The sequence below is a fragment of the Burkholderia sp. GW821-FHT14F03 genome (assembly GCF_058803765.1).
On the sequence record NZ_JBXAPG010000015.1, the window covers coordinates 1 to 56,549 of the forward strand.

The window sequence follows — 56,549 nt, forward strand, 5'->3', positions numbered from 1 at the left end:
GTAAGCGCAGTAATGCGTTCAGCTAACTGATACTAATTGCCCGTAAGGCTTGATCCTATAACAAGTCTGTCTCGATGCTCGTCAGCGCTTCAGCGCAGACGGACATCGAGCGTCGAGTGCAAGGCACTCGACGTACGACGGTTGAAGTACCGCGTACGTGTGAGATACAACCTCACAACCCCAAAATTACTGCTTCTTCCCGGATTGGTCGCGTTGCGAAGCAGCGCGACAACCCTCTTTGCCTGATGACCATAGCGAGTCGGTCCCACCCCTTCCCATCCCGAACAGGACCGTGAAACGACTCTACGCCGATGATAGTGCGGATTGCCCGTGTGAAAGTAGGTAATCGTCAGGCTCCCTCTGCCAAAACCCCCGCCCATCCGGCGGGGGTTTTGCTTTTTGCGCGACAGAATTCTCCCTTCTCCCTATAGCCGCCGACCGAGCGAGTGTCGGACAGGTTTGCCCGTCGAGCGTAAAATCCGTCGAACCCACACCTACGCCGACAACACGACACAATGAATGCTTCGATCCGGACTGCGCGCGCGGTCTGTCCGCATGATTGTCCCGATACCTGCGCGATGCGCGTTTCTGTCGAAGATGGCAGGGCGATCAAGGTAACCGGGGACCCGGATCATCCGCCGACACAAGGCGTGCTTTGCACCAAGGTGATGCGATACGCGGAGCGTGTCCATCATCCCGAACGTCTGACCACGCCGCTCAAGCGCGTCGGGCGCAAAGGCGAGGGACGTTTCGAACCGATCAGCTGGGACGAAGCGAATCGGCTCGTGGCGGAACGGCTCGGTGAAATCGCGGCGCGCGCGCCGGAGGCAATCGTTCCCTACAGCTACGCCGGAACGATGGGCCTGATCCAGGGCGAAAGCATCGCCCAACGTTTCTTCAACGTGCTCGGCGCTTCGCGACTCGAACGAACCATTTGCTCTGCGGCCGGCGCGGCCGGGTTGCGTTATACCTACGGCGCCAGCATCGGGATGCATGTCGAGTTCTTCGAGGAAAGCGAGCTGATCCTGATCTGGGGTGGCAACCCCATCGCCTCGAATCTGCATTTCTGGACCCGTGCGCAGGAAGCGAAGCGACGTGGCGCCAAACTGATCGCAATTGATCCCTATCGGTCGCTAACTGCCGAGAAGTGTCATCAACATATCGCGCTGAAACCTGGCACGGACGGCGCCTTGGCGTTGGGGATGATGCACGTATTGATCGAGGAAGACCTGCTCGATTACGGCTATATCGATACATATACGCTCGGCTTCGAGGGCATGAAGGCGCGCGCCCTGAGCTATCCGCCGTCGCGCGCCGCCCAGATCTGCGGCATTCCGGCCGAGCAGATCATCGAGTTGGCGCGGTTGTACGGCCGCACCCGCAAGTCCGCGATCCGCCTCAACTACGGCATGCAGCGTGTGCGCGGCGGCGGCAACGCCGTGCGGGCGATCGCGAGCCTGCCCTCGCTGACGGGCGCGTGGCGGGATCGCGCCGGCGGCCTGCTGATGTCGTCGTCCGAGTGGGCGCCGACCAACCCGGCGGGACTCGGCCGTCCCGACTTGCTTCCCGGCTGGCCGGATCGCCTGCCGCGGCTCATCAATATGAACGCGATCGGCGACGCGCTCGTCCATGCGGGCGATGCCTCGTTCGGCCCGAAGATCGAGGCGATCATCGTCTACAACTCGAACCCCGTCGCCGTCGCACCGGACTCGGCGAAGGTCGCGGCGGGATTCGCGAGAGAGGATCTGTTCACGGTCGTACTCGAGCATTTCATGACCGACACCGCCGACTACGCCGACATCCTGCTGCCGGCCACCTCGCAGCTTGAGCACCTGGACGTGCACAAGTCGTACGGGCATACGCACGTGATGGCGAACCTGCCCGCGATCGCGCCGCTCGCCGACGCGCGTCCCAATACCGAAATCTTTCGCGGTTTCGCGAAAAGCATGGGACTCGATCATCCCGCGCTCTATGACGACGACGAGGCGCTCGCGCGCATCGCGCTGCGCTGGGACGATCCGATGCTGCAAAGCGACTGGGAAACGCTCAAGCAGGCGGGCTGGCTCAAGCTGAAGATCGCCGATGCGCCTTTTGCCGCAGGCGGTTTCCGTACCCCGTCCGGCAAGTGCGAGTTCCATAGCCCGCGCCTCGAGGAAATGGGCCTGGACCCGCTGCCCGATTACCTGCCGCCGTATGAGTCCGCGGACGGCGCACCCGAACTGGCGGCCCGCTACCCGCTGGCAATGATCTCGCCGCCGGCGCGCAACTTCCTGAACAGTACTTTCGTCAACGTGGCCAGCCTGCGCGCGACGGAAGGCGAGCCGCACCTCGACATGCATCCCGACGATGCCGCCGAGCGCGGGATTGCCGACGGCGATACCGTGCGGATCTTCAACGATCGCGGCGCGTTGAATGCCAAAGCGCGCGTGACGGACCGCGCGCGCGAAGGCCTCGTGGTAGGGCTGTCGATCTGGTGGAAGAAATTCGCGGCCGACGGGCGCAACGCGAACGAGGTCACGAGCCAGGCGCTGACCGATCTCGGCCGGGCTGCGACGTTCTACGACTGTCTGGTCGAAGTGGAGCGCGGATGACCGCTGGATGGTGGTTTCCGGGGTGGATGCAAGTTGGAAAGGAGCGTCTAACCCGGTTGTCTCGGAAGGGGTGACCGGCTAGGATGCGTTTTAGCACGACCATTCGAAAATCGCTGAGGAGACGCGTTGCATGGACAAGATTTGGCTGAAGTCGTACCCGCCCGGCGTTCCAGCCGAAATTGACGCGTCCCGCTACCCCTCCTTCACGGACCTGCTCGAGGAAAGCTTCCGCGATTATCGCGATCGTGCTGCTTTCATCTGTATGGGCAAGTCGATCACCTACGGCGAGCTTGACGCGATGTCGCGCAAGCTCGGCGCGTGGTTCCAGTCGCGCGGCCTCGCGCCCGGCGCGCGCGTCGCGATCATGATGCCGAACGTGCTGCAGTATCCGGTGGCGATCGCCGCCGTGCTGCGCGCCGGCTACGTGGTGGTCAACGTCAATCCGCTCTACACGCCGCGCGAACTCGAGCACCAGCTGAAAGACAGCGGCGCCGAGGCGATCGTGATCCTCGAGAATTTCGCTTCCACGCTGCAGGCGGTCATCGCGAAGTCTTCGATCAAGCATGTGATCGTCGCGTCGATGGGCGACCTGATGGGCCTGAAAGGGCTGCTCGTCAATTTCGTCGTGCGCCGCGTGAAGAAGATGGTGCCGGCCTGGAGCCTGCCGTCCTACACCCGTTTCAACACGGCGGTCGCGGAAGGCGGCCGGCAGGCGCTGAAGCCCGTCAAGCAGGGCCCCGGCGACGTCGCCTTCCTGCAATACACGGGCGGCACGACCGGCGTGGCGAAGGGCGCGACGCTGACTCATCGGAACATCGTCGCGAACGTGCTGCAGTCGGCCGCCTGGAATGAGCCGGCGCGTACCTTGCATCCGGAGGTCAAGGTGTTCATCACCGTGGTGGCGCTGCCGCTTTACCACGTGTTCGCGCTGACGGTCTGCGGGTTCCTGACGATGCGCACCGGCGGGACCGGGATTCTGATTCCGAACCCGCGCGACATCGGCGGCATGATCAAGGAATTGCAGGGCTACCAGATCTCGACGATTCCCGCGGTTAACACGCTGTACAACGCGATGTTGAATCATCCCGATTTCGACAAGCTGGACTTGTCGAAGCTGGCGATCGCCAACGCGGGCGGGATGGCGATCCAGGAAAGCATTGCGAAGCGCTGGGCCGAACGAACCAAGGTGCCGATCGTCGAGGGCTACGGCTTGTCGGAGACGTCGCCGTGCGCGACCTGCAATCCGGTGCTCTCGTCCGAATACAACGGCACGATCGGCCTGCCGCTGCCGTCGACCGAGGTGTCGATCCGCGACGACGCGGGCAACGAGGTGCCGCTCGGCGAACCGGGCGAAATCTGCATTCGCGGTCCGCAGGTGATGGCCGGCTATTGGAACCGGCCGGACGAGACCGCCAAGGTCATGTTCCCGGACGGGTTCTTCAAGTCCGGCGACGTCGGCGTGATGGACGAGCGGGGCTATGTGAAGATCGTCGACCGCAAGAAGGACATGATCCTGGTGTCCGGCTTCAACGTGTATCCGAACGAGATCGAGGACGTCGTCGCGTCGCACCCGGGGGTCTACGAGGTGGCGGCTGTGGGCGTGCCCGACGAACATTCGGGCGAGGCGGTGAAGCTGTTCGTCGTGAGGAAGGATCCAGCCTTGACGGACAAGGACCTGATTGCGTTCTGCAAGGAACGCCTCACCGGCTACAAGCGGCCGAAGCTCATCGAATTCCGTACCGAGCTGCCGAAGACCAATGTCGGCAAGATCCTGCGCCGCGAGTTGCGCGACGGCAAGGCCTGAGGCGCGGGCCCGCCGCGCCGCACGCGCGCAGCGCGGGAGAGGGTGGCAAAAACAAGAAAGGCGCCCGAGGGCGCCTTTTGAGTATCCTACGGTCTTGTTGTTTGAGCTGGATCAGAACTTGTGGCGGATGCCGACCGTCGCGGCCACCTGGTTCGGCGACTTCGATGCCGTCAGGTTGTTGATGGCCGCCACCGCCGCCTGGCCGGTCGAGTCGTAGCCCAGCGCGTGCTGGTAGACGCCGATCACGTAGATGTCGGTGCGCTTCGACAGGAAATAGTCGAGGCCGAGGTTGACCTGGTGGTATTGCGCCGCGGCCAGCCCATTGACCTTCGAGCCGCGCGTGTAGTCGTACGCCACGCCTGCGAGCAGCGCCGGGGTCAGCTGATACTTGAAGTTCGCCTCGACGTTGTGGAAGGCCGCGGAGCCCTGCAGGTTCAGCGGGTTCAAGCCTACGCCGGCCGTCGAGCCGACATCGCCGAAGCGCGTGTAGCTGTAGGTCAGGCCGAGCGTGGCCGCGCCGATCGTGTAGGCGCCGCCCGCCGCCGCGATCTGCAGCGTGTTCGCGGACGCATAGCCCTTGTACACCGGGCTCGTCATGTTGAGCCCCGAGGTCGTGGAGGTCGACGGGTTCGAGTTCGGGTTGTTGCCGAAGAACGAGTAGTTCGGGTTGCGCGCGTTCACGTAACCGACGCCGAGCACCAGCGGGCCGTTTGCGTAACCGGCGCCGAGCGACCAGATCTGGTTGCGGCTGAAGTTGCCGGCGACGCCGCCCAGGCTGTACAGGCCGCCGAACGTGAAGCCGCCGTAGGTCGGGCTCGTGTACTTGACCGCGTTGTTGACGCGATTGGCGTTGTTCATGTTGTCGAGGTCGCCCGGGTGCGCACCGATGTAGCCCGCCCACTGGCTGCCGCTTTCCAGCGCGCCCGTGTAGTCGACGACGGAGTCATACTGGCGACCCAGCGTGACCGTGCCGTACTGGCCGCTCGACAGGCCGACGAACGCTTGCCGGCCGAACATGTCGCCACCTTGGCCGAGCGAACCGTTCGACACGCTGAAGCCGTTCTCGAGCACGAAGATCGCCTTCAGACCGCCACCGAGGTCTTCCGAGCCCTTCAAGCCGAAGCGGCTGCCCTGCAGCACGCCGCTTGACTGCTGGTACTGCTGGTGACCGCCGGCGTTGTTGTTGAACAGGATGCCCGCATCGATGATGCCGTACAGCGTCACGCTGCTTTGCGCGTGAGCCGCGCCAGCAAACGCGCTCAGCGCGACCAGCGCGAGAAGCGACTTTTTCATTAATGGATCTCCAAGGATTACGAAATTATTTTGGCAGGGCAAATAGTTATGTTTTGGTGAGGCGCCCTGCTTGAACTTCGAAAGAAGTCGCTCGTAATGTAGCAAAAGGAATTTTCGGGACAAAGAGAAAGGAGCCCGGTCAACTCCGGCATGTTTCCTTTATGCAACAATGCTTGGAATCACGGGTTAACCGCAATTTCCGCGTTGTGAACGGGTAGGTAACGCAATGATTTTCTTACCAAATCCTTTCGTTCGGCGCGGTGCATGGAGAAATGGAATGGTGTTTGACGAACTGATCAGCGAATTTGACCGCGGCCTGCGCTCGATGACGGGCATCAGCCGGATGAGCCGCCCGGTGCCGGCGCCGACGGCGTCGCCGCCCGCCGAACTGAGCGCGGAGGAGCGCAAGCACGCGGCTGGCCTGATGCGCGTGAACCATGTCGGCGAAGTCTGCGCGCAGGCGCTTTATCAGGCGCAGAAGCTGACCACGCGCTCGCCCGCGCTGAAGGCGATGTTCGAGGACGCCGCGCGCGAGGAAGAGGACCATCTCGCCTGGACCGCGCACCGGCTCAAGCAGCTGGACTCGCGCCCGAGCCTCCTGAACCCGCTGTGGTACGCGGGGGCGCTGGCGATCGGCGTGGTCGCGGGCCGGCTCGGCGACAAGGTCAGCCTCGGCTTCATGGCCGAGACCGAGCGTCAGGTCGAGAGCCACCTGGAGGGGCATCTGTCGACCTTGCCGGCGGTGGACGTCGAGTCGCGCGCGATCGTCGAGCAGATGCGCGTGGACGAGGTCAAGCACGGCAAGTCGGCCAGCGACGCGGGCGGCATCGAGCTGCCGATGCCGGCGCGCATGCTGATGCGTGCGGCCTCGAAGGTGATGACCAGCACTGCGTACTATCTCTGAGCGACACCCCCGGGCGGCGCGCGAGCGCCCGCCCGGTTCCCCGCGCCGAAATCCCGCCTTTCCTCTGCCTTTTTCCCCGCCAAAATGCCTGCCGCCACGCCCGTCTGGGCCGGACTTTTCACGTACCACCTTCACAACCTGCGGTAGCTCATTCATTTATAACGCTTTTTGGTATGAGGGTCAGCTTGAGGAGGTGAGCGTAAGTCCTTGTTCTAACTAACAAAATTCGTTAAAAAAACGCGCGACTCCCTTGACCGTCCCTGACCCTTCCTCTAAAGTGGGAGACAGTGTGAGAAAGTGTATTTTTGTGTGATCCGCGGGGCTTTTCCGGCTAGATTCGCAGCATCGGCCGGGTGCTTCGATGCCGAGAACGGGAGAGCGGAAAAGTGTTTCAAGGGGCGTCGGCGCTGACGCTCGATGCGAAAGGGCGCATGTCGGTGCCGGCTCGCTATCGCGAAGCGCTTCAAGGACAGGCAGAAGGACGGGTGACTGTGACCAAGCACCCGGACGGCTGCCTGTTGCTGTTTCCGCGCCCCGAATGGGAAGTGTTCCGCGCGAAGATCGCCGCGCTGCCCATGGATGCGCACTGGTGGCGTCGGATTTTTCTCGGTAACGCGATGGATGTCGATCTGGACAGCGCGGGCCGAATTCTCGTGTCGCCCGAGTTGCGGATGGCAGCCGGGCTGGAAAAGGAAGTCATGTTGCTGGGAATGGGAAGTCACTTCGAGCTGTGGGACGCACAGACCTACACCGCGAAGGAGCAGGCGGCGATGGCGCAGGGCATGCCCGATGCGCTGAAGAATTTCACGTTCTGATTGCGGTGACGGAGACGCCCGCGATGGGAAACGAATTGCAGCATCGGACGGTGCTGTTGGATGAAGCGGTCGACGCGCTCGTGACGCGCCCCGACGGGATCTACGTCGACGGCACGTTCGGGCGCGGCGGACACAGCCGCGCCGTACTCGCACGGCTCGGCGAGGCTGGCCGGCTGATTGCGTTCGACAAGGATCCGCTCGCGATCGCGACCGCGGAGCAGATCGGGGATGCGCGCTTCGCGATCGTCCACGACAGCTTCGCCGCGCTGCGCGGCGAGCTGGATGCGCGCGGGGCAGGACGGGTGTCGGGCGTGTTGCTGGATCTCGGCGTGTCGTCGCCGCAGGTGGACGATCCGGCGCGGGGCTTCAGCTTCCGCGCGGACGGCCCGCTCGACATGCGGATGGACCCGACCCGCGGCGAATCGGCCGCGGCGTGGCTGGCCCGGGCTTCGGTGCAGGAACTGACGGAGGTGATACGAGATTATGGGGAAGAACGGTTTGCTTTTCAGATTGCAAAGGCGCTTGTTGCTCGCCGGGCAGAGTCCGACCGTCTTGGGCCTCTCGACACCACGGGCGAGCTTGCCCAAATCGTGGGTCACGTCGTCAAAACCCGTGAGAAGGGCAAGGATCCGGCAACCCGCACCTTTCAGGCTATACGGATTCACGTCAATCAAGAGCTTGCGGAGCTGCAAGTCGTTCTAGAGGCAGCACTGTCGGTGTTGGAGCAAGGGGGGCGGCTGGTGGTCATCAGCTTTCATTCGCTCGAGGATCGGATCGTCAAGCGATTCATGCAGGCGCACGCGAGTGCGCCTGCGGTCGATCGTCGCCTGCCGATCCGCGCGGCCGACCTGCCGAGCCCGCCGCTCAAGGTGCTGGGTCGCGTGTTTCCGAGCGAGGCCGAAGTGGCGGCCAATCCGCGCGCGCGCTCGGCGGTGATGCGGATCGCGGAGCGCATCGCGCCATGAGCCGCCTCAATATCTTCCTGCTGATCCTGGTGATGGGATGCGCGCTGTCGGTCGTCAATTCGACCAACCAGCAGCGTCAGATCTTCATCCAGCTGCAGCGCGCGCAATCGCAGGAGCATCAGCTTCAGCAGGACTACGCGCAACTGCAATATCAGCAGAGCGCGCTGTCGAAGACCTCGCGCATCGAGCAGCTCGCCGACAGCGCGCTCAAGATGCAGTCGATCACGACGGGACGCACCCAGTACCTGACGCTGCCCGCCGGGGCCGCGAAGGCGGTCGACGCGCCGGAGCCGACCTCCGGCGCGGCGCAGGGGGGCGCGCGATGAAGCAGTCGTCGAAACGCCAGAGCGTGAAATTCTCGTCGAGTCCGGTGCTGTCGGTGCATTTGCCGATGTGGCGCTCGAAGCTCGTCGTGTTCATGCTGTTCATGGCGTTCGTCGCACTGGCCGCCCGCGCGTTCTGGATCCAGGGCCCGGGCAACGCGTTCTATCAGAAGCAAGGCGAAAGCCGCTACCAGCGCACCCTCGAACTGCCCGCGACGCGCGGCAAGATCCTCGATCGCAATGGCCTCGTGCTCGCGACGAGCCTGCCCGTGCGCGCGATCTGGGCGATCCCGGAGGCGGTGCCGGACGATCTCGGCGCCGACAAGCTCACCCAACTCGGCGCGCTGCTCGGCATGTCGCCGAAGGAGCTGCGCGCCAAGCTTTCCGAGGACAAGAGCTTCGTCTACGTGAAGCGGCAGGTGCCGACCGAGATCGCGGACAAGGTCGCCGCGCTCGGCATTCCCGGCGTTTACCAGCGCGGCGAGTACAAGCGCTTCTACCCGGAAGGGGAGATCACCGCGCACCTGATCGGCTTCACCAATGTCGAGGACGAAGGGCAGGAGGGCGTCGAGCTGGCCGACCAGAAGCTGCTCGAGGGCCTGTCGGGCAGCCGGCACGTGATCAAGGACCGGATGGGGCACATCGTCGAGGACGTCGACGAGCAGATGCCGCCGCACAACGGCACCGACGTCGATCTGTCGATCGACAGCAAGATCCAGTACATCACCTACGCGAACCTGAAGGCGGCGGTCGAGAAGTTCCACGCCAAGGCCGGCGCGGCCATGGTGATCGACGTGCGCTCGGGCGAAGTGCTGTCGCTCGTCAATTACCCGACCTACAACCCGAACGACCGTTCGCACCTGACCGGCGAGCAGTTGCGCAACCGCGTGCTGACCGACGTGTTCGAGCCGGGCTCGATCATGAAGCCGTTCACGGTGTCGCTCGCGCTCGACCTGCACCGGGTCACGCCGTCGACGCTCGTCGATACGGGCAACGGCCATTTCGTGCTGGACGGCGCGCCGATCACCGACGATTCCGGGTTCGGTACCTTGACGGTGGGCGGCGTGATCCAGAAATCGAGCAACATCGGCGCGACCAAGATCGCGATGACGATGAAGCCCGAGGAAATGTGGAATATGTATACCAGCATCGGCCTCGGGCAGGCGCCGAAGGTCGGTTTCCCCGGCGCGGTCGCCGGCCGCCTGCGGCCGTGGAAGAGCTGGCGCCGGATCGAGCAGGCGACGATGTCGTACGGCTACGGTTTGTCGGTGTCGCTGTTCCAGCTCGCGCGCGCCTATACGGCGATCGCGCACGACGGCGAGCTGATGCCCGTCACGATCTTCAAGACCGACAACGCGCAGCCGGCGTCCGGCCCGCAGATCTTCGCGCCGAACACGGCCCGCGAGGTGCGCGCGATGCTCGAGACCGTGGTCGCGCCGGGCGGCACCTCGCCCGATGCGGCCGTGCCCGGCTACCGCGTCGGCGGCAAGAGCGGCACCGCCTACAAGCAGGCCGGCCATGGCTACGATCACAAAAAGTACCGGGCGTCGTTCGTCGGGATGGCGCCGATGCCGAATCCGCGCATCGTCGTCGCGGTCTCGGTCGACGAGCCGACCACGGGCAGCCACTTCGGCGGCCAGGTGTCGGGCCCGGTGTTCTCCGCGATCGCGGGCGATACGCTGCGCGCGCTGAACGTGCCGCCGAACATGCCGGTCAAGCAGCTCGTCGTGTCGGACGACACGGCATCCGCCAAGCCGGTCGCCGCAACCGCGGCCGCCGTCAAGCACATGACCGTGTCGAGTTCGACACACCATCCACCAGGAGTAGTTCGATGAGCGCCGTGCGCAGTTCTCATCCGGCGCACCACCAAATCGCAGCCGCGCTCGCGTGGCTGCGCGCGCATGTTGCCCCCGGCGCGCAGCTGCACGCGGACACGCGCAGCCTGAAGGCGGGCGATGTGTTCGTGGCCTATGCGGTCGACGGGGCGGACAACCGTCCGTTCATCACCAACGCGCTCGAACGCGGCGCGGCGGCGGTGCTGTATCAGCCGGAAGGCTATGCGGCCGACGCGCTCGATCCGGCCGTCGCGTTCGCGGTGCCCGCGCTCGACGCGCTCGCGGGCGAGATCGCGAGCGGCTGGTACGGCGACCCGAGCGATCGCATGCTCGCGATCGGCGTGACCGGCACGAACGGCAAGACCTCGTGCACGCAATGGATCGCGACCGCGTTGAGCGCGCTGCACCAGCCGTGCGCGGTGATCGGCACGCTCGGCAGCGGCATGCCGGGGCAGCTCGTGCACAGCGGCTTCACCACGCCCGACGCGCCGCAGTTGCAGCGCTCGCTCGCGCAACTGCACACGGCGGGCGCCCAGGCGGTGGCGATGGAAGTGTCGTCGCACGCGCTGCACCAGGGGCGGGCCAATGGCACCGGCTTCGATATCGCGGTATTCACGAACCTTACTCAGGATCACCTCGACTATCACCAGACCTTCGACGCCTACGAGACGGCCAAGGCGAAGCTGTTCTCGTGGCGCGGCCTGCGGTTCGCGATCGTCAATCGCGACGACCCGGCCGGCCGGCGTTTGCTGGCGCGGCTCGCCGGGCGGGTGCGGACCATCGCGTATGGAATCGGGGCGAGCGCCTGGGACGTCGACGCCGATCGCGAACTGGTCGCGACGAACGTGCGCGCGACCGCGACCGGCACGGCCTTTCACCTGGCGTCGTCGTGGGGCGAGGCGGAAGTCGAGGTCGGCACGCTCGGCCTGTTCAACGTGAGCAACCTGCTCGCGGTACTCGGCACGCTGCTCGCGGCCGACATGCCGTTCGACGCGGCGCTTGGCGAACTGACCGGGCTCGAATCGGTGAACGGCCGCATGCAGCGGCTCGGCGGCCGCCTGCAGAACGACGAACCGCTCGTCGTGGTCGACTATGCGCACACCCCGGACGCGCTCGAGAAGACGCTCGATGCGCTGCGGCCGATCGCGCAGGCGCGCGGCGGCGAGCTGGTGTGCATGTTCGGCTGCGGCGGCGATCGCGATCCGACCAAGCGGCCGCTGATGGGCGAGATCGCGGAGCGGCTGGCCGACAAGGTCGTGGTCACGAGCGACAACCCGCGCAGCGAGGATCCGCACGCGATCATCGGCCAGATCGCGGCCGGCATGCGCGAACCCGCGCACGCGCGCCAGATCGAGGATCGCGCCAGCGCGATCCTGCAGGCGGTGCGCGGCGCCGCGCGCGAGGATGTGGTGCTGCTCGCCGGCAAGGGCCATGAGGCCACGCAGGAAATCATGGGCAAGAAACGGACGTTCTCCGACCAGGACCACGCGCGTCTCGCGCTGGCCGCGCGGGCGACGCATGCGCGCGGAGGCGGCGAATGACGATGCTGACCCTGCGTGAAGCCGCCCAGCTGATTCCCGGCGCGACCGTGCTCGGCGAGCCCGAGGCCGGCTTCGCGCGCGTCTCGACCGACAGCCGCACGGCAGGCCCGGGCGACCTGTTCGTCGCGCTCAAGGGCGAGCGCTTCGACGCCCACGATTTTCTCGGCGAGGTCGCCGCGCGCGGCGTGAGCGCCGTGCTCGCCGCGCGCACGCCGGCGGACTGGCCGGTGCCCACGCTGCGGGTCGCCGATCCGCGCGTCGCGCTCGGCGCGCTCGCGCACGGCTGGCGCCGCCGCTTCGCGCTGCCGGTCGCCGCGGTCACCGGCAGCAACGGCAAGACGACGGTGAAGGAAATGATCGCCGCGATCTTCGCGGCGGCGGTCGGCGAGCCGGCGCGGCTCGCGACCGCCGGCAACTTCAACAACGACGTCGGCCTGCCGCTGACGCTGCTGCGCCTGACGGCCGCGCACCGGCTCGCGGTGATCGAGGTCGGGATGAACCATCCCGGCGAGACCGCGATGCTTGCGCGTCTGACCGCGCCGACGGTCGCCCTCGTCAACAACGCGCAGCGCGAACACCAGGAATTCATGGCGACCGTCGAGGCGGTCGCGCTCGAGCACGCGTCGGTGATCCACGCGCTCGGGCCGGACGGCGTCGCGGTGTTCCCGGCCGACGATGCGTACGCGGGCATCTGGCGCGTCGCCGCGACCGGCAACCGGATCGTCGATTTCGCGCTGACGGGCAACGGCCAGGATCCCGCCGCGGCGGTAACGGGCGCGCTCGAGGGCAATCGTTTGGCGATCCGCACGCCGGCGGGCGCGCTCGATGTGCAGCTGCGCGCGCTGGGCGAGCACAACGCGCGCAACGCGCTCGCCGCGACGGCCGCGGCGCTGGCCGCCGACGTGCCGCTCGACGCGATCCGGTGCGGTCTGGAGGCGTTCGAGCCGGTCAAGGGCCGACTGCAGGTGAAGCGCGCGACGGTCGGCGCGCTTGCGGGTGCGACGGTGATCGACGACACCTATAACGCGAATCCCGACTCGATGCGCGCCGCGATCGACGTGCTGGCCGCGCAGTCCGCGCCGCGCGTGCTCGTGATCGGCGAGATGGGCGAGGTCGGCGACGACGGCCCGGCGTTTCACCGCGAAATCGGCGCGTATGCGCGCGAGCGCGGCATCGACGCGCTGTTCGCGCTCGGCGCCGCGACGCTCGACGCCTGCGCGGGATACGGCGCGGCCGCGCGCCATTTCGACGGGCTGGAGCCGCTCGTCGACGCGCTGCAGGCCGCCCGGTTCGGCCCGCGTGCGACGCTGCTCGTGAAGGGCTCGCGCTTCATGCGGATGGAGCGCGTGGTCGACGCATTGACGAATCAACCCGCATCGGGCGCGACGCCCGGCGCACACTGAGAGAAGGAAAGAAGCATGTTGCTGGCGCTGGCGCAATGGCTGCAAAATGACGCAAGCTTTTTGCGCTTGTTCACGTACCTCACGTTCCGGGCGGTGATGGCCACCATCACCGCGCTGGTGATCGGTCTCGTCTGCGGCCCGTGGGTGATCCGCAAGCTGACCCAGATGAAGGTCGGCCAGGCCGTCCGCAAGGATGGTCCGCAGACGCACCTCGTGAAATCAGGCACGCCGACGATGGGCGGCGTGCTGATCCTGATCGGCATCGCGGTCGCCACCCTGCTGTGGGGCGACCTCACGAACCGCTTCATCTGGATCGTGATGCTCGTGACCTTCGGCTTCGGCGTGATCGGCTGGGTCGACGACTATCGCAAGGTCGTCCACAAGGATCCGCGCGGGATGTCGTCCCGCGAAAAGTATTTCTGGCAGTCGGTGATCGGCCTGTTCGCGGCCGTCTATCTCGCGTTCAGCGTGTCGGAAGCGAGCACCGGCCGGGTCTTCGACCTGTTCATGGCGTGGGTGCGCAGCGGCATGTCGATGGGCCTGCCCGCGCGCGCCGACCTGCTGCTGCCGTTCCTGAAATCGATCAGCTATCCGCTCGGCGTGTGGGGCTTCATCGCGCTCACCTATTTCGTGATCGTCGGCGCGAGCAACGCGGTCAACCTCACCGACGGCCTCGACGGCCTCGTGATCATGCCGGTCGTGCTGGTTGGCGCGTCGCTCGGCGTGTTCGCCTATGTGATGGGCAGCGCCGTCTACTCGAAATACCTGCTGTTTCCGCACATCCCCGGCGCGGGCGAGCTGCTGATCTTCTGCTCGGCCATGGGCGGCGCGGGGCTCGCGTTCCTCTGGTACAACACGCATCCGGCGCAGGTGTTCATGGGCGACGTCGGCGCGCTCGCGCTCGGCGGCGCGCTCGGCACGGTCGCGGTGATCGTGCGCCAGGAAATCGTGTTGTTCATCATGGGCGGCATCTTCGTCGCGGAAACGCTGTCCGTGATGCTGCAGGTCACCTGGTTCAAGTACACGAAGCGCCGTTACGGCGAAGGGCGCCGCATCTTCAAGATGGCGCCGCTGCATCACCATTTCGAATTGTCGGGCTGGAAGGAAACGCAGGTGGTGGTGCGTTTCTGGATCATCACTTTGATGCTGTGCCTGTTCGGTTTGTCCACCCTCAAGCTGCGGTAAAGGGAAGGTAAGGATGTTTGGCGAGAAGTTTGCAGATCGGCAGCGGCCGATGGTGCTCGTGCTGGGGCTCGGCGAATCGGGTCTCGCGATCGCGCGGTGGTGCGCGAGGCACGCGTGCCGGTTGCGCATTGCCGATACGCGCGAGACGCCGCCCAACCTCGCCGCGCTCGAGGCCGCCGGGATCGAGGCCGAATTCGTCGGCGGGCCGCTCTCGCCCGTGCTGCTCGACGGCGGCGTCGAGCTGGTCGCGCTGAGCCCGGGGCTGTCGCCGCTCGCGGACGATCTCGCGCCGCTGCTCGCCGCCGCGCGCGAGCGCGGCGTGCCCGTGTGGGGCGAACTCGAATTCTTCGCGCAGGCGCTCGCGACCCTGCGCGACAACGGCTATGCGCCCAAGGTGCTGGCGATCACCGGCACCAACGGCAAGACCACGACGACGAGCCTTGCCGGCCTGTTGTGCGAACGCGCGGGCCGCAAGGTCGCGGTCGCCGGCAACATCAGCCCGGCCATGCTCGACAAGCTGGCCGAGGCGATCGACGCGACCGCGCTGCCGGACGTCTGGGTGCTCGAACTGTCGAGCTTCCAGCTGGAAACCGCGCAGAGCTTCGCGCCGGACGCCGCGACCATCCTCAACCTGACCCAGGACCATCTCGACTGGCATGGCGGCTTCGAGGCCTATGCGGCGGCGAAGGGCCGGGTCTTCGGCGCGCGCACCGTGCGCGTGCTGAACCGCGACGACGCCGAGGTGATGAAGTTCACGCCGCCCGCGGCGGCGGCCGATGCGCCGCGCTTCGTCACGTTCGGTCTGAACGAGCCGACCCGCGACGGCGATTACGGCCTGCTGCGCGATGGTGGCATCAACTGGCTCGTGCAGGCGCACGACCGCGACGCGAGCGACGAGCCGGTGTCGCCGCGCCGTCGCAAGCAGGAAGCCGCGACGCCGCCCGATCTCGCGCTCAAGCGCCTGATGCCGTCGGACGCGCTGCGGATCCGCGGGCTGCACAACGCGGCGAACGCACTGGCCGCGTTCGCGCTCGCCCGTGCGATCGACCTGCCGGCCGCGCCGCTGCTGCACGGCCTGCGCGAGTATCGCGGCGAGGCGCATCGCGTCGAGCTGATCGCGTCGCTGGACGGCGTCGATTACGTCGACGACAGCAAGGGCACCAATGTCGGCGCGACGGTTGCCGCGCTCGACGGCCTCGCGCAGCGCGCGGTGCTGATCGCCGGCGGCGACGGCAAGGGCCAGGATTTCGCGCCGCTCGCGGCGCCCGTCGCACGCTGGTGCCGTGCGGTGCTGCTGATCGGCCGCGATGCGCCCGCGCTGCGCGCGGCGCTGGCCGAGGCCGGCGTGCCGCTCGTCGACCACGCGACGCTCGAAGAGGCGGTGCGCGCGGCGAGCGCGCTCGCGGAGCCGGGCGATGCGGTGCTGCTGTCGCCCGCCTGCGCGAGCTTCGACATGTTCACCGGTTATGCGCAGCGCGCCGCGGTGTTCCGCAGCGCGGTCGAGGACATCGCACTGGAAAGGGGCACGACGATATGAGCTGGTCCGATCGTCTCGTTTCGCGTTTCAACGGCGCGCGCGATGCCGGCGGCTCGGCCGCGACGGGCGCCGGCGCGCGCATGAGCTCGGGCGCGCGCGCCGCGGCGGGCGGCCTCGCGAGCGTCGTGAACGGCGCGCGTCCGACCCGTTCGCGCATGCTCGATTTCGATTACTCGCTGCTGTGGGTGTCGATCGCGCTGCTCGGGCTGGGCGTGGTGATGGTGTACTCGGCGTCGATCGCAATGCCGGACTCGCCGAAGTACGCGTCGTACCACGACTACGCCTTCCTGCTGCGCCACGTCATCTCGCTCTGCGTCGCGTTCGTCGCGGCGGTGATCGCGTTCCGGGTGCCGGTGTCGACCTGGGACAAATACGCGCCGCACCTGTTCCTGATCGCGCTCGTCGGCCTCGTGATCGTGCTGATCCCGCACGTCGGCAAGGGCGTGAACGGCGCGCGGCGCTGGATCCCGCTCGGCATCACCAACATGCAGCCGTCCGAGATCATGAAGCTTGCCGTGACGATCTACGCGGCGAACTACACGGTGCGCAAGCAGGAGTACATGCAGAGCTTCGCGAAAGGCTTCCTGCCGATGGCGTTCGCGGTCGGCATGGTCGGCGCGCTGCTGCTGCTCGAACCGGACATGGGCGCATTCATGGTGGTCGCCGCGATCGCGATGGGCGTGCTGTTCCTCGGCGGCGTCAACGGCAAGCTGTTCGGCGGGCTGGTCGCGACGGCGGTCGGCACCTTCACGATGCTGGTGTGGCTGTCGCCGTGGCGGCGCGAGCGGATCTTCGCCTACCTCGATCCGTGGGACGAGCGCTATGCGCAGGGCAAGGCCTACCAGCTGACCCACTCGCTGATCGCGTTCGGACGCGGCGAATGGTTCGGCGTCGGGCTCGGCGGCAGCGTCGAGAAGCTCAACTACCTGCCGGAAGCGCATACCGACTTCATCCTCGCCGTGATCGGCGAGGAACTCGGCTTCGTCGGCGTGCTGGTCGTGATCCTGCTGTTCTACTGGATCGTGCGCCGCGCGTTCGAGATCGGCCGCCAGGCGCTCGCGCTCGACCGCACCTTCGCCGGCCTGACCGCGAAGGGCGTCGGCATCTGGTTCGGCGCGCAGGCGTTCATCAACATGGGCGTGAATCTGGGCCTGCTGCCCACCAAGGGCCTGACGCTGCCGCTCGTCAGCTACGGCGGCTCGGGGATTCTGCTGAACTGCGTGGCGATCGCGGTGCTGCTGCGGGTCGATTACGAAAACCGGGTGCTGATGCGCGGAGGCAAGGTATGAGCGCATCGCAACCGACGCTGCTGGTGATGGCGGGCGGCACCGGGGGCCACGTGTTCCCGGGCCTCGCCGTCGCGCACCGCATGGCGGAGCAGGGCTGGCGGGTCGTATGGCTCGGCAACCCGGCCGGCATGGAGGCGACGCTCGTGCCGAAGCACGGGATTCCGATGGAGTACGTGCGCTTCGGCGGGTTGCGCGGCAAGGGCCTGAAGACCAAGCTGATGCTGCCGTTCAACCTGCTGCGCGCCTGCGCGCAGAGCCTCGCGGTGCTGCGCCGCGTGAAGCCCGACGTGGTGCTCGGCATGGGCGGCTACATCACGTTCCCGGCGGGGGTGATGACGGCGCTGACCGGCCGGCCGCTCGTGCTGCACGAACAGAACTCGATCGGCGGGCTCGCGAACAAGGTGCTCGCGAAGCTCGCGAAGCGCGTGCTCGTCGCGTTCCCGGATGCGCTGCCGCATGCCGAGTGGACCGGCAACCCGATCCGCGCGGAGCTGGCGCGCACCGCGCCGCCGCCGCAGCGCTACGCGGCGCGCGACGGCCGGCTGAACCTGCTGGTGGTGGGCGGCAGCCTCGGCGCCGCCGCGCTCAACGAAGTGGTGCCGCGCGCGCTCGCGCTGATGGCGCCCGGCGAGCGGCCGCACGTCGTGCATCAGGCGGGCGCGAAGCACATCGACACGCTGAAGGCGAACTATGAAGCCGCGGGCCTCGCGCTCGGCAGCGACGTGCAGCTCGCGCCGTTCATCGACGACATGGCGGCGGCCTACGCGGCCGCGGACCTGGTGATCTGCCGCTCCGGCGCGATGACCGTCGCCGAGATCGCGGCGGTGGGCGTCGCGGCGCTGTTCGTGCCGTTCCCGCATGCGGTCGACGACCATCAGACGACCAATGCCGCCTTCCTCGCCGATGTCGGCGCGGCGGTGCTGGTGCAACAACGCGACCTGTCGGCCGAATTGCTGGCCGACTGGTTGCGCAGCCAGTCGCGGGCAACGCTCGCGATCATGGCGGAGCGTTCGCGCTCGCTGGCCAAGCCCGATGCCACCGATGAAGTCGCGCGCGCATGCGCGGCGGTGGCGGGCGCGAACCTGAAAGGAATGCAATGAAACACATCGTCAAACATATTCACTTCGTCGGGATCGGCGGCGCGGGCATGAGCGGGATCGCGGAAGTGCTCGTCAATCTCGGCTACGAGGTCAGCGGCTCGGATCTGTCGCGCAATGCGGTGACCGAGCGGCTTCAGGCGCTCGGCGCGCGGGTCGCGATCGGCCACGACGCGGCCAACATCGAGGGTGCGAACGCGGTGGTGGTGTCCACCGCGGTGCGCTCGGACAACCCGGAAGTGCTCGCGGCGCGCCGTCAGCGCGTGCCGATCGTGCCGCGCGCGGTGATGCTCGCCGAGCTGATGCGGCTCAAGCAGGGGATCGCGATCGCCGGCACGCACGGCAAGACCACGACGACGAGCCTCGTCGCGAGCGTGCTCGCGGCGGGCGGACTCGATCCGACCTTCGTGATCGGCGGCCGGTTGATCAGCGCCGGCGCGAACGCGCGGCTCGGCACCGGCGATTTCTTCGTGGCCGAGGCCGACGAATCGGATGCGTCGTTCTTGAACCTGTATCCGGTGATCGAGGTGATCACGAACATCGATGCGGATCACATGGACACCTATGGGCACGACTTCGCGCGGCTCAAGCAGGCGTTCATCGAGTTTACGCAGCGCCTGCCGTTCTACGGCAGCGCGGTGGTATGTGTCGACGATCCGAACGTGCGCCAGATCATCCCGTTCATCTCGAAGCCGGTGGTGCGCTACGGCCTCGCGGCCGACGCGCAGGTGCGCGCCGAGAACATCGACGCGCGCGACGGCCGCATGCATTTCACGGTGCAGCGCGAAGGGCGCGCGCCGCTCGCGGTGGTGCTGAATTTGCCGGGCCTGCACAACGTGCAGAACGCGCTCGCCGCGATTGCCATCGCGACCGACCTGGGCGTCGCGGACGAGGCGATCCAGCAGGCGCTCGCGGAATTCAACGGCGTCGGCCGGCGCTTCCAGCGGCATGGCGAGATCCCGGTGGCGGGCGGCGCGTACACGTTGATCGACGACTACGGCCATCACCCGGTCGAGATGGCCGCGACGATCGCCGCCGCGCGCGGCGCGTTCCCCGGCCGCCGGCTCGTGCTGGCGTTCCAGCCGCACCGCTATACGCGCACCCGCGACTGCTTCGAGGATTTCGTCCACGTGCTGTCGACGGTCGATGCGCTGGTGTTGACGGAGGTCTACGCAGCCGGCGAGGCGCCGATCCCGACCGCCAACGGCGACGCGCTGTCGCGCGCGGTGCGCGCGGCGGGCAAGGTCGTGCCGGTGCTCGTCGAGCACGTCGACGCGCTGCCGGAGGCGCTCACGCAGGTCGCGCAGCCGGGCGACGTGGTGATCACGATGGGTGCGGGCTCGATCGGCGGCGTGCCGGGCAAGCTCGTGCAGGACACGCAACGGAAGGCATGAGATGAACGCGATCGATCCGCAACGATTCGGCAAGGTGGCGGTGCTGCTCGGCGGCGAGTCGGCCGAGCGCGAGGTGTCGCTCAACTCGGGCCGGCTGGTCGTGCAGGGGCTGCGCGATGCCGGCATCGACGCCCATCCGTTCGATCCGTCCGAGCGGCCGTTGGCGGCGCTCAAGGACGAGGGTTTCGCGCGCGCGTTCAATGCGCTGCACGGGGGCTACGGCGAGAACGGCCAGATCCAGGGCGCGCTCGATTTCTACGGGATCCGCTACACCGGCAGCGGCGTGCTCGGCTCGGCGCTCGGGCTCGACAAGTTCCGCACCAAGCTGGTGTGGCAGCAGACCGGCGTGCCGACGCCGCCGTTCGAGACGGTGCTGCGCGGCGATGCCTACGATGCGCGCGCGCAGGAGATCGTCGCGAAGCTGGGCCTGCCCTTGTTCGTGAAGCCGGCGAGCGAAGGCTCGAGCGTCGCGGTGCTGAAGGTGAAGGACGCCGCTGCGTTGCCTGTCGCACTGGCCGAAGCGGCGCAACACGACAAAATCGTGATCGTCGAGAAGAGCATCGAGGGCGGCGGCGAGTACACCGCGTGCATCGCGGCGGATCTCGACCTGCCGCTGATCCGCATCGTGCCGGCGGGCGAGTTCTATGACTATCACGCGAAGTACGTCGCCGACGACACGCAGTATCTGATCCCGTGTGGCCTCGGCGAGGCGCGCGAGGCGGAACTGAAGCGGCTCGCGCGGCGCGCGTTCGACGTGCTCGGCTGCACCGATTGGGGCCGCGCGGATTTCATGCTCGACGCGGCGGGCGACGCGTATTTCCTCGAAGTGAACACGGCGCCGGGGATGACCGATCATTCGCTGCCGCCGAAGGCGGCGCGCGCGGTCGGCATCAGCTACTCGGCGCTGGTGGTGAAGATCCTGTCGTTGACCCTGGAAGACTGAAGCGGAACCGGATGTGAGTCATGTGGAATAACGTTCGCCAACTGAACCTTGCCGCCAGCGCGTTGTACGCGCTGTTGCTGCTCGCGTTGGCGGCCGCGGGGTGCTACTGGCTGATTCAGCGTCCGACTTTCGCGCTGCGCGCGATCCAGATCGACGGCGATACCGAGCACATCAACGCGCCGACGGTGCGCGCGGGCGTGGTGGGCCGGCTCAAGGGCAATTTCTTCACGGTCGACCTGGACACCGCGCGGGTGGCGTTCGAGCAGATGCCGTGGGTACGGCACGCGAGCGTGCGGCGAGTGTGGCCGAACGCGCTCGCTGTCACGCTCGAGGAGTACAAACCGTTGGGCACCTGGGGCAGCGATCAGCTGGTCAGCACCGACGGCGAGCTGTTTACCGCGAACCAGGGCGAGCTGGAGGAAGGCCTGCCCGCGTTCGACGGTCCGGAAGGCAGCGCGAAGGAGGTGGTCGCGCGCTATCGCGATTTCAAGAAGTGGTTCGCGCCGCTCAAGGCGACGCCGGAGGAGGTGACGCTGTCGCCGCGCTACGCGTGGACGGTCAAGTTGTCGAACGGCATGCAGGTGGAGCTGGGCAAGGAGCGCAACGGCGGGACGCTGTTCGACCGCACGCAGCGCCTCGTCGCCGCGTGGCCGGCCGTCACGCAGCGCTGGGGCGGCGACATCGAGTATGCGGACCTGCGTTACCCGAACGGGTTCGCGGTTCGTGCGGCGGGCATGCGCTTCCTGAGCGAACCCGACAAGGGCAAGAAGTAACAGGACATCACACGCAAGAGCACTTTATGAGCAAAGACTACAAGGATCTGCTGGTTGCCCTCGACATCGGCACGTCGAAGGTGGTGGCCGTCGTCGCGGAACTGAAGGGCGAGGGGCACTACGAGGTCATCGGCCTCGGCCAGAGCGAGTCGAAGGGCTTGAAGAAAGGCGTGGTGGTGAACATCGAGGCCACCGTGCAGTCGATCCAGCGCGCGCTCGAGGAAGCCGAGCTGATGGCCGACTGCAAGATCACCAACGTCTTCACCGGGATCGCCGGCAGCCACATCCGCAGCTTCAATTCGAGCGGGATGGTCGCGATCAAGGAAAAGGAAGTCACCCAGACCGACGTCGCGCGCGTGATCGAGACCGCCAAGGCGATCAACATCCCGACCGACCAGCAGGTGCTGCACATCCTCACGCAGGAATTCATCATCGACGGCCAGGAGGACGTGCGCGAGCCGATCGGCATGAGCGGCATCCGCCTCGAGGTGAAGGTGCATATCGTGACGGGCGCGGTCAGCGCCGCGCAGAACATCGTGAAGTGCGTGCGCCGCTGCGGGCTCGAGGTGAACGACCTGATCCTGCAGCCGCTCGCGTCGTCGCTCGCGGTGCTGACCGAGGACGAGAAGGACCTCGGCGTGGTGCTGGTCGACATCGGCGGCGGCACGACCGACATCGCGATCTTCGCGGAAGGCGCGATCCGCCACACGGCCGTGATCCCGATCGCGGGCGACCAGATCACGAGCGACATCGCGATGGCGCTGCGCACGCCGACGCCGGATGCGGAAGACATCAAGGTGGGCTACGGCATCGCGAAGCAGGCGCTGGCCGATCCGGACGAGATGGTCGAGGTGCCGGGGCTGGGCGAGCGCGGTCCGCGCACGCTGTCGCGGCAGGCGCTTGCCGCGGTGATCGAGCCGCGCGTCGAGGAGCTGTTCTCGCTCGTTCAACAGGTCGTGCGCGAATCCGGTTACGAAGAGTTACTCAGTTCCGGTGTTGTGCTGACTGGCGGCGCGGCGATGATGCCGGGAATGGTCGAACTCGGCGAAGACATTTTCCTCAAACCGGTGCGCATCGGCGCGCCGGAATACGCGGGCGGTCTCGCGGACGTGGTGCGCAATCCGCGCTACTCGACCGCGATGGGGCTGCTCGTCGAAGGCAGCGCACAGCGCACGCGCGGCCGCAAGGTCGCGGTGCAGTCCGGCTCGGCCGGCCAGATCTTCACGCGGATGAAGGACTGGTTCCTGAGCAACTTCTAATCGATTTGAAACTCGCGCCGGTACTGGTGGCCGGCGCGCGACAGAGGGTTGCCCGATCTTCTGCCGAATAACGCCAGAGTTTTTTTCTTGACGGAGGCAACAATGGAATTCGAAATGCTGGAAACCGAAACCAACGGCACGGTCATCAAGGTGATCGGCGTTGGCGGCGCTGGCGGCAATGCCGTGCAGCACATGATCAACCGCGGAGTACAGGGCGTCGACTTCGTCGTGATGAACACGGATGCGCAGGCGCTGTCGCGTTCGCGCGCGCCGAACGTGATCCAGCTCGGCGGCACCGGCCTCGGCGCCGGCGCGAAGCCGGAGATGGGCCGTGCGTCGGCGGAAGAGGCGCGCGAGCGCATCGCCGATTCGCTGCGCGGCGCGCACATGGTGTTCATCACCGCAGGCATGGGCGGCGGCACGGGCACGGGCGCGGCGCCCGTGGTCGCGCAGATCGCGAAGGAAATGGGCATCCTGACGGTGGGTGTCGTGAGCAAGCCGTTCGAATTCGAAGGCGGCAAGCGGATGCGCGTGGCGGAAGCCGGCGCGCAGCAACTGGAGGATCACGTCGACTCGCTGATCGTCGTGCTGAACGACAAGCTGTTCGAGGTGATGGGCGACGACGCCGAGATGGACAAGTGCTTCCAGTGCGCTGACGACGTGCTCAACAACGCCGTGGCCGGCATCGCCGAGATCATCAATGTCGATGGTCTGGTGAACGTCGACTTCGAGGACGTGAAGACGGTGATGGGCGAGCAGGGCAAGGCGATGATGGGCACGGCGACGGTCGCCGGCGTCGATCGCGCGCGCCTCGCCGCCGAGCAGGCGGTCGCGAGCCCGCTGCTCGAGGGCGTCGACCTGTCGGGCGCGCGCGGCGTGCTGGTGAACATCACGTCGAGCCGTTCGCTGCGCCTGTCGGAAACCCGCGAAGTGATGAACACCATCAAGAGCTACGCGGCCGACGACGCCACGGTGATCTTCGGTGCGGTGTACGACGACGCGATGGGCGATGCGCTGCGCGTGACGGTGGTCGCGACGGGCCTCGGCCGCGCGGCGAAGAAGCAGCAGTCGGCGCCGATGACGCTGCTGCGCACCGGCACGGACAACCAGCCGATCAGCGCGGTGGCGCACAGCTACGCGCCGGCGCACGTGAGCGCGGCCGACTACGGCGCGCTCGACACGCCGGCCGTGTGGCGCAATTCGCGCGAGACGGCGGCGTCGCACGTGCAGGCGCTGCAGGAAAAGGGCGTCGACACGTACGACATCCCGGCCTTCCTGCGCAAGCAGGCGGACTGACGCACGGGCAGGCCGGGCCGCCTCGCGGCCGGGCCGACGTGACGGATGGAAACGGCGCATGACAGGCCGCGTCGCATGCGACGCCGGGCCGGGCATCGTGCCCTCTTCGCGGCTGCGAAGCGGGCAGGCGTCGTGCCGTCTGTCGCGGTTGATCAAGGTATCGCCATGAAGGACCAGGCATGATTCAAGTGGGCGACACGCTGCCCGACGCGCAGCTCTTCGAGTTCATCGACGAAGCGCGCGCAGGGTGCACGCTGGGGCCGAACGCCTGCAGCGTGCGCGAGCAGACGGCGGGCAGGCGCGTGGTGATCTTCGGATTGCCGGGCGCGTTCACGCCGACCTGTTCGGCGCAGCATGTACCGGGCTATCTCGAGCACGCCGACGCGCTGCGCGCGGCGGGCATCGACGAGGTCTGGTGCGTGGCCGTCAACGACGCATTCGTGATGGGCGCTTGGGGACGCGATCTGCACACCGCGGGCAAGGTGCGCATGATGGCGGACGGCAGCGCGGCTTTCACTCATGCGCTGGGACTTACGCAGGATTTGTCCGCGCGTGGCATGGGGGTTCGATCCCTGCGCTATGCGATGGTGATCGACGACGGCGTGGTCAAGACGCTGGCGATCGAAGCGCCGGGCAAGTTCGAAGTCAGCGATGCAGCCAGCGTGCTGGCAGGCATGATGCGGTGAAATCGGGGCCGGCGTTGCTCGACGGCAACGCCCGGGCTCCCCGACAACGTGGCTTTATTACGGGCCGATGACCGGAAACGCCTCCGTTCCGGGCATCGGCCCGTCCCGCATCCGCGCGGGTAACGTGTCGAAACAGTTTGATACGGCGATGCAGCCGACGTGAAATAGGGAATTACGCTATACTCTCGTCTATTGAATAAAACTCCCGATTGAAATCTTCAATCGCGAAGAAGATCACCATGTTGAAGCAGCGCACCATCAAGTCGATCGTCAAGACCGTAGGCATCGGTCTTCACTCCGGTCGCAAAATCGAACTCACGCTCCGCCCCGCTGCCGCCGGCACGGGCATCGTGTTTTCGCGCATCGATCTGCCGACGCCCGTGGACATCCCGGCCTCGGCGATGTCGATCGGCGATACGCGGCTCGCGTCGGTGTTGCAGAAGGATGGCGCGCGCGTGTCGACGGTCGAGCACCTGATGTCCGCGTGCGCGGGCCTCGGGATCGACAACCTGTACGTCGACGTGACGGCCGAGGAAATCCCGATCATGGACGGCAGCGCCGCCTCGTTCGTGTTCCTGATCCAGTCCGCCGGCATCGAGGAACAGAACGCGCCGAAGCGCTTCATCCAGGTGAAGAAGCCGGTCGAGATCCGCGACGGCGACAAGTTCGCGCGCCTCGACCCGTACTTCGGCTTCAAGCTCAAGTTCACGATCGATTTCCGCCATCCGGCCGTCGACAAGACGGGGCAGGAGCTGGAAGTCGATTTCGCGAACACGTCGTACGTGCGCGAGATCGCGCGTGCGCGCACCTTCGGCTTCGCGCACGAGGGCGAGATGCTGCGCGAGCTGGGCCTCGCGCGCGGCGCCACGATGGACAACACGATCGTGCTCGACGAGTACCGGATCCTGAACAACGACAACCTGCGCTACGACGACGAGTTCGTGAAGCACAAGATGCTCGATGCGATCGGCGACCTGTACGTGGTCGGTCATCCGCTCCTCGCGTCGTACACCGCGTACAAGTCGGGCCACGGCCTGAACAACCAGCTGCTGCGCGCACTGCTCGCGGACGAAAGCGCCTACGAGATCGTGTCGTTCGACGATCCGAAGGCCGCGCCGCGCGGCTTCGGCTTCGACGCGCAGGCTGCGTTCGCGTGACGCGCGCCGCGCCATGGCGCCGCGCCATGAAAAAAAGCGACCCGAGGGTCGCTTTTTTTTGTCCCGGCGGCGCTCAGCGCGGCGGTTTCGCGTGCCGGGCGGCCATGCGCGCGAGCGCGATCTGCAGCGGCGACGGTTCGAGCGCGTCGGCGAGCGTGCGCAGCGCATCGGCGCCCGCCGCCGACAGGCGCGCCTCCTTGATGCGTGGCGGTTCGGGCGCGTGCTGCGGGCGCACCCGCAGTTTCAGCGCCGTGACCGGCCAGCCGCGCGCCTGCAGGTCGCCGAGCAGGCGCGGCTCGACTTGCCGCAGGCGCGCGGCGAGCGCGTTGTGCGCGGCGAACAGCGTGAGCACGCCTTCCTTGATGAAGCCGGGTTCGATATTGTTCGCGAGGTAGTCCGGCAGCAGGCTGGCCAGATCGCGACGCAGCGCGGCCACCTGCTCGACGCCCGCGCGCAGCGCCGCATAGGCGTCGCTGCGGTTCAGCACGTCGGCTGCGGCCTGCGGGCGCGAGAAGCTCGACGGGAAGCGCGACGAGGAACGGTTCATGGACTCGGTGACGGCGTGGAGCGGCAAAGATGACGCGATTGTACCGCGCGAGGCAGGCGTCGGCGGAGGACCGCGGCGCGGGCGGGCGCGCGTGCTAAAATTCCTCGTTTGAATTCACTCATACGTTAAGCCGCCGAGGCTCGGCGCGCCGGGGGAGGTCAGCCGTACTCCGGGGCCGTTGCAGCGACGCACACCCGATCCGATGACAACCGGTTTTCTCCAGAAGATTTTTGGCAGCCGCAACCAGCGGCTCGTCAAGCAATACCAAAAGACCGTCGCTACGATCAATGCGTTGGAAACGCAGATCGAGCAGCTGACGGACGACCAGTTGCGCGGCAAGACGGATGAGTTCCGCCAGCGTGTCGCGGGCGGCGAGTCGCTCGACAAGCTGCTGCCCGAGGCGTTCGCCGTGTGCCGCGAGGCGAGCCGGCGGGTGCTGAAGATGCGGCACTTCGACGTGCAGCTGATCGGCGGCATGGTGCTGCACTACGGCAAGATCGCGGAAATGCGCACCGGCGAGGGCAAGACGCTCGTCGCGACGCTCGCGGCCTACCTGAACGCGCTGTCCGGGCGCGGCGTGCACGTCGTCACCGTGAACGACTACCTCGCGCAGCGTGACGCCGAGTGGATGGGGCGGCTCTACAACTTCCTCGGGCTCTCGGTCGGCATCAACCTGTCGCAGATGGAGCACGACCAGAAGCAGCAGGCCTACGCGGCCGACATCACCTACGGCACCAACAACGAATTCGGCTTCGACTACCTGCGCGACAACATGGTCTACGAGACCGAGGCGCGGGTGCAGCGGCCGCTCAATTTCGCGATCGTCGACGAGGTCGACTCGATCCTGATCGACGAGGCGCGCACGCCGCTCATCATCTCGGGCCAGGCGGAAGACCACACCGAGCTGTACGTGCGCATGAACGCGCTGCCGCCGCTGCTCGAGCGCCAGATCGGCGAGGAGAAGGCCGACGGCACGGGCGTCGAGAAGCCCGGCGACTACACGCTCGATGAAAAGGCCCGCCAGGTGTTCCTGACGGAATCGGGCCACGAGAAGGCCGAGCGCCTGCTTTCCGAATGGGGCCTGATCGGCGAGGGCGAGAGCCTGTACGCACCGCAGAACATCACGCTGATGCACCACGTGTACGCGGCGCTGCGCGCGCACACGCTGTTCCACCGCGACCAGCATTACGTGGTGCAGAACGGCGAGGTGATCATCGTCGACGAATTCACGGGCCGCCTGATGGCGGGCCGCCGCTGGTCCGACGGTTTGCACCAGGCGGTCGAGGCGAAGGAACACGCGAAGATCCAGAGCGAGAACCAGACGCTCGCGTCGATCACGTTCCAGAACTACTTCCGGATGTACGTCAAGCTGTCCGGGATGACCGGGACGGCGGACACCGAGGCGTTCGAGTTCAACGAGATCTACGGCCTCGAGACGGTCGTGATCCCGACCAACCGCGTGCCGAAGCGGATCGATCGCCAGGACCAGATCTACAAGACCGCGAAGGAGCGCTACGACGCGGTGATCCGCGACATCCACGAGTGCTACGAGCGCGGCCAGCCGGTGCTGGTCGGCACGACCTCGATCGAGAACTCCGAGCTGCTGTCGCACCTGCTCAAGCAGGCCGGGCTGCCGCACGAGGTGCTGAACGCGAAGCAGCACGCGCGCGAGGCGGCGATCGTCGCCGAGGCCGGCCGGCCGAAGCGCATCACGATCGCAACCAACATGGCGGGCCGCGGCACCGACATCGTGCTGGGCGGCAATGCCGAGAAGCAGGCGAGCCTGATCGATGCCGACGACGCGATCCCGGCCGACGAGAAGGCGCGCCGGATCCAGCAGCTGCACGACGAATGGGAAGCGCTGCACGAGCAGGTGAAGACCGCAGGCGGCCTGCACATCATCGGCACCGAGCGCCACGAATCGCGCCGGATCGACAACCAGCTGCGCGGCCGCGCCGGCCGCCAGGGCGACCCGGGTTCGTCGCGCTTCTACCTGTCGCTCGAGGATCCGCTCCTGCGCATCTTCGCGGGCGACCGCGTGCGCGCGATCATGGATCGCCTCAAGATGCCGGAAGGCGAGGCGATCGAAGCCGGCATCGTGACCCGTTCGATCGAATCCGCGCAGCGCAAGGTCGAGGCGCGCAACTTCGATATCCGCAAGCAGCTGCTCGAATACGACGACGTGTCGAACGACCAGCGCAAGGTGATCTACCAGCAGCGCAACGAACTGCTCGAGGCGCACGACATCGCCGAGACCATCGGCGCGATGCGTCATGGCGTGGTCACCGAGGTGGTGCGCCAGTTCGTGCCGGCGGGCAGCATCGAGGAACAGTGGGACCTGCCCGAGCTGGAAGAGGCGCTGCGCAACGACTGGCAGCTCGATCTCGCGATTCAGGAAATGGTGAACGAATCGTCGTCGATCAGCGCGGACGAGATCCTCGACGCGGTCACGACGGCCGCCGACGAGCACTACGAGGCGAAGGTCGCGCTGGTCGGCCGTGAATCGTTCAGCGCGTTCGAGCGCTCGATCATGCTGCAGACGCTCGATCGCCTGTGGCGCGAGCACCTGGCGGCGCTCGACCACCTGCGCCAGGGCATCCACCTGCGCGGCTACGCGCAGAAGAACCCCAAGCAGGAATATAAGCGCGAGGCGTTCGAACTGTTCGCCGCGATGCTCGATGCGGTCAAGCAGGAAGTCACGCGGGTCGTGATGAACGTGCAGATCCAGTCGCCGGAGCAACTCGAGGAGGCGGCCGAGCAGCTCGAGGAGCAGGGCGGCCATCTCGAGAACGTCGAGTTCCGGCACGCCGACTATGCGGATACCGGCGCGGCTGCTGCTGCGGTCGGCGGCATCGCGGTGGCCGAGATCGCGGCGGCGGTGGGCGGCGCGGCGGCGGTGGACGGCGACGTGCCGAAGGTCGGGCGCAACGATCCGTGCCCGTGCGGCAGCGGCAAGAAGTACAAGCACTGTCACGGCAAGCTGTCATGATCGTGGGCGGCGCGCCGTGCGTGCGTCCGCCATCCGAAGTATGAGCGGCGGCCCGCCCAGGCGGGCCGCCGGTCCGTTCAATCCTGCGATGCCGGCCCGGGCCGGCATCGCGCTTTCCGGCAGGTGTTTCACATGGCTGTGAACTTCCCCCCGATCGATCCCGCGCAACTGCATCCCGTCGCCGGCGTCACGCTGGGCTGGGCCGAGGCCCGGATCCGCAAGCCGAATCGCAAGGATGTCCTCGTCGTGTCCGTCGAAGACGGCGCGACCGTCGCGGGCGTGTTCACCGAGAATCGCTTCTGCGCCGCGCCGGTGACGGTCTGCCGCGAGCACCTGGCCAAGGTGCGCGCCGGCGGCGCCGGCATCCGCGCGCTCGTCGTCAATACCGGCAACGCGAATGCGGGCACGGGCGAGCCGGGTCTCGCGCATGCCCGCGAGACCTGCAAGGAACTCGCGCGGCTCGCCGGCCTCGAGCCGGCGCAGGTGCTGCCGTTCTCGACCGGTGTGATTCTCGAGCCGCTGCCGATCGAGCGCCTGAAGGCGGGCCTGCCCGCCGCGCTGGGCAGCCGGGCGGGCGCGCACTGGTATGAAGCCGCGCAGGCGATCATGACCACCGACACGCTGCCGAAAGCCGCGTCGCGGCAGGTGACGATCGACGGCCACACGGTCACGCTGACGGGCATCAGCAAGGGCGCCGGGATGATCAAGCCGAACATGGCGACGATGCTCGGCTTCCTCGCCTTCGATGCGGCGGTCGCGCAGCCGGTGCTCGATACGCTCGTGAAGGAAGTGGCGGACCGTTCGTTCAACTGCATCACGATCGACGGCGATACCTCGACCAACGACTCGTTCATCCTGCTGGCGTCGGGCAAGTCGAGCCTGCCCGCGATCACCTCGACCGCGTCGCCCGCCTATGCGGCGCTGCGCGACGCCGTCACCGAGGTCGCGCAGACGCTGTCGCAGCTGATCGTGCGCGACGGCGAGGGCGCGACCAAGTTCATGACCGTGCAGGTCGAGGGCGGCCGCGACGTCGCCGAATGCCGGCAGATCGCCTACGCGATCGGCCACTCGCCGCTCGTGAAGACCGCGTTCTACGCGTCGGACCCGAATCTGGGCCGGATCCTCGCGGCGATCGGCTACGCGGGCGTGACGGATCTCGACGTCGGCACGATCGACCTGTATCTCGACGACGTGCTCGTCGCCAAGGCGGGCGGGCGCAACCCGGCCTACCAGGAAGAAGACGGCCAGCGCGTGATGAAGCAGAGCGAGATCACGATCCGGGTGCTGCTCAGTCGCGGCGACGCGCAGGCGACCGTGTGGACCTGCGATCTGTCGCACGACTACGTGAGCATCAACGCCGACTATCGCTCGTAAGCGTCGCGAGGACCCCCGGATGGACAAGCTCGATCAATTCCTGGCGCGCGCGGACGCGCTCCTCGCCCGCGTGGAGGTGCTGTTGCCGCCGTCGCCCGCCACGATCGACTGGAGCGCGGCCCACGCGTTCCGCTGGCGCAAGCGCCAGGGGCGCGGCTATCTCCAGCCGGTGCCGGCGGTGTCGGCGATCGCGCTCGACGACCTGCAGAACATCGATCGCCAGAAGGGCCTGATCGAACGGAACACGCGCCAGTTCGTGCAGCGCAAGCCCGCGAACAACGTATTGCTGACGGGCGCGCGCGGCACCGGCAAGTCGTCGCTGATCAAGGCCTGCCTGAACGCCTATGCGGGCGACGGCCTGCGCCTCATCGAAGTCGACAAGGACGACCTGCACGACCTCGGCGACATCGTCGACCTGATCTCGGCGCGTCCGGAACGCTTCATCGTGTTCTGCGACGACCTGTCGTTCGAGGAGGGCGAGTCGGGCTACAAGGCGCTCAAGGTCGCGCTCGACGGCTCGGTGGCCGCGCAGTCGGACAACGTGCTGATCTACGCGACCTCGAATCGCCGGCACCTGCTGCCCGAGTACATGAGCGACAACGAGACCTACAAGCACCTGCCCGACGGCGAGATCCATCCGGGCGAGGTGGTCGAGGAGAAGATCTCGCTGTCGGAGCGTTTCGGGCTGTGGGTGAGCTTCTACCCGTTCAAGCAGGACGATTACCTGGCGATCGTCGGCCATTGGCTGCGCCATTTTGGCTGCGGCGGCGACGAAGTCGAGGCGGCGCGCGGCGATGCGCTCGTGTGGGCGCTGGAGCGCGGGTCGCGTTCGGGGCGCGTGGCATGGCAATTCGCCCGCGACTGGTCGGGCCGCAAGGAGAATGCATGACCGAAGGATCGAAGCCGGCCGCGCCGGACGGCCGCAAGGTGACCGAGGTGGCGGTGGGCGTGCTGGTGCAGCCGGACGGCCGCTACCTGCTCGCGCAGCGGCTCAAGGGCAAGCCGTATGAAGGCTACTGGGAATTCCCGGGCGGCAAGCTCGAAGCGGGAGAAAGCGTCGAGGAGGCGCTCGCGCGCGAGCTGCACGAGGAACTGGGCATCGTCGTGACCGAGAGCGCGCGCTGGCACACGCTCGAACACGATTATCCGCACGCGTACGTGCGGCTCTACTTCTGCAAGGTGACGGGCTGGACGGGCGAACCGCACAGCCGCGAAGGGCAGGCGTTCGTCTGGCAGCGGCTGCCGGTCGAGGTCGCGCCGCTGCTGCCGGCGGCCCTGCCGGTGCTCGAACGGCTCGCGCAGGACGAGGCGCGCCGGTAAGCGGCGCCGCGCCGCCGCGCGATGCGGCGGCGTCAGTTGTGCCGGTCGTCCGGTTCGGACGACGGCGTTTCCTCGGACGACGGCTCGTCGTCCGTCGTCCCGATCCGGTACTTTTCCGCGGCCCAGGCGCCGAGGTCGAGCTGCTTGCAGCGGGCCGAACAGAAGGGACGGAAGCGATTCTCGGGCGTCCAGCGCACTTCGGCGCCGCAGGACGGACATTTCACGACGGTAGTCATACGAAAGAAAAACGGTCGGTGCGGCGCGAGGCCGCTACAGGTTGCAAAGCGTGAGCTGGAACGGCACGTCGATATCGACCGCGCGCGGCCGGACGTCGCCATCCTGCACGGTGAAGCGCACCCACAGCATGTATTTGTTCGCGCTGGCCTCGGGAATCACGCGCAGCTCGGATGGCACCCTGACCTGCATGAGCTGGTAGGAGCGGCCGGACAGCATCTGCTGATAGCTGCCCTGCATCGCCATCACCTTCGACGCCTGGCCGGATTCGCGCGCGAGGCGCAGCACGATCGTCGCGGCGTCGCGCAGCGGCAGGAGCGGCATCGCCCATTTCGCGATGTCGTGGCGGCGCTGCTCGGCCGGCCATTGCTGCCATGCGTAATAGGACGGGAGGTCGAACTTGCAGGTGCCGCCGGGAATCACCGCGCGGCTGCGAATGCTGGCGAGCCATTCGTTGTCGGTCAGATGCTGGCCGGTCTTGCCCTGCATCTGCGCGAGATGCGCGAGCGTCTGCTCGATCTCGCCCAGCACGGCTTCGAGTGCGTTCTGCTCGATGCCGGGATTGCCGCGAAACGGCGTGAGTGTCTGGCGCTGGCGTTCGAGTTCCTTCATCAGATCCGATTTCAGATCCGCGCGGCCGGCGACCTCGGCGATTTCGAACAGCGTCGTCAGCGCGACATGGTGCTCTCTCGCGTCTTCTTGTGCCATGAAGAACGCGAAGCGCTCGAACAAATCTTCGAGACGCAGCAGCGTGCGGATTCGTTCGTTGAACGGATACTCGTAAAGGATCAAGCGCGCATGCCTCTCGCGATGGGGGTGACGGAACTGCAGGACATTCTAATGCCCGCGACCTACCCTAGCAATCGCGCCTTTTCGGGCCGCATGCGCCGCATGGCGCGCAACAAGCTGACGGCCGCGTCAGTTTGTGGCGGCGGCGTACGCGAGATAGCGCTGGTGCAATGCCGCGACGCGCGCCGCGAGTTGCGCGCGCGGCGCGTCCTCGTTGACGATCACGTCATCGGCCGCGGCGAGCCGCGCGGCGCGCGTCGCCTGGCGTGCGACGATCGCTTCCACCTGCGCGCGCGCGAAGCCGTTGCGCTGCATCACGCGGCGGATCTGGGTCTCGACTTCGCAATCGACGACGAGCACGCGCGCGACGCGCGCCCGCCATGCACCGGATTCGATCAGCAGCGGCACCACATAAACGAGATAGGGCCCCTGCGCTGCGCGCGCCGCGTCGTCGGTGGCGGCGCGGATCAGCGGGTGCGTGATCGCTTCGAGCCGGCGGCGCGCGGGTTCGTCGCTGAACACGAGTGCGCGCATCTTCGCGCGATCGAGCGCGCCGTCGGGCGTCACGAAGCCGGGCCCGAACTCGCGCGCGATGTGCGGCATCGCAGCGCCGTGCGGCGCGGTGATCCGGTGCGCGATCTCGTCGGTATCGACGAGCGAGGCGCCCTGTTCGCCGAACAGGGCGGCGACGGTCGTCTTGCCGCTGCCGATGCCGCCTGTCAGTCCGATCGAATACATGCGGTCAGCCTCCGAGCACGAGATAGAACGGGGTGCCGGCGAACAGCGTGGCCACGCCGCCGAGCGCGAGGAACGGGCCGAACGGCAGTGGTTCCTCGAAACGCATCCGGCCGCGCCAGGTGGCGATGAGCCCGATGGCCGCGCCCGCGACCGCGGAGATCAGCACCACCTGCGGCAGCGCTTCCCAGCCGAGCCAGGCGCCCAGCGCGGCGAGGAGCTTCAGGTCGCCGTAGCCGATGCCCTCGATGCCGCGCAGCCATTTGAACAGCCAGAAGATGCCCCACAGGAACAGATAGCCCGCGATCGCGCCGATCACGGCTGCGTGCAGGTTCGCGAAGGTGCCCCACAGATTGACGGTGAGCCCGGCCCACAGCAGCGGCAGCGTCAGCGAGTCGGGCAGGAAGCCGGTCTGGATGTCGATCGCGCTCATCGCGAGCAGCGTCGCGCACAGACCGAACGCGGCGAGCGCCGCGCCGCCCGGGCCGAACACCGCGAGCGACCCGGCCGCGAGCGCGCCGCTCGCCAGCTCGACGAGCGGGTAGCGCGCCCCGATCGGCGCGCGGCATTGCGCGCAGCGGCCGCGCAGCGCCAGGTAGCCGAGCACCGGCACGTTCTCCCATGCGCGCAGCACATGGCCGCAATGCGGGCACGCGCTGCGCGGCACCCACAGGTTGTAGCGCGCGGGCAGGCCGTCGTCGGGCTCGACGGGCTCGCCGGTCGCCTCGCCGATTTCGGCCTGCCAGGCGCGCTTCATCATGATCGGCAGGCGGTGCGCGACGACATTGATGAAGCTGCCGATCACGAGCCCGAGCATGATCGCGAAGCCGTAGCGGAATCCGGCCGGCAGCGCGGCGAAGGCGGCCAACGGCCCGCTGGCGGGCGCGAACGGGTCGGCGTAGAGCGGCGTGAAGATCATCGATGAAAGGGCCATGGCAAATAGGAGACAGATTCGGCTGCGATGCTACACCACGTTGCCGAGCTGGACGATCGGCAGGTACATCGCGATCACGAGCGCGCCGACCAGCGCGCCCAGCACCACGATCACGAGCGGCTCGCACACGCTCGCGAGCAGGTCGATGCGCTCGTCGACCTGACGATCGCACAGGGTCGAGATATCGACCAGCATTGCATCGAGCGTGCCGGTTTCCTCGGCCACGCCGATCGGCTGGACCACCGGATCGGGAAAGCAGGCCGCGGCGCGCATCGCATTCGCGAGTCGTTCGCCGCGCTGCAGCCGCCGCGCGATATCGGCCGTGGCCTGATCGAAGACCGGATTGCCGCTCGCCTGCGCGAGCGACGCGAAGGCGTCGACGAGCGGCGTGCCGGCGCCGAGCAGGGTGCCGAGCGCGCGGCTCCAGCGGGCGGCGGCGAGGGTGCGCAGCAGAGGCCCCGCGAGCGGAATCCGCAGGGCGAGCCGGGCCGCGGCGAGCCGCGCGGCTGCCGAGCGCCGCCGTGCGTGACCGGCGGCGACGACGGTGAGCGCCGCCCCGAGCGCGGCGGGCGGGCCCCAGCGCGCGAGCCCGCCCGACAGCGCGAGGACGACGCGTGTCGGCGCGGGCAAGGTGGCGCCGAAACCTTCGAAGATCTGTGCGAAGGTCGGCACGACCCACAGCAGCAGCGCGGCGGTGAGCGCGCACGCGAACGACAGGACCGCGCCGGGGTAGGCGAGCGCCGCGCGCACCCGGCTGCGTTGGGCCGCTGCGCGTTCGCGGTCGTCGGCGAGGCGCGCGAGCACGGTGGCGAGCGTGCCCGATTGCTCGCCGATCAGGATCAGTTGCCGGAACAGGGGGCCGAATTGCCGCGGATAGCGGCGCAGCGCGTCCGACAGCGGGCGGCCCGCGACGATGTCGCGCCCGAGCCCGTCCGCGATGCGCGCGATGCCGTCGCGCGCGGTGGCCTGCGCGAACAGGTCGAGCGCCGGCGCGAGCGGCAGGCCCGCCTGCAGCAGGCTCGCGAGCTGGCGCGCGAAGCGGGTGACGTCGTGTGCGCGCACGCGCGGGGGCGGCGCGGCCCCGCGCGCTTCCAGCGCGACCACGGTGATGCCGTCGCGCCGCAGCGCGGCGCGCGCGCTGCCCGGCGTCGCGGCGATCAGGGTGCCGCGTCGCCGCGCGCCATCGACGCCGAAGCCCGACCAGCGAAAGCGCGATTCGAGCGGGGGCGGCTCGGGCGCGCTCATGGCGCCGCCGTGGCCGCAAGCGCTTCGCTGAGGCTCGTCGAGCCGTCGGCGACGCGCGCGAGCGCCGCGTCGCGCAGCGAGCGCATGCCGTCGTCGCGGGCCTGGCGGGCGAGCGCGTGATGGCTCGCGCGCGCGACGATCAACTCGCGCAGCGCGGGCGACAGCGGCATCACTTGATGGATGCCGATGCGTCCCCGGTAGCCGATGCCGTGACAGGCCGCACAGCCGACCGCGCGGAACGGCCGCCAGCCGGCCGCCAGCGCGGCGGCGTCGAGGCCGGCTTCGCGCAGCGCGGCGGGCGGGGCGTCGGATGGCGTGCGGCAGCCGGTGCAGAGCTGCCGCAGGAGCCGCTGGGCGGTGGCGAGGTGCAGGGCGGCGGCGAGGTTGTAGGGCGCGACGCCGATGTCGAGCAGGCGGGTGATCGCGGCGGGCGCGTCGTGCGTGTGCAGCGTCGAGAGGACGAGGTGGCCGGTTTGCGCGGCCTTGAGCGCGACGTCGGCGGTTTCGAAGTCGCGGATCTCGCCGACCATGATCACGTCGGGATCCTGGCGCAGCAGCGCGCGCAGCGCGACGGCGAAGGTGAGCCCGGCCTTGTCGCGCACGCCGACCTGGTTGACGCCGTCGAGCTGGATCTCGGCCGGGTCCTCGACCGTGCAGAGGTTGCGCGAGGTGTGGTTGAGCCGCTGCAGGAAGCTGTAGAGCGACCGTGTTTTGCCGCTGCCGGTCGGCCCGGTGACGAGGACGAGCCCGTGCGGCGCATCGAGCGCGGCCTCGATCGCGCGCGCGCCGGCCGGCGCGATGCCCAGCGCGGGCAGCGACAGGACGGCGGGCAGCGTGTCGAGACGGCGCAGCACGAGCTTTTCGCCGTACAGCGTCGGCAGCGAGCTGACGCGGTAGTCGCCGCGCTGCCCGGGCGCGAGCGCGAGACGCAGGCGGCCGTCCTGGGGCACGCGGCGCTCCGCGATGTCCATGCGCGCGAGCACCTTGACGCGCGTGACGACTGCGTCGCGCAGGTGCGCGGGCGGATGCGCGAACTCGTGCAGCACGCCGTCGATGCGGAGCCGCACGCGCCAGGCGTGCTCGGACGGTTCGAGATGGAGATCGGATGCGTTGCGCTGGTGCGCGGCCTGCAGCAGGCCGGCCAGCAGCGCGACCGCCGGCGCGTCGTCGGCGCGCGCGGCGGCGGCCTGAACCGGATGGAGGGAGGGCGTGGCCGGCGAGGCGGCCGGCGCGAACGGAATGGACGACATCGGAACCGGCCTCGCGGCCGCCTGCTGGGGGCGATGCGTCGATCATCGCGCGCGTGCGCCGCGCGCGGCAGTCGGCCGTTCGGTCAGGCGCGCAGCGTGCGGCCGGCGCGCGGCGCGCGCGGCTTGAAGAGCTTGACCGTGCGCACGGCCTGGTCGTCGCTGCGCATCACCTCGAGCATCACGTCGCCGATCTTCAGGCATACGTCGTCGTCCGGGATCTCCTCGAGCACTTCGAGGATCAGGCCGTTGAGCGTCTTCGGGCCGTCGGTGGGCAGGCTCAGGCCCAGCCAGCGGTTCAGCTCGCGCAGCGGCATGCCGCCGGACACGATGCATTCGCCGTCGGCGTTCCAGCCGCCGTTCGCGCCTTCGGTGCGCGGCATCGACGTGGTGAACTCGCCGATCAGTTCCTCGATGATGTCCTCGGGCGTGACGAGCCCTTCCAGTTCGCCGTACTCGTTGACGACGAGGGCGGTGCGCTGGCGGCTTTCCTGGAAGTACTTGAGCTGCTGGAACACCGGCGTGCCGGACGGCACGTAGTATGGCTCGGCGAGCAGCTCGCGCAGCGTCTCGCGGTCGAAGTCCTGGTTGTGCAGCGCGGTCAGCGTCTTGCGCACGTGCAGCACGCCGAGCACCTTGTCGATGTCGCCTTCGTAGACCACGAGGCGGTTGTGATAACAGGTCTCGAGCTGGTGCAGGACGTCGTCGAGCGGCGCGTAGAAGTTGAGCGACTCGATCTGGCGGCGCGGGATCATCACGTCGTCGACGGTGATGTTCTCGAGGTCGAACAGGTTCAGCAGGATGCTGCGGTGCTGGGTCGGCATGAAGCTGCCCGACTCCAGCACGACGGTGCGCAGCTCCTCGGCCGACAGCCGCTGGTCGCGGGCGCCCTTGGTATTGATGTGCAGCAGCGCGAGGATCGCGCCGGCGAGCGCATTGACGAACCACACGAGCGGCATCAGGAGGCGCATCAGCGGCGCGATCACGACGCTGGCGGGCAGCGCGATCCGCTCGGGAAAGCTCGCGCCGACGATCTTCGGGGTGATTTCCGCGAACACGATGATCAGGAACGCAACGAGGCCGGTCGCGATCGACAGCACGAAGTTGTCGCGGCCGAAGGTATGCAGCGCGATCGAGGTGGTCAGGACCGGGATGATCGTGTTGAGCAGGTTGTTGCCGATCAGGATCACGCTCAGCAGCTGGTCGGTGCGCGCGAGCAGCCGCTGCGTCGTCTTGGCGCCGAGTGCGCCCTGGCTCGCGAGATGTTTCAGCCGATGGCGGTTGAGCGCCATCATCGCCGTTTCAGAGATGGAGAAGAAGCTGGAGCAGAGGAGAAGCAGGAAGACGGCGCTGATTTGCGCCCATAAGGGAATTTGGTCCACGCGTCAGGTCAGTGCAGGCAGTGAAGGGCAGGAATGGAAAGGAACTATAGCAGAGGGGGCGGGAGCGGATTGTGTCACGCGGGCCATGTCCCCTGAGCACCGGAAACAAAAAAGCCGTCCAGATCGCTGGACGGCTTTTTCAAGGCCGGATGGGCTAAGCCGCAATTATAACACTCGGCGAACGAAGCGTGCGATTGGCCGGCGTTGGGGGGCGTTGACCACTGTTGTGGTAAAAGGGGATGGATGGCCATGTTGCTGCCGCGTGATCAGGCTTCAGTTCGTCATATCGCCTAGCTGCGATGTTGATCTACAGGTTGTTCAGATTTCCGACTGCCATAGGCAATTCGCTTCTCGTTCAGTTCTGCATGCTTGAAGCTCCGGAAGCCGGTTCGGCAGATGTGGAGCGACGGTCATGTCGGGTTGCGGCGTAGCCGTGCCTTCATCAATCAGGTATCTATTGTCGAGGGCCAACAGTGACGACTTTCCAAGAACTACAAAACCAGATCCGGCAATTGCAGCAACAGGCGGAGACGATGCGGAGGGAGCAGGCAAGCGTGGTCATTGCCGAACTTCGCGCTGCCATCCTCGAATTCGGCATTACGCCCGACGACGTATTCGGCGCACGGGCAAAACTGGTCCGGCGCTCTACGAGAGGTCGCGCCATTCAGAAGTACCGTGATCCCTTGTCAGGAGCGACATGGAGCGGGCGCGGGCGAGTGCCCCGATGGATTGCCGGCCGTAACCGTGAGGACTTCCTCATTGCCCGGGCCCAGTAGCCGGCTCGCTCATTGCCGCTACATGCCGCAGCGAACTCAAAGCGCGGCAGCCCGGAGATACTCCGATGAGCGGGTCTTCGGGCATTCATGCGTGTACTGACCTCTCGGTAGACCAGATCAATGGTTGCCGATCACATCAGCCGGTGTCGATCCGGACTAGATGGCCTAGGAGCGCGAAGGAGATCGAGGTGTCAGGGCGTTCCCACGGAAAATCTAAACACGTTTCCACTGTCCGGGGCCTCGAAGAGTAGGCGCGTGGCCTCGCCTGTCGGCACGAACACCCCGTCGGCTATTTTGTAGTAGCGCGAAATCACTCCGATTCGGCTCTTGTCAGTGGCGTTGGTCAGATAATCATTGGCCGGAAACGCAATGCCATTGCTGCCAGTGCGGACCAGCGCCTTGCAAGATGCGAACAAGCTCGCCAAGTGGTACACCGCCGCTCTCTTCGGGGCAGTTGGATTGACGATTAGGTACACCTGCTTGTAGCGGTCGTACTCTCCGGACCCATTGGCGACACCTTCGAGGCAAATAAGCGGCTTCGCATCCCTCTGTTTGTCCGAGATATAGACGTTGAAGCCGGTGGGTGGGATGGTGCCCGAGCTGGATTCGCCCTGAAACGTCACCGCATCCTTGAATGCATGTCTGACGCCATTCAGTTCGAAGACGCCATCCCCAATGACGATGGACATCTTTCTGCCGCCCACGGTCGTATCCAACTCGACCTCCAGGCCATCCTTCTCGTCATAAAACGAAGACTCGAAACCTTCCTTGGTGGCCTTGTGAAAGATCGCATTCGGAAGGGAGGTGTAGTACGAGTCGTAGCCATCAAATATCTTGGCGTCGCTGGCGCACGCGGCGGATGCCAAAAGCGTGAGAGCCGCAGCACAAAGAAGGGATCCAGTTCTCATTTGTAGGGTAGGCATCCAGTTGCCTTGACGTAATCGGGGTTGTGGGTCCAGAAACGGCACGATCGGGGCAGGTTGATCCTTCGCCCTGAGCGCATCGAATTTCCGTTGCCACTCCGCGATGATCTCGTGCGCCCGCGTGCCGGCTTCGGCGCGATTGCTCGTTCTGAGGCTCGCGCGGAAAGCGTCGGCCTTCGGCTTGCCGGTCTTCGGGTTGCGGAAGTGTTGCTGAAGGTCTTTGGGTACGCCGATCCGCAGTTGGAACACGGATGAGCCAGGGCGCAGATGGACGCCGGAGGGAAGGGATGCCAAGTCAGTCACTCCCCGCATTTTCGCACGGTGGAATTGACACACCAAACTGGCACACCCAGAAACGAGAAAGCCCGGAAAGCTTTGCCAGACAAGAGATCTCTTTATCTGACAGGCTTTCCGGGCCTTAAATCTGGTCGGGGTGAGAGGATTCGAACCTCCGGCCTCTACGTCCCGAACGTAGCGCTCTACCAGGCTAAGCTACACCCCGATTTGGACTCTTTCGTCGCTCCAGTCTCGTTCAAGACTGCCGTGACGTCGAGTAAGAGCATAATTCTAGCAGGCTATTTTTAAAGATGGAAGAGGGAAATGAAGAAATTGCTTCAGCGGCTGCCTGAGCCTCTTGCCGTGCGCATTCCAGCGTATGGTCGAGCGCGCCCGAACGCGTGATCGCGTCGAAGATCGTGTCGAAGCGGTCGGTGCCGCCCTGTTCGATCGCTTCGCGCGCGAGCGCCGCCTGTTCCGGCGTGCCGCGCTCGATCAGATAGATGAGCGGCAGGGTCGGCTTGCCTTCGCGCAGGTCGTCGCCGGCGTTCTTGCCCATCGATTCCGCGCTGCCCGTGTAGTCGAGCCAGTCGTCCATGATCTGAAAGGCGGTGCCGATGCGGCGGCCGTATTCGGCGGCCGCGGCCTCGGTCGGCGCGTCGGCGCCCGCGAGCACCGCGCCGAGCCGGGCCGAGGCCTCGAACAGCTTCGCGGTCTTGTAGCGGATCACCTGCATGTAGCGGGTCTCGTCGACGTCGGCGTCGTGCATGTTCAGCAACTGCAGCACCTCGCCCTCGGAAATGATCGTCGTGGCTTCCGACAGGATCTCCATGATGCGCATCTTGCCGACGCCGACCATCATCTCGAACGAGCGCGAATACAGGTAGTCGCCCACGAGCACGCTGGCCGCGTTGCCGAACAGCGCGTTCGCGGTCTTGCGGCCGCGCCGCAACTCCGATTCGTCGACGACGTCGTCATGCAGCAGCGTGGCGGTGTGGATGAACTCGACGACGGCCGCGAGCGTGTGGCGATGCGCCGTGCTGTCGCCAAGCGCGCCGGCCACGAGCAGCAGCAGCGCCGGACGCAGCCGCTTGCCGCCCGCTCCGATGATGTACTCGGCGATCTGGTTGATCAGCAGCACGTCGGACGCGAGGCTTTGCCGGATGACGCGATTCACCTGTTCCATATCGCTGGCGATCGGAGCGAGCAGGTGGGCGGCGCTGAGGGAAGGGGTGGCGGTCGACGACATGATGATGAAAATGGGTAGTGCGGCGGATTATAAGGCGAATCACCCGTTCACCGGGCTGTTGCGCGCGCGGCGCCCGCGCGCAGTCCCATTCCCCGGCCCCCGCCGAGGGCCGGGGAATGGGAGCCGTCGGCAGGTTTTGACCTCGGTGCTAACTCTATGTATAATCAAGCGTTTTCCGTGCGTGGTGCGCGGAAAAATAGATCCAGAGTGAGGTTCTCAATGTACGCGGTCATAAAAACCGGCGGCAAGCAGTACAAGGTTGCCGTTGGCGAAAAATTGAAAGTAGAACAGATACCGGCAGACATTGACGCTGAAATCACGCTCGACCAGGTTCTCGCAGTGGGCGAAGGCGAATCGATTAAGTTCGGTACGCCGCTGGTCAGTGGGGCTTCCGTCAAGGCTACCGTCGTATCGCACGGTCGTCATGCCAAGGTCACCATCTTCAAGATGCGTCGCCGGAAGCACTACCAAAAGCACGCTGGCCACCGCCAGAACTACACCGAGCTGCGCATCGACGCGATCAACGCGTAAGCGCCTCGGGCAAGGAGCAAACAGATGGCACACAAAAAGGCAGGCGGCTCTTCCCGGAATGGCCGCGACTCCGAGTCGAAGCGTCTCGGCGTGAAGGTGTACGGCGGCCAGGCAATCAACGCCGGCGGCATCATCGTGCGTCAGCGCGGTACGCGCATGCATCCCGGCGACAACGTCGGCATGGGCAAGGACCACACGCTGTTCGCACTGGTCGATGGTCACGTGACGTTCGGGACCAAGGGCGCAGACAAGAAGCACATGGTCAACGTCGTTCCGGTCGCTGCCTAAGTCAGGCAGCCCGGGCTTCGAAGCCGAAAGGCCCCGCAGCTTTGGCGGGGCCTTTTTCATTGGCGCGCCCGCAGGCGCGCTTCCGCGACCGATTGGTCAAGCACGGCGGCTCGCGGCACAATATCTGGAAATACTGGACGGAGTAACGAATGAAGTTCATTGACGAAGCGCGAATCGAAGTCATCGCCGGCGACGGAGGCGATGGCAGCGCGTCGATGCGCCGCGAGAAATTCGTTCCGTTCGGCGGACCGGACGGCGGCGACGGCGGGCGCGGCGGCAGCGTGTACGCGATCGCCGATCGCAACATCAACACGCTGATCGACTACCGCTACGCGAAGAAGCACCTCGCGCGCAACGGCGAGAACGGCCGCGGTTCCGACTGCTACGGCAAGGGCGGCGACGACATCACGCTGCGCATGCCGGTCGGCACCGTGATCACCGACATGGACACGGGCGAGCTGATCGCCGACCTGACCGAGCACGAGCAGAAGGTGCAGGTCGCGCAGGGCGGCGCGGGCGGCCTCGGCAACCTGCACTTCAAGTCGAGCACGAACCGCGCGCCGCGCCAGAAGACCGAGGGCAAGCCCGGCGAACGCCGCATGCTGCGCCTCGAGCTGAAGGTGCTGGCCGACGTCGGCCTGCTCGGCATGCCGAACGCGGGCAAGTCGACCTTTATCTCGTCGGTGTCGAACGCGAAGCCGAAGATTGCCGATTATCCGTTTACGACCCTCGCGCCGAATCTCGGCGTGGTGCGCGTCGGTCCGAGCAAGAGCTTCGTGATCGCCGATATTCCGGGCCTGATCGAAGGCGCGGCGGAAGGCGCGGGGCTCGGTCACCAGTTCCTGCGTCACCTGCAGCGCACCGGCGTGCTGCTGCATCTGGTCGATCTCGCGCCGTTCGACGAGAGTGTCGACCCGGTCGCGGAGGCGAAGGCGATCGTCGGCGAGCTGCGCAAGTACGACGAGGCGCTGTATGAAAAGCCGCGCTGGCTGGTGTTGAACAAGCTTGACATGGTGCCCGAGGACGAGCGCCGCGCGCGGGTCGCCGATTTCGTCGAGCGCTTCGGCTGGCAAGGCCCGGTGTTCGAGATCTCGGCGCTGACCGGGCAGGGCTGCGAGAACCTCGTCTACGCGGTGTACGACTACGTGGCGGCCCATTCCGACGCGCATCGCGCGGCGGAGGCGGAAGACCTCGCATCCGACGTGCGTTTCCGCGACGAGCCGGGCGCGGCCAAGCCCGATGCGGAGCCGGACGCCTCCTGACCCGATCGTCCGCGGCACGTCCTGACGGCCCGCGCCGGCCAGGCGGGCGGTTGCCCGATTCAATCGCGCATCATCCAAGGAGACCAAGCACGATGCGTTCGATCATTGCCGATTCGAAGCGGCTGGTAGTGAAAGTGGGGTCCAGTCTCGTCACCAACGACGGACGGGGGCTCGACCATGCCGCGATCGGCCGCTGGGCCGCTCAGATCGCCGCGTTGCGCGCGAACGGCAAGGAAGTCGTGCTGGTGAGTTCGGGGGCGATCGCCGAGGGGATGCAACGTCTCGGCTGGAGCAAGCGGCCGCGCGAGATCGACGAATTGCAGGCGGCGGCGGCCGTCGGGCAGATGGGGCTCGCGCAGGTCTACGAGAGCCGTTTTGCCGAGCACGGCATCCGCACCGCGCAGATCCTGCTCACGCACGCCGACCTGGCCGACCGCGAACGCTACCTGAACGCACGCTCGACGCTGCTGACGCTGTTGCGGCTGGGCGTCGTGCCGATCATCAACGAGAACGACACGGTCGTCACCGACGAAATCAAGTTCGGCGACAACGACACGCTGGGCGCGCTCGTCGCGAACCTGATCGAAGGCGACGCGCTCGTGATCCTCACCGATCAGTCGGGTTTGTTCACCGCGGATCCGCGCAAGGATCCGGCCGCGACGCTGGTCGCCGAGGCGAGCGCGGGCGCGCCGGAACTCGAGGCGATGGCGGGCGGCGCCGGTTCGAGCCTGGGCCGGGGCGGGATGCTGACCAAGATCCTCGCCGCGAAGCGCGCGGCGCACAGCGGCGCGAACACCGTGATCGCGAGCGGCCGCGAGGCGGACGTGCTGGTGCGGCTCGCGGGCGGCGAGGCGATCGGCACGCAGCTGATCGCGCGCACGGCGCGGCTCGCGGCGCGCAAGCAGTGGATGGCCGATCACCTGCAGGTGCGCGGCCACGTCGTGATCGATGCGGGCGCGGTCGACAAGCTGACGGCGGGCGGCAAGAGCCTGCTGCCGATCGGCGTGGTGGCGGTGCAGGGCGTGTTCGCGCGCGGCGAGGTGATCGCCTGCGTCGACGATGCCGGCCGCGAGGTCGCGCGCGGGCTCACCAATTACAGCAGCGCCGAGGCCAAGCTGATCCAGCGCAGGCCGAGCGGCGAGATCGAGTCGGTGCTGGGCTACATGCTCGAGCCCGAGCTGATCCATCGCGACAACCTCGTGCTCGTCTAGCGGCGCGCAGGCGCGCGTCGACGCGACACGAAAAAAAGCCCGCATGCTAGTGCGGGCTTTTTGCTGGCGCAGCCGGTTTTGCGCTTCAGCGGATCTGGTTCAGCGCGGTGCGGTGATAGCGGATGTTCTCGATGATCGTCGCGGTCTTGCCGAGCGGCATCTTGTTCGCGCAGAAGTAATCCTGGTAGAGCGCCGCGTGGTACGCGTTCAGCTCGCCGTTCTCGATGCGCCGCCAGTCGTTCTCGACGGTGCGGTCCCAGCCGTCGTGGTCGGCGTTCAGGCTCGCGTACTGGCGCCATTCGTAGGTGTCGCAGCGAATCCCTTCGTAGTTCACGTTGCGCGCGCCGGCCGGGCTCGTGACGACCACCGTGTAGCGCACCACGCCGTCGGTGCCGACCTCGAGCGACTTCGCGTCGACGGCGAACGCGAGCGGGGTGTTCTGCGAGACGTTGAAAGGCAGCAGATTGCCGTTCTGCGGCAGGGGCGGGAGGGAGTCGACCTTGTTCTCGGTCCACTGGGGCTGGCGGTCGAGCAGGTAGACGAACGCGCTGTCATCCTTGTTGGACGGGGTGTTCGAGTGCGCGCAGCCGGCCAGAACCGCGACCGCGGCGACCGACGCCACGGCGAGAGCCATCGCTTTCAATATGCATTCCTCGTAAAAAAGGGCGCGGCATTGGCGCCGCGCCCGGTCATGCAGGTTCAACTCGATTGGGCCCGCGCGTCAGTCGCGCAGGGTCAGCCGGGGCGGTTCGTCCAGCGTGTTCGCGCCGATCTCGACTTCGGAACAGATCACCGTCGTGTCGATCACGGTCACGCTCACATCGACCGCCAACGCATCCGCATCGTGCGGCGCATGAGAGCCGCGCGGATGGCGCGGCTTGTCGGGCCGCTGCGCCGGGCGGCGCAGAAAACGCGACAGTTCCGTCAACGCCAGCTGATACACATCCCGCTTGAACTCGATCACCGCGTCAAGGGGTACCCAGTACTCGTTCCAGCGCCATGCATCGAACTCCGGATGATCCGTCGCCCGCAGGCAGATGTCGCAATCGCGGCCAACCATGCGCAGCAGGAACCAGATCTGTTTCTGCCCGCGATAATGGCCGCGCACCTCGCGCTTGATGAACTTGTCAGGCACCTCATAACGCAACCAGTCGCGTGTGCGGCCGATCACCTTGACGTGTTCCGGATGCAGCCCGGTTTCCTCGTGCAATTCCCGGTACATCGCCTGCATGGGGGTCTCGCCATACTTGATCCCCCCTTGAGGAAACTGCCAGGAATGCTCGCGGAGCCGCTTGCCCCAAAACACCTCGTTGCGCGCGTTCAAGAGGATGATGCCGACGTTCGGGCGAAAGCCTTCACGATCCAGCATACAACCACCTTCGAATCCTTTAAAATTGCTTTGATTATAAACAGATAACGGGCGCCGCGCACCGGAACGGAGCGATTCCGGGCGGGGTGCGTCAACTAAACTGTCCCCGAATTGTCTGTCAGTCGTCTGCGCCATCGTCGTTCGTCGCGCGCAGCCTTTAATCCTTCTTGGCCTTTTTCGGGCGGCTCCCGTGGAGCCGCCGTTTTTGGAACCCTTCGCATGAAAGCTTCCCGTTTCTTCATCGGCACCCTGAAAGAAGCACCCGCCGACGCCGAGATCGTCAGTCACAAGCTGATGATGCGCGCCGGCATGATCCGCCGCGTCGCCGGCGGCATCTATAACTACCTGCCGGTCGGCCTGCGTTCGATTCGCAAGGTCGAGGCGATCGTGCGTGAAGAAATGAACCGGGCGGGGGCGATCGAGCTTCTGATGCCCGCCGTGCAGCCTGCGGAGTTGTGGCAGGAGTCGGGCCGCTGGGAGCAGTACGGCCCCGAGCTGCTGCGTTTCAAGGATCGCAAGCAGAACGATTTCGTGATCGGGCCGACGCACGAGGAAGTGGTCACCGATATCGCGCGCAACCAGATCAAGAGCTACCGGCAGATGCCGGTGAACTTCTATCAGATCCAGACCAAGTTCCGCGACGAGATTCGGCCGCGCTTCGGCGTGATGCGTGGCCGCGAGTTCATCATGAAGGACGCGTACTCGTTCGACAAGGACAGCGACGGCCTGAAGGCCTCGTACCAGAAGATGTACGACGCCTACGTGCGGATCTTCACCCGCCTCGGCCTCGAGTTCCGCGCGGTGGCGGCCGACAACGGCTCGATCGGCGGCAGCGGCTCGCATGAATTCCACGTGATCGCCGAGACCGGCGAGGACGCGATCGCCTACTGCCCGACCTCCGCGTTCGCCGCGAACGTCGAGGCGGCCGAGGCGCTGCCGCTGCTCGCGAGCCGCGCGGCGCCCGCCGAGGCGATGCGCAAGGTCGCGACGCCCGGCAAGGCGAAGTGCGAGGCGGTGGCCGACCTGCTGGAGATCCCGCTCGATCGCACCATCAAGTCGATCGTGCTCGCGACCGACAACGAAGGCGCCGAGCCGACGATCTGGCTGCTGATGCTGCGCGGCGACCACGAGCTCAACGAGATCAAGGCGGGCAAGCAGCCCGGCCTCGCGGGCTTCCGGTTCGCGACCGAGCAGGAGATCGTCGAGTGGTTCGGCACGCCGCCGGGCTACCTGGGGCCGGTCGGCACGAAGAAGCCGGTGCGCGTGATCGCCGACAGCACGGTCGCGAACATGGCCGACTTCGTGGTCGGCGCGAACGAGGTGGATTACCACATCGCGGGCGTGAACTGGGGCCGCGATCTGCCCGAGCCGACCGTCGCCGACCTGCGCAACGTGCGCAAGGGCGATGCGTCGCCCGACGGGCAGGGCGTGCTCGACATCTGCCGCGGGATCGAGGTGGGCCACGTGTTCCAGCTCGGTACCAAGTATTCGAAGGCGATGAACGCGACCTTCCTCGACGAGTCGGGCAAGCCGCAGCCGATGGAGATGGGCTGCTACGGGATCGGCGTGTCGCGGATCCTCGGCGCGGCGATCGAGCAGAACTTCGACGAGCGCGGGATCATCTGGCCGGAGGCGATCGCGCCGTTCGAGGTCGTGCTGTGCCCGATGGGCTACGATCGCAGCGACGCGGTGCGCGAAGCAGCCGACGCGCTCTACGCGGCGCTGGCGGCGGCCGGCGTCGACGTGATCCTCGACGATCGCGGCGAGCGCCCGGGCGTGATGTTCGCCGATTGGGAGCTGATCGGCGTGCCGCACCGTCTCGTGATCGGCGAGCGCGGCCTGAAGGACGGCAAGCTCGAGTACCAGGGCCGCCGCGACGCGGAAGCGACGCTGCTGCCGGCCGAGACCGCCGCGGCCGCGGTCATCGACAAGGTGCGCGCGGCGCTCGCGCACTGAGCGTCAGCGGCGCTCGCGACCCGGAGGCGGGATGGAATACAACTTCGTGTCGGCGACGGTGCTGCTGCTCCTCATCACCGATCCGCTCGGCAACATCCCGCTGTTCATCGCGGCGTTGCGGCAGGTGCCGGCCGAGCGGCGGGTGCGGGTGATCCTGCGGGAAGTGGCGATCGCGTTCGTGATCCTGCTGTTCTTCATGCTGATCGGCGATCGCTTCCTGCGGATGATGAGCCTCACCGACCTGTCGCTGCGGCTCGGCGGTGGCATCGTGCTGTTCCTGATCGCGCTGCGGATGATCTTTCCCCATCCGGACGGCGCGCTCGGCAACGATCCGCGCGCGGGCGGCGAGCCGTTTATCGTGCCGCTCGCGATTCCCGCGCTGGCCGGCCCGTCCGCGCTCGCGACGGTGATGCTGCTGACCTCGCAGGCGCCCGGCAAGACGCTCGAATGGGCGGGCGCGCTGACCGTGACGATGGCGGCCTGCGCGATCGTGCTGGTGCTCGCGGAGCGGATCCAGACGTGGCTCGGCGAGCGGACGGTGATGGCCTTCGAACGCCTGATGGGGCTCGTGCTGGTGGCGATCTCGGTCGAGATGCTGCTGGCCGGGATCCGCGCGTTCGTGCATCAGCTGTAGCGTTCCTGGTGCGGTTTCCATGCAAGAACGGCTCGCGCAGGCGAGCCGTTCTGTTTTCGGGCGTGGGCCGGTCGGGTGCCGGCCGTGTGGCGCGTCAGGCGCCCGCGGTCAGCGCGCGGATCGTCGGCAGGTTGCGCCAGTAGCCCTTCGCGTCCATCCCGCAGCCGAATACGTAGCGGTCCGGCACGGCGAAGCCGCAGAAGTCCGGATGCAGCGGCTTCGATTTCGCGAGGGTCTTCTCGCACAGCACGGCCGACAGGAAGCGCTTCGCGCCCATGTCGAGGATCCGGTCGCGGATCGCGGCCATGGTCTCGCCTTCGTCGAGGATGTCGTCCAGCACGAGCACGATGCGGTCCTTGACCGATTCGCGCGGCGCGACGCGCCACTGCATCTCCGGGCTGCCCTGCGTGGTGTTGCGATAGCGGGTCAGATGGATGTAGTCGAACTCGAGCGGGAAGTCGAGGTGGGGCAGCAGCATGCCGGTGAAGACCGCCGCGCCGCCCATCACCGACAGCACGAGCGGGAATTCCTCACCGACCTGGCCGCGGATTTCCTCGGCCATCTTGCCGATCGACGCGTTGACTTCGTCGGCGGAGACGATCTCTTCGGAATGTTTGAAAATGTGGAGGGCTTCTTCGCGATTCATGGTTCTGGCGAGCAGTCTGGGTACAAATAAGAATGAAACAAAAACGGCGGCGCGCGGCCTAGCATAAACCCGCGCGCCGGGTCGGTGGCGCTCAGCGCATGCCGGGCATCATGCCTTTCAGGCCGCGCATCATTTTCTGCAGGTTGCCGCCCTTCAGCTTCTTCATCATCGTACGCATCTGGTCGTACTGGTTCAGCATCCGGTTGACTTCCTGCACCGGCACGCCGGCGCCCGCGGCGATGCGGCGCTTGCGGGTCGCCTTGATCAGTTCCGGCTTCGCGCGCTCGGTGGGCGTCATCGAGTTGATGATCCCCTCCATGCGGCGCATCTGCTTTTCGGCCTGGCCCATGTCGGCGCCCGACGCGGCCTGCTGGAACTGGGCCGGCAGCTTGTCCATCAGCGACGACAGCCCGCCCATGTTCTTCATCTGGGAGATCTGGGCGCGGAAGTCGTTCAGGTCGAAGTCGCCGCCCTTCTTGACCTTGTCGGCGAGCTTCTGCGCGGCCTGCACGTCGACGCCGCGCTGCGCTTCCTCGACCAGCGCGAGGATGTCGCCCATGCCGAGGATCCGGTTCGCCATCCGGTCCGGGTGGAACACCTCGAGGCCGTCGAGCTTCTCGGCGACGCCGACGAACTTGATCGGCCTGCCGGTGATGTGCCGCACCGACAGCGCCGCGCCGCCGCGCGAATCGCCGTCGAGCTTGGTCAGCACGACGCCCGTGAGCGGCAGTGCGTCGTTGAAGGCCTTGGCGGTATTGACGGCGTCCTGGCCCAGCATCGCGTCGACCACGAACAGCGTCTCGGCGGGCTTCAGCAGCGCGTGGAGGGCGCTGATCTCCTGCATCATCGCCTCGTCGATGCCGAGCCGGCCGGCGGTGTCGACGATCAGCACGTCGTGGTAGTGGCGCTTCGCCCAGTCGACCGCGGCGTGCGCGATGTCGACGGGCTTCTGGTCGGGTTCGGACGGGAAGAAGTCGGCGCCGACCTGCTCGCTCACCGTCTTCAGCTGCGCGATCGCGGCCGGGCGGTAGACGTCGCAGGAGACGGTCAGCACCTTCTTCTTGTACTTCTCGCGCAGCAGCTTCGCGAGCTTGCCGACCGTGGTGGTCTTGCCCGCGCCCTGCAGGCCGGCCATCAGGATGATCGCGGGCGGCGTGACGGCGAGGTTCAGCTCGGCGGCCTTGCCTTCGTAGTCGCCGCCGATCACCGCGGTCAGTTCCTTCTGGACCACGCCGACGAGGGCCTGGCCCGGCGACAGGCTGCCGACCACGTCCTCGCCGAGCGCCTTTTCCTTGACCTTCGCGATGAATTCGCGGACCACGGGCAGCGCGACGTCGGCTTCGAGCAGGGCGAGCCGCACTTCGCGGAGCATCTCCTGGGTGTTCGCCTCGGTGAGGCGGGCTTCGCCGCGCAGCGTCTTGACGACGCGCGCCATCCGTTGGGTGAGATTGTCGAGCATGGGGAGCGATGGACAGTGGGGCCCGAAGGCGCGAGCGGGGCGCAAGGCGAGCCGTCGCGGGCAGGGGGCCTAGTGTAAACTTCGAACATGGATATTGTACTGTATGCCCTCACTGCGTTCCTCTATGGCGGCCTGGCCGTGGCCGGCTGGCGCGCCCACCGCCAGGACGGCGGGTCGCCGCTCGTCGCGAACGGGCCGGCCGGCGCGCAGGCGGCGCGCGTGTCCGCCGCCTCGGGCATGAGCGGCGCCGGGCGCGCGCTCCTGTTCGTCGCGCTGGTCGCGCACGGCGTGCTGCTGCACACGACGATCTTCCCGCGCGACGCGATGGTGTTCGGTTTCGCGTTCGCGCTGTCGGCGATGTTCTGGCTCGGCGCGGGGATCTACTGGATCGAGAGCTTTTTCTTCCCGCTCGACGGGCTGCGGCTCCTCGTGATGCCGCTTGCCTGCGCCGCGTCGCTGCTGCCGCTCGTGTTCGGCGGCGTGCGCGTGCTGCCGTACGCGGCCGCGCCGCTCTTCAAGACGCACTTCCTGATCGCCAACATCGCCTACGGGCTGTTCGCGATCGCGGCGCTGCACGCGGTGCTGATGCTGATGGTCGAGCGCCGCCTGCATGCGCCGCGCCGCGACCAGCTTGGCGACGGCGGCTGGCTGGCCGGCTGGCTCGAGACGCTGCCGCCGCTCCTGACGCTCGAGAAGCTGCTGTTCCGCCTGATCGGCGCGGGTTTCGTGCTGCTCACGCTGACCCTCGCGTCGGGCATCCTGTTCAGCGAGCAGCTCGAGGCGCGCGCGCTCAAGCTCGATCACAAGACGGTGTTCGCGCTGCTGTCGTGGCTGATGTTCGGCGGGCTTCTGGTCGCGCGCAAGCTGTCCGGCTGGCGCGGCCGCGGGGCCGCGCGCTGGGTGCTCGTTTCGTTTGCCGCGCTGCTGCTCGCGTATGTCGGCAGCCGGTTCGTGTTCGAGGTGCTGCTGCACCGCTCCGTGGTTTGATGGTTTGATTGCGATGCGACAAATTTTCCTGCTGATACTCCTGTTCTTCGCGAGCACCTGGGTGGCGCGCAAGATCCGCCAGGCCCAGGCGCGCGGTGAGCGTGCCGGGCCGTTCCCCGGCGCCGGCCGCCCCGAGGGCGCGCCCGGCGAGCGCGAGGCCGGCGCCGCGCGCGCCGGCACGGCGCTCGCCGAACCGATGGTCCGCTGCGCGGAGTGCGGCGTGCACGCGCCCAAGGGCGACGCGGTGGCCGCGGGCGGCGCGTTCTATTGCAGCGCGGAACACGCCGCCCGCCATGCGGCGCGCACGGGCCGCGACGCGCGATGAGCGCGGCGCCGAGTCTGGCGGTTGACGCCGACGGTTGGGTAAACGGCGCGCAGCGCGTGCCGTCGCCCAATTTCGAGGCGCGCCCGGAAGGCGCGGTGCCGAGCCTCGTGGTGATCCACAACATCAGCCTGCCGCCCGGCGAATTCAACGGCGATGCGATCGTCGACCTGTTCCTGAACCGGCTCGACTGCGACGTGCATCCGTATTTCGATGCGCATCTGCGCGGCGTCAGGGTTTCCTCGCACTTCCTGATCCGCCGCGACGGCGCGCTGCTGCAGTTCGTGTCGTGCGACGAGCGCGCGTGGCATGCGGGAACGTCGAATTTCTTCGGCCGCGTGCGCTGCAATGATTTCTCGATCGGCATCGAACTCGAGGGCGCCGACGACATCGCGTTCGAAACGCTGCAATACGAGACGCTCGCGCGGCTCGCGCGCGGCCTCGCGGCCCGCTATCCGGTCGATGCGTTCGCCGGCCACGCCGACATCGCGCCCGAGCGCAAGACCGACCCCGGGCCGCACTTCGATTGGCAACGTTTCGCTGGCGATGCCGGCTTCGCGGCCGGATACTTTCCCTATCGGAAGGATTGAGCGAGCGGCTTTTTGACGCGCGTCGGCCGCTTTCCCAGGCCCTGCCTTGCCGCGTCCGAGCGTGTGCGATGTCAATAGGTCCGGCGCAAATATTTCCTTTTGAGATGCCGGGAAGCTCCACTATACTTGGTGTGAGTTGAGCGGTTTCTCACTAGATATAGTGTACGGCGCAGGAAGCATTTACCGCTTCCGCGCAGCACCCGGCAGGCCTTGCCGGTGCGGAAATTCCTCAGAGTGCGACGCATTCGGCCGGCGGCCGGTGACGTCGCGATCAAGCGCGGAAGAGCAGCAGGGGGCGCGACGTGAAGCAGCACCGTGTCGAATCGATTGTGTCGCAGCGGTCCACCCAACCCCGCCGCTTTTCCCGTATCCAATTGTCCGCGCCATCCCTGGCGCGGCGTTCGTGTTAATCCGCGGTACCTCCCGCATCATCTTCACCAGGAGCTTTGCACATGCAAACCACCGACAACGCGACGTCCCAATTCGAGAGCGCATCCGGCGGCCCTCTCGGCGGGACCGCACAGGGCGCGCAGGCGCTCGCGCCGCAGGCGACCCTCGTCGACTACAAGGTGATCCGCCGCAATGGCAGCGTGGTGTCCTTCGAACCGTCGAAGATCGCGATCGCGGTGACGAAGGCGTTCCTGGCCGTCAATGGCGGGCAAGGTGCGGCGTCGGCGCGGGTGCGCGAACTGGTCGAACAACTGACGCAGAACGTGGTGCGCGCGCTCGTGCGCAGCCGCCCGACGGGCGGCACGTTCCATATTGAAGACATTCAGGATCAGGTCGAGCTGGCGCTGATGCGCACCGGCGAGCACAACGTCGCCCGCGCATACGTGCTGTACCGCGAGAAGCGCCACCTCGAGCGCAGCCACGTCGCCGAGGCGCCCGCCCCGGATACGTCGAGCGGCCTCAACGTGATCGACAACGGCGTTTCGCGTCCGCTCGACCTGAACGCGCTGCGCGCGCTGATCGTGTCGGCCTGCGAGGGCCTCGGCAGTGCGGTCAACCCGGCGCCGATCGTCGAGGAGACGGTGAAGAACCTGTACGACGGCGTGCCGATGACGCAGGTCTACGACTCGGCGATCCTGGCCGCGCGCACGATGATCGAGAAGGACCCGGCGTACAGCCAGGTCACGTCCCGCATCCTGCTGCACACGATCCGCCGCGAAATCCTCGGCGGGGAAGTGACCCAGGCGCAGATGCAGACGCGCTACGCCGAGTATTTCCCGCAGTTCCTGACGCGCGGCGTCGAGGCCGAGCTGCTCGACGACAAGCTGCTCACCTTCGACCTGGCGCGCCTGGGCGCCGCGCTCGACGCGGGCCGCGACCTGCAGTTCGGCTACCTCGGCCTGCAAACCCTGTACGACCGCTACTTCCTGCACGTCGACGGCACCCGCATCGAGATGCCGCAGGCATTCTTCATGCGCGTCGCGATGGGCCTCGCGCTCAACGAAGCCGACCGTGAGGCGCGCGCGATCGAGTTTTACAACGTGCTGTCGAGCTTCGACTTCATGAGCTCCACGCCGACGCTGTTCAATTCCGGCACGCGCCGCTCGCAGCTGTCGTCGTGCTACCTGACGACGGTCGCGGACGACCTCGACGGAATCTATGAAGCGCTCAAGGAAAACGCGCTGCTGTCGAAGTTCGCGGGCGGTCTCGGCAACGACTGGACCCGGGTGCGCGCGCTCGGCTCGCACATCAAGGGCACGAACGGCAAGTCGCAGGGCGTGGTGCCGTTCCTGAAGGTCGTCAACGACACGGCGGTCGCGGTGAACCAGGGCGGCAAGCGCAAGGGCGCGGTGTGCGCGTACCTGGAATCCTGGCACCTCGATATCGAGGAATTCCTGGAGCTGCGCAAGAACACCGGCGACGACCGCCGCCGCACCCACGACATGAACACGGCGAACTGGATTCCCGACCTGTTCATGAAGCGCGTGATGGAAGGCACCGACTGGACGCTGTTCTCGCCGTCGACCTGCCCGGACCTGCACGACAAGTTCGGCGCCGAGTTCGAGGCGGCCTACACGGCTTACGAGGACAAGGTCGCGCGCGGCGAGATCAAGCTGTTCAAGAAGATCCCGGCGCAGCAGCTGTGGCGCAAGATGCTCGGCATGCTGTTCGAGACCGGCCACCCGTGGGTCACGTTCAAGGATCCGTGCAATGTGCGTTCGCCGCAACAGCACGTCGGCGTCGTCCACTCGTCGAACCTGTGCACGGAAATCACGCTGAACACGAGCGACAGCGAAATCGCGGTCTGCAACCTGGGCTCGGTGAACCTGGTCGCCCACCTGGTCAAGCAGGCCGACGGCAGCTACGCGCTCGACCACGCCAAGCTCAAGCGCACCGTCAGCGTGGCGATGCGGATGCTCGACAACGTCATCGACATCAATTACTACGCGGTCGAGAAGGCGCGCAACTCGAACCTGAAGCACCGTCCGGTCGGTCTCGGCATCATGGGCTTCCAGGACTGCCTGCACCTGCTGCGCACGCCGTACGCGTCGGAGGCGGCGGTCGAGTTCGCCGATCGCTCGATGGAAGCGGTTTGCTACTACGCGTATTACGCATCGACTGAACTCGCGGAAGAGCGCGGCCGCTACTCGAGCTACCAGGGCTCGCTGTGGGACCGCGGGATCCTGCCGCAGGACACCCTGAAGCTGCTCGCGGAAGCACGCGGCGGCTACGTCGAGGTCGATACCAGCGCGTCGCTCGACTGGTCGACGCTGCGCGGCCGGATCGGCGCGCACGGGATGCGCAACTCGAACTGCGTCGCGATCGCCCCGACCGCGACGATCTCGAACATCATCGGCGTGTCGGCGTGCATCGAGCCGACCTTCCAGAACCTGTACGTGAAGTCGAACCTGTCGGGCGAGTTCACGGTGGTTAACGAGTACCTGGTGCGCGACCTGAAGGAGCGCGGCCTGTGGGACGAGGTGATGGTCGCCGACCTCAAGTACTTCGACGGCATGCTGTCGCGCATCGACCGGGTGCCGGCCGACCTGCGCGCGATCTACGCGACCGCGTTCGAAGTCGACCCGAAGTGGCTGGTCGAGGCGGCGTCGCGCCGTCAGAAGTGGATCGACCAGGCGCAGTCGCTCAACATCTACATGGCGGGCGCATCGGGCAAGAAGCTCGACGAGGTCTACAAGCTGGCGTGGCTGCGCGGCCTGAAGACCACCTACTATCT

The 56,549-nt window shown here is 67.0% G+C and carries 50 protein-coding genes, 1 tRNA gene and 1 rRNA gene (1 of these 52 running past the window's edge); 36 read left to right on the forward strand and 16 right to left on the reverse strand.

Features of this window, described 5'->3' with window-relative positions; translation table 11 throughout:
• The first annotated feature begins 241 nt into the window (after positions 1-241).
• The 3 genes from rrf to AC1RQF_RS12175 all read left to right on the forward strand — a co-directional run bounded on the left by rrf (position 242) and on the right by AC1RQF_RS12175 (position 4,395).
• Positions 242-355, forward strand: a 5S ribosomal RNA gene (gene rrf / locus AC1RQF_RS12165).
• A 160-nt stretch (positions 356-515) separates the two neighbouring features.
• Positions 516-2,591, forward strand: a complete 2,076-nt coding sequence (locus AC1RQF_RS12170) for a molybdopterin-containing oxidoreductase family protein (RefSeq protein ID WP_492872139.1) — start codon at positions 516-518, stop codon at positions 2,589-2,591.
• Between the two features lie 130 nt (positions 2,592-2,721).
• Positions 2,722-4,395 (forward strand): long-chain fatty acid--CoA ligase, encoded by a 1,674-nt coding sequence (locus AC1RQF_RS12175; protein WP_274001004.1) that lies wholly within the window; start codon positions 2,722-2,724, stop codon positions 4,393-4,395.
• A 111-nt stretch (positions 4,396-4,506) separates the two neighbouring features.
• Here the strand turns inward: AC1RQF_RS12175 and AC1RQF_RS12180 are convergent, their stop codons facing one another.
• Complete coding sequence (locus AC1RQF_RS12180) at positions 4,507-5,688, reverse strand: porin (protein ID WP_274001005.1); 1,182 nt, start codon at positions 5,686-5,688, stop codon at positions 4,507-4,509.
• Between the two features lie 277 nt (positions 5,689-5,965).
• Here AC1RQF_RS12180 and coq7 point away from each other — a divergent pair, with 277 nt between their 5' ends.
• The 18 genes from coq7 to lpxC all read left to right on the forward strand — a co-directional run bounded on the left by coq7 (position 5,966) and on the right by lpxC (position 26,090).
• Complete coding sequence (gene coq7, locus AC1RQF_RS12185; RefSeq protein ID WP_274001007.1) at positions 5,966-6,592, forward strand: 2-polyprenyl-3-methyl-6-methoxy-1,4-benzoquinone monooxygenase; 627 nt, start codon at positions 5,966-5,968, stop codon at positions 6,590-6,592.
• A 386-nt stretch (positions 6,593-6,978) separates the two neighbouring features.
• Positions 6,979-7,407 (forward strand): division/cell wall cluster transcriptional repressor MraZ, encoded by a 429-nt coding sequence (gene mraZ, locus AC1RQF_RS12190; protein ID WP_274001008.1) that lies wholly within the window; start codon positions 6,979-6,981, stop codon positions 7,405-7,407.
• Positions 7,408-7,430: 23 nt separating this feature from the next.
• Positions 7,431-8,372, forward strand: a complete 942-nt coding sequence (gene rsmH / locus AC1RQF_RS12195) for a 16S rRNA (cytosine(1402)-N(4))-methyltransferase RsmH (protein ID WP_274001009.1) — start codon at positions 7,431-7,433, stop codon at positions 8,370-8,372.
• Positions 8,369-8,698 carry a cell division protein FtsL gene (gene ftsL, locus AC1RQF_RS12200; RefSeq protein WP_274001010.1) on the forward strand — a complete coding sequence of 110 codons (330 nt, stop codon included), beginning with the start codon at positions 8,369-8,371 and terminating at the stop codon, positions 8,696-8,698. Before rsmH ends, ftsL begins: the two co-directional genes overlap by 4 nt.
• The gene (locus tag AC1RQF_RS12205) at positions 8,695-10,530 is read left to right on the forward strand and encodes a peptidoglycan D,D-transpeptidase FtsI family protein (protein ID WP_274001012.1); all 1,836 of its coding nucleotides are present in this window, start codon (positions 8,695-8,697) and stop codon (positions 10,528-10,530) included. The genes ftsL and AC1RQF_RS12205 overlap by 4 nt, the downstream gene beginning before the upstream one ends.
• Positions 10,527-12,071 carry a UDP-N-acetylmuramoyl-L-alanyl-D-glutamate--2,6-diaminopimelate ligase gene (locus AC1RQF_RS12210; RefSeq protein ID WP_274001013.1) on the forward strand — a complete coding sequence of 515 codons (1,545 nt, stop codon included), beginning with the start codon at positions 10,527-10,529 and terminating at the stop codon, positions 12,069-12,071. The genes AC1RQF_RS12205 and AC1RQF_RS12210 overlap by 4 nt, the downstream gene beginning before the upstream one ends.
• On the forward strand, positions 12,068-13,474 hold the full coding sequence (locus AC1RQF_RS12215; RefSeq protein ID WP_492872141.1) for a UDP-N-acetylmuramoyl-tripeptide--D-alanyl-D-alanine ligase: 1,407 nt from the start codon (positions 12,068-12,070) through the stop codon (positions 13,472-13,474). Before AC1RQF_RS12210 ends, AC1RQF_RS12215 begins: the two co-directional genes overlap by 4 nt.
• Before the next feature lie 15 nt (positions 13,475-13,489).
• Positions 13,490-14,659, forward strand: coding sequence for a phospho-N-acetylmuramoyl-pentapeptide-transferase (mraY, locus tag AC1RQF_RS12220; protein ID WP_274001016.1), 1,170 nt, complete (start codon positions 13,490-13,492; stop codon positions 14,657-14,659).
• Positions 14,660-14,672: 13 nt separating this feature from the next.
• Positions 14,673-16,196, forward strand: coding sequence for a UDP-N-acetylmuramoyl-L-alanine--D-glutamate ligase (gene murD, locus AC1RQF_RS12225; RefSeq protein WP_274001018.1), 1,524 nt, complete (start codon positions 14,673-14,675; stop codon positions 16,194-16,196).
• A complete protein-coding gene (ftsW, locus tag AC1RQF_RS12230) occupies positions 16,193-17,485 on the forward strand; it encodes a putative lipid II flippase FtsW (RefSeq protein ID WP_274001020.1) in 1,293 nt (430 codons plus the stop codon). The genes murD and ftsW overlap by 4 nt, the downstream gene beginning before the upstream one ends.
• Positions 17,482-18,585, forward strand: a complete 1,104-nt coding sequence (murG, locus tag AC1RQF_RS12235; protein ID WP_274001022.1) for an undecaprenyldiphospho-muramoylpentapeptide beta-N-acetylglucosaminyltransferase — start codon at positions 17,482-17,484, stop codon at positions 18,583-18,585. The genes ftsW and murG overlap by 4 nt, the downstream gene beginning before the upstream one ends.
• A complete protein-coding gene (gene murC / locus AC1RQF_RS12240; protein WP_274001024.1) occupies positions 18,582-19,976 on the forward strand; it encodes a UDP-N-acetylmuramate--L-alanine ligase in 1,395 nt (464 codons plus the stop codon). Before murG ends, murC begins: the two co-directional genes overlap by 4 nt.
• A 1-nt stretch (position 19,977) precedes the next feature.
• A complete protein-coding gene (locus AC1RQF_RS12245) occupies positions 19,978-20,919 on the forward strand; it encodes a D-alanine--D-alanine ligase (protein WP_274001025.1) in 942 nt (313 codons plus the stop codon).
• Positions 20,920-20,939: 20 nt separating this feature from the next.
• The gene (locus tag AC1RQF_RS12250) at positions 20,940-21,692 is read left to right on the forward strand and encodes a cell division protein FtsQ/DivIB (protein ID WP_274001027.1); all 753 of its coding nucleotides are present in this window, start codon (positions 20,940-20,942) and stop codon (positions 21,690-21,692) included.
• 26 nt (positions 21,693-21,718) lie between these two features.
• Entirely contained in the window at positions 21,719-22,951 is a 1,233-nt protein-coding gene (gene ftsA, locus AC1RQF_RS12255; RefSeq protein WP_274001029.1) for a cell division protein FtsA, read from the forward strand.
• Positions 22,952-23,053: 102 nt separating this feature from the next.
• On the forward strand, positions 23,054-24,247 hold the full coding sequence (ftsZ, locus tag AC1RQF_RS12260) for a cell division protein FtsZ (protein WP_274001030.1): 1,194 nt from the start codon (positions 23,054-23,056) through the stop codon (positions 24,245-24,247).
• Positions 24,248-24,426: 179 nt separating this feature from the next.
• Complete coding sequence (locus AC1RQF_RS12265; RefSeq protein ID WP_274001031.1) at positions 24,427-24,933, forward strand: peroxiredoxin; 507 nt, start codon at positions 24,427-24,429, stop codon at positions 24,931-24,933.
• A 239-nt stretch (positions 24,934-25,172) separates the two neighbouring features.
• Entirely contained in the window at positions 25,173-26,090 is a 918-nt protein-coding gene (gene lpxC / locus AC1RQF_RS12270) for a UDP-3-O-acyl-N-acetylglucosamine deacetylase (protein WP_274001033.1), read from the forward strand.
• A 73-nt stretch (positions 26,091-26,163) separates the two neighbouring features.
• Here lpxC and AC1RQF_RS12275 read toward each other — a convergent pair whose 3' ends face one another.
• Positions 26,164-26,637 (reverse strand): DciA family protein, encoded by a 474-nt coding sequence (locus AC1RQF_RS12275; protein ID WP_274001035.1) that lies wholly within the window; start codon positions 26,635-26,637, stop codon positions 26,164-26,166.
• A 202-nt stretch (positions 26,638-26,839) separates the two neighbouring features.
• On the opposite strand from AC1RQF_RS12275, the gene secA reads away from it, so the two are divergent.
• From secA to AC1RQF_RS12295, 4 genes are all read left to right on the forward strand, one after another.
• Positions 26,840-29,626 (forward strand): preprotein translocase subunit SecA, encoded by a 2,787-nt coding sequence (gene secA, locus AC1RQF_RS12280; protein WP_274001037.1) that lies wholly within the window; start codon positions 26,840-26,842, stop codon positions 29,624-29,626.
• A 132-nt stretch (positions 29,627-29,758) separates the two neighbouring features.
• Entirely contained in the window at positions 29,759-31,000 is a 1,242-nt protein-coding gene (gene argJ, locus AC1RQF_RS12285) for a bifunctional glutamate N-acetyltransferase/amino-acid acetyltransferase ArgJ (RefSeq protein WP_492872146.1), read from the forward strand.
• A 19-nt stretch (positions 31,001-31,019) separates the two neighbouring features.
• Entirely contained in the window at positions 31,020-31,889 is an 870-nt protein-coding gene (locus AC1RQF_RS12290) for an ATP-binding protein (RefSeq protein WP_492872147.1), read from the forward strand.
• Positions 31,886-32,320, forward strand: coding sequence for an NUDIX domain-containing protein (locus AC1RQF_RS12295; protein ID WP_274001041.1), 435 nt, complete (start codon positions 31,886-31,888; stop codon positions 32,318-32,320). The genes AC1RQF_RS12290 and AC1RQF_RS12295 overlap by 4 nt, the downstream gene beginning before the upstream one ends.
• A 32-nt stretch (positions 32,321-32,352) precedes the next feature.
• Here AC1RQF_RS12295 and AC1RQF_RS12300 read toward each other — a convergent pair whose 3' ends face one another.
• The 7 genes from AC1RQF_RS12300 to AC1RQF_RS12330 all read right to left on the reverse strand — a co-directional run bounded on the left by AC1RQF_RS12300 (position 32,353) and on the right by AC1RQF_RS12330 (position 38,886).
• Complete coding sequence (locus AC1RQF_RS12300) at positions 32,353-32,556, reverse strand: DNA gyrase inhibitor YacG (RefSeq protein WP_252984390.1); 204 nt, start codon at positions 32,554-32,556, stop codon at positions 32,353-32,355.
• A 34-nt stretch (positions 32,557-32,590) separates the two neighbouring features.
• A complete protein-coding gene (gene zapD, locus AC1RQF_RS12305) occupies positions 32,591-33,346 on the reverse strand; it encodes a cell division protein ZapD (RefSeq protein ID WP_274001042.1) in 756 nt (251 codons plus the stop codon).
• 126 nt (positions 33,347-33,472) lie between these two features.
• Positions 33,473-34,081, reverse strand: coding sequence for a dephospho-CoA kinase (gene coaE / locus AC1RQF_RS12310; protein ID WP_492872148.1), 609 nt, complete (start codon positions 34,079-34,081; stop codon positions 33,473-33,475).
• 4 nt (positions 34,082-34,085) lie between these two features.
• Complete coding sequence (locus AC1RQF_RS12315; protein WP_274004433.1) at positions 34,086-34,997, reverse strand: prepilin peptidase; 912 nt, start codon at positions 34,995-34,997, stop codon at positions 34,086-34,088.
• Between the two features lie 45 nt (positions 34,998-35,042).
• On the reverse strand, positions 35,043-36,257 hold the full coding sequence (locus AC1RQF_RS12320) for a type II secretion system F family protein (RefSeq protein ID WP_492872149.1): 1,215 nt from the start codon (positions 36,255-36,257) through the stop codon (positions 35,043-35,045).
• Entirely contained in the window at positions 36,254-37,507 is a 1,254-nt protein-coding gene (locus AC1RQF_RS12325; protein WP_274001046.1) for a GspE/PulE family protein, read from the reverse strand. The genes AC1RQF_RS12320 and AC1RQF_RS12325 overlap by 4 nt, the downstream gene beginning before the upstream one ends.
• Before the next feature lie 83 nt (positions 37,508-37,590).
• Positions 37,591-38,886, reverse strand: a complete 1,296-nt coding sequence (locus AC1RQF_RS12330) for an HlyC/CorC family transporter (protein WP_492872150.1) — start codon at positions 38,884-38,886, stop codon at positions 37,591-37,593.
• A gap of 533 nt (positions 38,887-39,419) precedes the next feature.
• Here AC1RQF_RS12330 and AC1RQF_RS12335 point away from each other — a divergent pair.
• On the forward strand, positions 39,420-39,662 hold the full coding sequence (locus AC1RQF_RS12335) for an H-NS histone family protein (RefSeq protein WP_492872181.1): 243 nt from the start codon (positions 39,420-39,422) through the stop codon (positions 39,660-39,662).
• A gap of 191 nt (positions 39,663-39,853) precedes the next feature.
• On the opposite strand, the gene AC1RQF_RS12340 is transcribed toward AC1RQF_RS12335, so the two are convergent.
• From AC1RQF_RS12340 to AC1RQF_RS12350, 3 genes are all read right to left on the reverse strand, one after another.
• Entirely contained in the window at positions 39,854-40,879 is a 1,026-nt protein-coding gene (locus AC1RQF_RS12340) for a DUF6538 domain-containing protein (RefSeq protein ID WP_492872151.1), read from the reverse strand.
• Between the two features lie 131 nt (positions 40,880-41,010).
• Positions 41,011-41,087: transfer RNA gene (locus tag AC1RQF_RS12345), tRNA-Pro, on the reverse strand.
• Positions 41,088-41,117: 30 nt separating this feature from the next.
• The gene (locus tag AC1RQF_RS12350) at positions 41,118-42,110 is read right to left on the reverse strand and encodes a polyprenyl synthetase family protein (RefSeq protein WP_274001050.1); all 993 of its coding nucleotides are present in this window, start codon (positions 42,108-42,110) and stop codon (positions 41,118-41,120) included.
• 219 nt (positions 42,111-42,329) lie between these two features.
• Here AC1RQF_RS12350 and rplU point away from each other — a divergent pair, with 219 nt between their 5' ends.
• The 4 genes from rplU (at position 42,330) to proB (ending at position 45,402) form a co-directional block, all read left to right on the forward strand.
• The gene (gene rplU / locus AC1RQF_RS12355; protein ID WP_111484783.1) at positions 42,330-42,641 is read left to right on the forward strand and encodes a 50S ribosomal protein L21; all 312 of its coding nucleotides are present in this window, start codon (positions 42,330-42,332) and stop codon (positions 42,639-42,641) included.
• A gap of 24 nt (positions 42,642-42,665) precedes the next feature.
• The gene (rpmA, locus tag AC1RQF_RS12360) at positions 42,666-42,929 is read left to right on the forward strand and encodes a 50S ribosomal protein L27 (RefSeq protein ID WP_274001052.1); all 264 of its coding nucleotides are present in this window, start codon (positions 42,666-42,668) and stop codon (positions 42,927-42,929) included.
• 149 nt (positions 42,930-43,078) lie between these two features.
• Complete coding sequence (cgtA, locus tag AC1RQF_RS12365; RefSeq protein WP_274001054.1) at positions 43,079-44,191, forward strand: Obg family GTPase CgtA; 1,113 nt, start codon at positions 43,079-43,081, stop codon at positions 44,189-44,191.
• Between the two features lie 92 nt (positions 44,192-44,283).
• On the forward strand, positions 44,284-45,402 hold the full coding sequence (gene proB / locus AC1RQF_RS12370; protein ID WP_274001055.1) for a glutamate 5-kinase: 1,119 nt from the start codon (positions 44,284-44,286) through the stop codon (positions 45,400-45,402).
• Positions 45,403-45,487: 85 nt separating this feature from the next.
• Here the strand turns inward: proB and AC1RQF_RS12375 are convergent, their stop codons facing one another.
• Positions 45,488-46,045 carry a CNP1-like family protein gene (locus tag AC1RQF_RS12375; RefSeq protein WP_274001057.1) on the reverse strand — a complete coding sequence of 186 codons (558 nt, stop codon included), beginning with the start codon at positions 46,043-46,045 and terminating at the stop codon, positions 45,488-45,490.
• A 78-nt stretch (positions 46,046-46,123) separates the two neighbouring features.
• Positions 46,124-46,771: an RNA pyrophosphohydrolase gene (locus AC1RQF_RS12380; RefSeq protein ID WP_274001058.1), complete on the reverse strand. Its 648-nt coding sequence runs from the start codon at positions 46,769-46,771 to the stop codon at positions 46,124-46,126.
• 219 nt (positions 46,772-46,990) lie between these two features.
• Between AC1RQF_RS12380 and AC1RQF_RS12385 the strand changes: the two genes are divergently transcribed.
• Both AC1RQF_RS12385 and AC1RQF_RS12390 read left to right on the forward strand, forming a co-directional pair.
• Positions 46,991-48,727, forward strand: coding sequence for a proline--tRNA ligase (locus AC1RQF_RS12385; RefSeq protein ID WP_274001059.1), 1,737 nt, complete (start codon positions 46,991-46,993; stop codon positions 48,725-48,727).
• Between the two features lie 31 nt (positions 48,728-48,758).
• The gene (locus tag AC1RQF_RS12390; protein WP_274001061.1) at positions 48,759-49,361 is read left to right on the forward strand and encodes a MarC family protein; all 603 of its coding nucleotides are present in this window, start codon (positions 48,759-48,761) and stop codon (positions 49,359-49,361) included.
• Between the two features lie 94 nt (positions 49,362-49,455).
• Here AC1RQF_RS12390 and AC1RQF_RS12395 read toward each other — a convergent pair whose 3' ends face one another.
• Both AC1RQF_RS12395 and ffh read right to left on the reverse strand, forming a co-directional pair.
• Positions 49,456-50,007, reverse strand: a complete 552-nt coding sequence (locus tag AC1RQF_RS12395) for a hypoxanthine-guanine phosphoribosyltransferase (protein ID WP_274001062.1) — start codon at positions 50,005-50,007, stop codon at positions 49,456-49,458.
• Positions 50,008-50,098: 91 nt separating this feature from the next.
• Complete coding sequence (gene ffh, locus AC1RQF_RS12400) at positions 50,099-51,466, reverse strand: signal recognition particle protein (RefSeq protein WP_492872152.1); 1,368 nt, start codon at positions 51,464-51,466, stop codon at positions 50,099-50,101.
• Positions 51,467-51,553: 87 nt separating this feature from the next.
• Here ffh and AC1RQF_RS12405 point away from each other — a divergent pair, with 87 nt between their 5' ends.
• From AC1RQF_RS12405 to AC1RQF_RS12420, 4 genes are all read left to right on the forward strand, one after another.
• Positions 51,554-52,453, forward strand: coding sequence for a cytochrome C assembly family protein (locus tag AC1RQF_RS12405; protein WP_274001064.1), 900 nt, complete (start codon positions 51,554-51,556; stop codon positions 52,451-52,453).
• A gap of 13 nt (positions 52,454-52,466) precedes the next feature.
• Entirely contained in the window at positions 52,467-52,778 is a 312-nt protein-coding gene (locus tag AC1RQF_RS12410) for a PP0621 family protein (RefSeq protein ID WP_274001065.1), read from the forward strand.
• Complete coding sequence (gene ampD / locus AC1RQF_RS12415; protein WP_492872153.1) at positions 52,775-53,365, forward strand: 1,6-anhydro-N-acetylmuramyl-L-alanine amidase AmpD; 591 nt, start codon at positions 52,775-52,777, stop codon at positions 53,363-53,365. The genes AC1RQF_RS12410 and ampD overlap by 4 nt, the downstream gene beginning before the upstream one ends.
• A 452-nt stretch (positions 53,366-53,817) precedes the next feature.
• Positions 53,818-56,549, forward strand: partial view of a ribonucleoside-diphosphate reductase subunit alpha gene (locus AC1RQF_RS12420; RefSeq protein WP_274001068.1) — the 5' portion only. 238 nt of this gene lie beyond the right edge of the window; the window shows 2,732 of its 2,970 coding nt (coding positions 1-2,732); its start codon is at positions 53,818-53,820; its stop codon lies off the right edge, out of view.

Bases quoted from the DNA above. Each gene is read 5' to 3' on its own strand.
- cgtA (WP_274001054.1), top strand. From the start codon at position 43,079: ATGAAGTTCATTGACGAAGCGCGAATCGAAGTCATCGCCGGCGACGGA.
- AC1RQF_RS12315 (WP_274004433.1), bottom strand. From the start codon at position 34,997: ATGATCTTCACGCCGCTCTACGCCGACCCGTTCGCGCCCGCCAGCGGG.
- lpxC (WP_274001033.1), top strand. From the start codon at position 25,173: ATGTTGAAGCAGCGCACCATCAAGTCGATCGTCAAGACCGTAGGCATC.
- argJ (WP_492872146.1), top strand. From the start codon at position 29,759: ATGGCTGTGAACTTCCCCCCGATCGATCCCGCGCAACTGCATCCCGTC.
- AC1RQF_RS12405 (WP_274001064.1), top strand. From the start codon at position 51,554: ATGGATATTGTACTGTATGCCCTCACTGCGTTCCTCTATGGCGGCCTG.
- proB (WP_274001055.1), top strand. From the start codon at position 44,284: ATGCGTTCGATCATTGCCGATTCGAAGCGGCTGGTAGTGAAAGTGGGG.
- AC1RQF_RS12350 (WP_274001050.1), bottom strand. From the start codon at position 42,110: ATGTCGTCGACCGCCACCCCTTCCCTCAGCGCCGCCCACCTGCTCGCT.
- murG (WP_274001022.1), top strand. From the start codon at position 17,482: ATGAGCGCATCGCAACCGACGCTGCTGGTGATGGCGGGCGGCACCGGG.
- AC1RQF_RS12295 (WP_274001041.1), top strand. From the start codon at position 31,886: ATGACCGAAGGATCGAAGCCGGCCGCGCCGGACGGCCGCAAGGTGACC.
- AC1RQF_RS12265 (WP_274001031.1), top strand. From the start codon at position 24,427: ATGATTCAAGTGGGCGACACGCTGCCCGACGCGCAGCTCTTCGAGTTC.
- AC1RQF_RS12290 (WP_492872147.1), top strand. From the start codon at position 31,020: ATGGACAAGCTCGATCAATTCCTGGCGCGCGCGGACGCGCTCCTCGCC.
- rsmH (WP_274001009.1), top strand. From the start codon at position 7,431: ATGGGAAACGAATTGCAGCATCGGACGGTGCTGTTGGATGAAGCGGTC.
- AC1RQF_RS12390 (WP_274001061.1), top strand. From the start codon at position 48,759: ATGGAATACAACTTCGTGTCGGCGACGGTGCTGCTGCTCCTCATCACC.
- ampD (WP_492872153.1), top strand. From the start codon at position 52,775: ATGAGCGCGGCGCCGAGTCTGGCGGTTGACGCCGACGGTTGGGTAAAC.
- AC1RQF_RS12320 (WP_492872149.1), bottom strand. From the start codon at position 36,257: ATGAGCGCGCCCGAGCCGCCCCCGCTCGAATCGCGCTTTCGCTGGTCG.
- ffh (WP_492872152.1), bottom strand. From the start codon at position 51,466: ATGCTCGACAATCTCACCCAACGGATGGCGCGCGTCGTCAAGACGCTG.
- murD (WP_274001018.1), top strand. From the start codon at position 14,673: ATGTTTGGCGAGAAGTTTGCAGATCGGCAGCGGCCGATGGTGCTCGTG.
- AC1RQF_RS12180 (WP_274001005.1), bottom strand. From the start codon at position 5,688: ATGAAAAAGTCGCTTCTCGCGCTGGTCGCGCTGAGCGCGTTTGCTGGC.
- murC (WP_274001024.1), top strand. From the start codon at position 18,582: ATGAAACACATCGTCAAACATATTCACTTCGTCGGGATCGGCGGCGCG.
- AC1RQF_RS12170 (WP_492872139.1), top strand. From the start codon at position 516: ATGAATGCTTCGATCCGGACTGCGCGCGCGGTCTGTCCGCATGATTGT.
- AC1RQF_RS12215 (WP_492872141.1), top strand. From the start codon at position 12,068: ATGACGATGCTGACCCTGCGTGAAGCCGCCCAGCTGATTCCCGGCGCG.
- AC1RQF_RS12300 (WP_252984390.1), bottom strand. From the start codon at position 32,556: ATGACTACCGTCGTGAAATGTCCGTCCTGCGGCGCCGAAGTGCGCTGG.
- coaE (WP_492872148.1), bottom strand. From the start codon at position 34,081: ATGTATTCGATCGGACTGACAGGCGGCATCGGCAGCGGCAAGACGACC.
- AC1RQF_RS12210 (WP_274001013.1), top strand. From the start codon at position 10,527: ATGAGCGCCGTGCGCAGTTCTCATCCGGCGCACCACCAAATCGCAGCC.
- AC1RQF_RS12385 (WP_274001059.1), top strand. From the start codon at position 46,991: ATGAAAGCTTCCCGTTTCTTCATCGGCACCCTGAAAGAAGCACCCGCC.
- AC1RQF_RS12335 (WP_492872181.1), top strand. From the start codon at position 39,420: ATGCGGAGGGAGCAGGCAAGCGTGGTCATTGCCGAACTTCGCGCTGCC.
- coq7 (WP_274001007.1), top strand. From the start codon at position 5,966: ATGGTGTTTGACGAACTGATCAGCGAATTTGACCGCGGCCTGCGCTCG.
- ftsZ (WP_274001030.1), top strand. From the start codon at position 23,054: ATGGAATTCGAAATGCTGGAAACCGAAACCAACGGCACGGTCATCAAG.
- AC1RQF_RS12410 (WP_274001065.1), top strand. From the start codon at position 52,467: ATGCGACAAATTTTCCTGCTGATACTCCTGTTCTTCGCGAGCACCTGG.
- ftsL (WP_274001010.1), top strand. From the start codon at position 8,369: ATGAGCCGCCTCAATATCTTCCTGCTGATCCTGGTGATGGGATGCGCG.
- rpmA (WP_274001052.1), top strand. From the start codon at position 42,666: ATGGCACACAAAAAGGCAGGCGGCTCTTCCCGGAATGGCCGCGACTCC.
- rplU (WP_111484783.1), top strand. From the start codon at position 42,330: ATGTACGCGGTCATAAAAACCGGCGGCAAGCAGTACAAGGTTGCCGTT.
- ftsW (WP_274001020.1), top strand. From the start codon at position 16,193: ATGAGCTGGTCCGATCGTCTCGTTTCGCGTTTCAACGGCGCGCGCGAT.
- AC1RQF_RS12175 (WP_274001004.1), top strand. From the start codon at position 2,722: ATGGACAAGATTTGGCTGAAGTCGTACCCGCCCGGCGTTCCAGCCGAA.
- AC1RQF_RS12380 (WP_274001058.1), bottom strand. From the start codon at position 46,771: ATGCTGGATCGTGAAGGCTTTCGCCCGAACGTCGGCATCATCCTCTTG.
- AC1RQF_RS12275 (WP_274001035.1), bottom strand. From the start codon at position 26,637: ATGAACCGTTCCTCGTCGCGCTTCCCGTCGAGCTTCTCGCGCCCGCAG.
- AC1RQF_RS12245 (WP_274001025.1), top strand. From the start codon at position 19,978: ATGAACGCGATCGATCCGCAACGATTCGGCAAGGTGGCGGTGCTGCTC.
- secA (WP_274001037.1), top strand. From the start codon at position 26,840: ATGACAACCGGTTTTCTCCAGAAGATTTTTGGCAGCCGCAACCAGCGG.
- AC1RQF_RS12250 (WP_274001027.1), top strand. From the start codon at position 20,940: ATGTGGAATAACGTTCGCCAACTGAACCTTGCCGCCAGCGCGTTGTAC.
- ftsA (WP_274001029.1), top strand. From the start codon at position 21,719: ATGAGCAAAGACTACAAGGATCTGCTGGTTGCCCTCGACATCGGCACG.
- mraY (WP_274001016.1), top strand. From the start codon at position 13,490: ATGTTGCTGGCGCTGGCGCAATGGCTGCAAAATGACGCAAGCTTTTTG.
- AC1RQF_RS12325 (WP_274001046.1), bottom strand. From the start codon at position 37,507: ATGTCGTCCATTCCGTTCGCGCCGGCCGCCTCGCCGGCCACGCCCTCC.
- AC1RQF_RS12205 (WP_274001012.1), top strand. From the start codon at position 8,695: ATGAAGCAGTCGTCGAAACGCCAGAGCGTGAAATTCTCGTCGAGTCCG.
- AC1RQF_RS12395 (WP_274001062.1), bottom strand. From the start codon at position 50,007: ATGAATCGCGAAGAAGCCCTCCACATTTTCAAACATTCCGAAGAGATC.